This window comes from Sphingobacterium sp. UBA5996 (genome assembly GCF_002429765.1).
In the GTDB taxonomy this organism is placed as follows: domain Bacteria; phylum Bacteroidota; class Bacteroidia; order Sphingobacteriales; family Sphingobacteriaceae; genus Sphingobacterium.
The window spans coordinates 57,672-115,342 of sequence record NZ_DJAS01000014.1 but is presented as its reverse complement, the minus strand read 5'-3'; the positions used below and the strand labels follow the sequence as shown (position 1 = coordinate 115,342).

Below are 57,671 nucleotides of genomic sequence, written 5' to 3'. Positions count from 1 at the left end.
CCCCTCTTCTGGATAAGCAAAAACAACGATCACCATCATCTCGCCAGTAGAAGAAATACGGATAATCAAATTACGCAAAACACCTGTATGCTCACGCAAATCGTAGAACGTAATGCCTTGGCCAAGTGCAAAATCACGAATTGAATTGCGAATTTCATTTGAAGGGTCTTCTTGCAGATAGCAATGATCAATATCTAAAATTTTATCAAAACGTCCCGGCACGTGAAATCCCAAAGCATTCATTTCCAATACAGACGCATCTTCATCCACAGAAGTCAACCACTTTTTGTTTGAAAAAGTGTACTCTAATTTATTCCTATAATATTCTGTTTGCACCGAGCCTAATATACGTTCCATAGCAGAGGTATCCACCTTCCCAATACGCGATAAAGCATTATCGACAGACTGTTGTTTAAATTTCAATTGAGCATCATATGTCATATGTTGCCACTTACATCCGCCACAAACTCCAAAGTGCTCACAAAAAGGATTTACACGATAAGACGAGGCCTCTTTTAAAGCAGTTACACGAGCCTCTGCAAAATTCTTTTTCTTGCGCATAAGCTCCACGTCAACAACATCTCCCGGAACAGCTTTTTCAACAAACAAAACCAAATCTTCGGTTTTTCCAACACCTCTACCCTCTTCGGCAATATCAATGATGGCAATATCTTTCAAGAACTTTTTATCTTGTGGAATTCTTCTACTCATAGGATGCAAAAATACAATTTTTATAACGATTTTTCACCTGCACAAATTATTTATAAGCATTGATTATCACGACTATAAAGGAACTCTTCACGTGCTATCGGCTTCGTACAGACTATAATAGCGCAATCGAATATCTACAAACGTAAATATGAAAAAAAGCAAATCACAAGAAAGAAAAAACATTGAAAGAGGAGAGCCCCGGCCATTGGAACAAGAATGACAGCGTTAAAGGGAACTTATTGAACAGTTGCCTGAACAAGGTAAGGCAGGATTTCCTTCTGAAAGGAAATAAAATTTTTACGCACATCAGCATCCGAAACCGCAGTAAACGCAAATGAAAATACAATACTTTTACTGGATTTAATCAGAAAGGTTAACTTTTCTTCACTAATCGCTTCATTAATTTTTTCATTTTGAATGAATGTACTTAAGAGCAGAAACTCCAAATCTTCAGAAAGGGTTTTTAGGTATTCCTGAGCATTCGCAGACTCCCGAATAAACTCCCATCCGATCAACTCATTGCAAACGGTGTAGGTTAGTCGGCTTACCCGCAAAATCGTAAAACCCAAAAAAGAAGCCATATCATCTTCATATTTGGTCGTTTTTAAAATATCCTGCAAGCTCGCGCGAAGATAATCCATCAAGATGGCATGCAAAATCATTTCTTTGCTATCAAAATATTTGTACACAGTAGCTTTTGCTATCTTGGCCTTTTTCGCCAAAGTATTCACACTGGTTTTATGATAACCATTTTGACGAAAAAGCTCTCGTGCCGTTCTTTTTATTGATTCAATGATATGATCTGGTTCCATGTAATTTTATAATAGGCATATCGAATTTCAGCGACAAGATCAAAGACTAAAAAGCATCACATTATTCCCAGACTTCGTCATAATGGAGAATAATATGATGCAATAATTGTTTTTGAACATTAATTTATATTAATTCCGTCTCAAATTGCGACAAGAAACGGGTATCGTTCTCAGAGAAAAGACGCAAGTCCTTAATTACATATTTCAGATTAGTGATACGTTCAATACCCATACCAAATGCAAAGCCAGCGTATTTTTTACTATCAATACCACAATTGTCAAGAACATTAGGATCCACCATACCACAACCTAAAATCTCTACCCAGCCAGAGTATTTACACAAATTACATCCAGCACCTTTACAAATGGTACAAGAAATATCCATTTCTGCTGAAGGCTCCGTAAAAGGGAAATATGAAGGACGGAAACGTACTTTAGTACCTTCCCCGTACATTTCTTGGACAAAATGATATAAGGTTTGTTTCAGATCAGCAAAAGAAACATTTTCGTCTACATACAAACCTTCCACCTGATGAAAGAAACAGTGTGCACGGGCCGAAATAGCCTCATTTCTATAAACACGACCGGGCATAATGGCACGGAATGGAGGTTTGCCAGCTTCCATTAAACGTACCTGAACGGAAGAAGTATGCGTTCTTAAAGTAATATCATTACCTTCCTGTTTCTTGATAAAGAAAGTATCTTGCATATCACGCGCAGGATGCTCGGGAGGGAAATTCAACGCCGAGAAGTTGTGCCAGTCATCTTCGATTTCTGGACCTTCCGAAACAATAAAACCTAATTTCTTGAAAATTTCAACAATTTCTTTACGAACCAGGGAGATTGGATGTCTAGATCCTAGCTGAAATCCCTGCCCCGGTAATGTTAAGTCGCCCTCAAGCTGTTCGGATTTTTGCTTCTCTCCAAGTCCGAATTTTTCTTGTGCTTCCTTAAACGTATTTTCTGCCAACTGCTTAAATTCGTTCAACACTTTACCCAAAGTACGTTTCTCTTCAGGTGTAACGGTTTTGAATTCATCAAAAAGATTCTTCACAATCCCTTTTGAAACCAAAAACCTCAATCTGAAATTTTCTACATCGGCTGAAGAAGTCGGCGAAAACGCCTTAATTTCCTCAGTATACTGCGTAATTCTATCTTGCAACATAATTAGAGCAAACATAGCCAAAATTTCGTCGAAAAAGAAATTTTGGGCATTCGCCGATCATGAACAAAAACATCAATTTAGACAACTAAAAAACGAACTGCAGCCAATTACGCGGTACGAGTAGTCAAAAATGTCCAATAAACAAAAAAGCAGACTCATTTGCCTGCTATTCTAACTATCATCGATTGATTACCAAAGTCAAGTTTTTACATAACCATAACTTATTACAGATTAAAATGGTAACGGATTATCCTCTTGGTCATTTTCGGTAAAATCAACTTCAACTTCTTTATCTTCCGCTTTTTGTGCTTGCGTATTGGGTGTATTGCCCGCACCTGCACCAGTGTTCGGCTCAAAATCTGATTTACGACCTAAAAGTGTAAAAGTTTCTGCAACGACCTCCGTAGCGTATCGTCTAATACCTTCCTTATCCTCATAAGTACGCGTCCTTAATCGGCCTTCAATATAAACTAACTTCCCCTTTGTTAGATATTTCACAGCCACGTCAGCCAGACCTCGCCACATAACAATATTGTGCCATTCGGTTTGCTCCACCCTTTTTCCATCTTTATTATAGGTTTCTGATGTTGCCAATGGAAAACTGGCAACAGAGACATTGCCTTCTAAATAACGAATTTCGGGATCTTTTCCAAGATGTCCCACTAAAATGACTTTGTTAACTCCTGACATAATTTAAAAGCATAAATGGTTAAAAATTTGACCTTTCCAAAAAAGTAAAGATCAACTTGTGTTTAGCTAATTTATCTAAATCTTTTAGAATTACATAATCCCAATTTGATTTTTTTTGAATTAAATCTCCTTTTAACCGCACTTCAAAAAATGTGGCATAAATATTCTGATGGCTTAAAATATGCTTAGTCTGCTGCTGCAAGATGCTCAGGTCAGCATCTTTCCCAAAATAAGACACAAACCACTCATCGTTCAGAATATCAACAATATCCATCGTATGATCTGATTCCAGGAGTGGAAACTCATACAGATTCTGCCAAACATCACCTTCACCGCGTTTAGACATCAGAAGACGATTGCTATCCTTTAAAATAAAATAATTGAAATATCTATCTCTGCTTCCTTTGCCTTTAAGCTTTACAGGCAATTGATTGACCTCGCCGCGTGTAAAGGCATAGCATGAAAGACGAAACATGCATTGCTCACAAAGCGGTTGCTTAGGCTTACAATGGATCGCACCAAAATCCATAATAGCCTGATTATATTGGGCCGGATGATTTTGATCCAGATTTTCTTTCGCTATCGCAGCGAAAACCTTTTTCCCTTCCGTTGAATTAATGGGAGTTTCTATTCCATAATAGCGTGCAAGTACACGAAACACGTTTCCGTCTAAAACTGCCTGGGCCTCATTATTAGCAAAAGAAGATATTGCTGCAGCAGTATATTCCCCTACACCAGGAAGGCTTAGTAAGGTCTTATAATCCACTGGAAAAATCCCATTGAATTGATCCCGGACAATTCGAGCCGCTTTATGCATATTCCGCCCCCTGGAGTAATATCCCAAACCTTGCCAGAGGTGAAGAATGTCGTCTTCATCCGCATTTGCAAAATCTACTACAGTATTGAATCGCTCCACAAAACGATAGTAGTACGGCATGCCCTGCTCCACCCGCGTCTGTTGCAGAATAATCTCCGAAAGCCATATTTTATACGCATCATGTGTTTCTCTCCATGGTAAATCTCGCTTATGCTCCTGATACCATGCCTGCAATTCTTCACCAAATATCATAGCCACAAAAATGCATAATTTTTGCCTATTCCAAGCATTACCTCATCCCAAGGTTTCTCTTACTATATTAATTTATCCACAATAGCGAAGGTTTCTAAAAATGGATAGACACATGGAAGGGAAGACTTGGAGAATTTTTCCTATATTGACGCCAAAGGGAAGTTTATCAAAATATGAAGAGTAATTCGCAGACATTTCACTTGTCGACATTGCACCGTGGAAAATACATGTTTATATTGTTGACTTCAATCCTGCTCATTGGAATAGGCATGTCTAAAGTTCCGGTACAGGAAATCATCAAGATTATTATCGCTCTTTTAATGATCCCTTTTGCCTTATACTTGGCTATTAAGTGTTCGACATTATCGTCGACATGGATTTTGGAAGAAGAAGTACTCCGCATCAGCAATGCCAAGAAAACAGTCGTTTTTCCTTTAAGCAGTATTTCGTATATCCGAAATCTGAAGCGCTCTGGCGGCAACCTAATTATCATCCACCCGGTCAAAGGCCCGGCTTTTCGAACATGGCGCAACAAATTGTTCCAAAAGGAAGATGATCTTCCACTGTTGAGCGAGGCGCTGAGGGCAGCCGATATCGAATATTACGACCTATAAATTCTTTGTTCCTTCAGTAACATTTGTTACAGGCTTTTGCAAAGGCAGTATGTACCTTTGTAACATCACTTAAGAACATTGTTATGTTATTGGAATACATCAAACAACCGTGGCCCTGGTATATTTCAGGTCCTTTAATTGCACTGGTCATGTACCTTCTGCTCAAACAGGGTAAGGATTTTGGCATGTCCAACAATTTACGTACAATGTGCACTGTACTAGGTGCGGGCAAAACTTCATCTTTTTTTAGGTTCGACTGGAAGACACAATCCTGGAATCTTCTGCTGGTACTCGGAACCGTTATCGGAGGTTTTATCGCACATTATTTTCTCGACGACGGCACACCAACACAAATCCATGCGAAAAGTGTGGCAGATCTGAAAGAACTGGGTATTATCGACCATATACAAGGTTACCTCCCCGAATCCATTTTTGTTTTTAACGGATCTCTGTTTCAATTCCTAATTTTAAGTATCGGCGGTATATTAATCGGCTTTGGAACGCGGTATGCTGGCGGCTGCTCTTCTGGACATGCCATTTCAGGGCTCAGCAACTTCCAGATTCCATCGTTGATCGCTGTAATCGGCTTCTTCCTAGGTGGAATAATCATGATCCATTTTTTATTTCCCTTAATCTTTGCATAAAATGAAAGCATTAAAATTCATATTAATAGGCATATTATTTGGCATTATCTTATATAAGTCGGAAGCGGCATCATGGTATAGAATATACGAAATGTTTCAATTTCGCTCCTTTCACATGTATGGTATCATTGGAACAGCGCTAACAACAGCCATTATTATTGTACAGATCATTAAAAGGAAACAAATTAAGGACAGCCACGGAGCGCACATCACCTTTGCAGATAAAGATAAAAGCATTACCCGGTATCTGGTGGGCGGCACAATCTTTGGTTTGGGCTGGGCGCTGACTGGTGCTTGCCCAGGCCCCATGTTTGCTTTAATCGGAGCCGGTTACTGGACGATTGGCATTGTACTATTGTTTGCCTTATTGGGTACATGGATTTACGGTATCTTGCGCAACAAATTGCCCCATTAACCTACAGGTAGTCTACTATTTTGAAAGCCCACGCCATCAAAAATTAAATTTTTAGCAACAGAAAATGGAATTAATATTTATAGCTGGATTTACATTAGCTGTCGTCGTCGGGCTATCGATGGGCCTAATGGGTAGCGGCGGAAGCATCCTAACACTCCCCATATTTGTCTATATCTTCCATATTGAACCTCAATATGCATTGGACTATTCGCTGTTTTCCATTGGAATATTAGCCTTGGTCGGATCAATTTATCCGTTAAAAAAGAGGGAAATTGACTTGAAAACCACAACTATTTTTCTACTTCCCTCGCTAATTTCAGTTTATTTCACCAAGCGCTATCTTCTCGTTTCTATACCCGAGTCATTCAACATCGCGAGTATGGAGATTTCCAGAAACCATATCATCATGCTATTGTTCGCAATCGTGATATTAATTTCTGCGACTGCGATGGTACGAAGACAAAAACAGGTACAGAACGCCACATTCAAGGGTAGACCTGCACAAATTTTCAACGTTATCCTTGTCGGCTCACTGGTTGGCATTATGACGGGCTTGGTCGGTGCAGGAGGTGGATTCATAATTGTACCAGCCCTAGTATTACTTTTAGGTATTCCACTGAAGCAGGCTATCGCCACTTCTCTGTTCATTATTGGATTAAACGCATCATTCGGCTTGATCGCGAATTATCATTTCTTACAACATATGAATTGGTTTATATTAGTAACCTTTACATTAATCACATTAATAGGCCTCCAAATTGGTTCCAAATGGAAAGATAAATTAGATGCCGCTAAATTGAAAGGTATTTTTGGATATTTTTTAATTAGCATCGGCATCCTAATCTTTGCTTTCGAATTCATGCAATTTGTAAATCATTAAAATCACACGTTATGTTTTTTCAACACATTTTTGAATCATCTCTTGCTCATTCGAGTTATATCATTGGCTGTCAGGCAAAAGGAGTAGCTATTGTTATTGATCCCAAAAGAGATGTAGATACCTATCTTGAGATTGCACAAAAGAATAATCTGATCATAACGCATATTGCGGAAACACATATCCATGCCGATTACCTATCAGGCACACTGGAATTGGCCGCATTAACAGGTGCCCAACCTTATTTATCCGATGAAGGTGGGGCAGACTGGCAATACGCATTTCCACATAAAGGATTAAAAGATGGCGATCAATTTCAAGTTGGAAACCTTATTTTCAAGGTTATCCATACTCCCGGACATACACCTGAGAGTATTAGTTTTCTACTGGTCGATACACCGGCAACGATGGAACCTGTTATGATTTTTACTGGTGACTTTGTATTTGTTGGCGACATTGGCCGCCCTGATCTATTGGAAAATGCGGCTGGAATGATCGGAACCAAAGAGATTGGAGCACAGCAAATGTACCGTTCGTTGCAACATTTCTTGACTTTACCCGATCATATTCAGGTATGGCCTGCTCATGGCGCCGGATCCGCCTGTGGAAAGGCACTCGGCGCCGTCCCCAGTTCGACCGTTGGATATGAGAAAATACGGAATTGGGCACTTCAATACCAAAACAATGAAGGAGCTTTTGTAGATGAGCTTTTATCAGGACAACCCGAGCCACCACGCTACTTTGCTATGATGAAAAAACTCAACAAAATAGTGCGGCCGTTACAAACAGAAGTACCTCGATACAACAGGTTAACGAATGATGCCTTTCTTGATTTATACCACGAAGGAACAACAATCATTGATACACGACACAAGTCCGAATTTGCAAAGGGATATCTGCCAGGTAGCGTCAATATTCAAAACAACAAGACTTTTAATACGTGGGCAGGCTGGATACTTAATTACTCCGATCCTTTTATACTCATTGTAGAAGAAAACCAATTGGACGACGTTGCACGTAAACTTATGCGCATCGGATTGGATCACGTTACCGGATATATTACACCGGATGCAATCCCCAGTTTAGACATCGCATTAGCGCATCAACAGCTCATCGGGTTTGAAGAAATGAAGAGCGCTTTGGACAAATCTGACACGCAAATTCTAGACGTGCGCAACGCCAGTGAGTTCGCAGAGGGCCATTTACCGAATGCAACACATCTCTTTGTTGGAACAATTGAGGACAACCTCAGCAAAGTGGACCAAAGTAAACAGCTGTATCTCCACTGTCAATCGGGAGACCGGGCAACCATAGCGGCATCGATATTGGCGAAAAATGGTATTGAGGAAGTCAAAATTTATAGCCCTTCTATTAATGAATGGAAATCAAAGGGCGGTATTCTTGTTGCCGACTCATTCGCCCCTTATTCGTAACTGGTTCGGAGTTCCCCCACTGTTCGCCCACCTTGCGCCCACTGTACGTCCACCTAATAAGTGGGCGCACAGTGGGCGCAAGGTGGAGAAAACGAGTACGCAAGGCGAACAAGGGGCGAACAAAAGGCGAAGCAGAGCCGAAAGGCACCCGAATAGATTACCTTTCCAACTAGTCTACAAACTATTTCTGTTTATTCGCAAGAACTCAATCACCTCATCCTTCTTTTCTTCCAGCTTGCCTTTCTTTTCCGTAAATTGATGATTATAGATGGTCAAATATTGATGGTCGTCCGTTTCAGATTCATATAATTCAGCGGTAGCAAAAGAGAGATGTTCTTCTTCTTCCGATAGATAGTCGTATACATAGGCAAAATCATGGTTGCCCAACGAGCTGACTACGGTATCTTTATCAGCCACATACTTTAACCTTCCCGGCAAAGCGCGTTTATTCATCCATACTTCGTCTTTTTCAGAAAATGGATAGATAGTGATGCCGCGGAAAGCCATAATGATTGGAGTAATCAAAATAATACCCATTTCAATAGCCCACACGGCCCACAACATACCGCCCGAAACCGGGCTCTTTTTCAGGGTAAACGTACCTACTTCATTTAAACCTTGCATCGCTTCCCAAATAAATGTCGGGTGTAAGAAAAAAGCTTTAAAACCTTCAAGATTAAAAGACGATTTTACCCAGGTATCTCCGCCCATTGTTCCTTCCGCATTGTACATTAATGATACAAACAGAGCCCACTGTGCATAAAAGGCTAAAATGGCGACCAATAATGTGATCAAAATGGCTACCCCCCTATTCCTTAATTTCCATTGTTTGAAACAAAAATTCAGCACATAGAATATTCCAGCACCAAAACCTAAGGTAATAAATACATTAAAGTAAATAATGGGTATAAACCATTGTAAAGCAATGTAAACAATAGCCAATACAATGGCACCCAAAGTACCTAGTATCAGGGAGCCAATAATAGCCAACGCAGGAGCCTTTCCAGAGGGCTTATAATATAGATTATCCATAAATAAAAAGTAAAATTGATTTTAACTCAATAAATAAATCCCATAACCAAAACCAAGCCAATTCCACATCCAATGATGGATTTTCGTCAAGATTTGATGACATTAGCGTCATCAAGCACCTATAAGCGCCATTTATTGAGACAATTTTGTAAGTTTGAGACATGAAAATTAAAATTATATCCTTTTTTACACTTGCATGTGTATTCAATATTTGGGGGGCAGTAGTGAAGGCCCAAAGGAAAGGATTCTGGCAACAGAAAGTTGACTACAAAATGGACGTCAACGTGGATGAAAAAGCATATCAATACGATGGAAAAATGATCTTGAAGTATAGCAATAATTCAGGTCAGTCCCTAAAAAAGGTCTATTTCCATCTATACTTCAATGCTTTTCAACCAGGATCGATGATGGATTATCGCTTAAAAAACATCAGTGATCCCGACAAGCGCATGGTGATTAATGTAGGTACGAAAGAAAAACCAATATATCAAAGCCGTATCGGAGAGCTCCAAACCAATCAAATAGGTTATCAAAAAATCAAAAGCTTAACAATGAATGGGGCTCATACCTCATTTAAAATTGATGGGACCATCTTGGAGGTCACTCTACCGTCGGTTATACAAGATGGCGAAACAGTCCGTTTTGACATGGAGTGGACCGCTCAAGTGCCAGAACAAATCCGAAGAACTGGCCGAAATTCTGCCGAAGGAGTAGCACTCTCTATGGCGCAATGGTATCCAAAAATGGCTCAATTTGATGAATTCGGCTGGCATTTAGATGAATATACAGGCCGTGAATTCATTGCTCCCTTTGGTAATTTCGATGTGACCATACGGCTCAACAAAAATTATGTAGTCGGTGCATCAGGTGTTCTTCAGAACCCAGCAGAAGTAAAAGGTTATCAACCGAAGGCAAAGATAAAACTAGACGGCAATAAAGCTACCTGGCATTATAAGGCCCAAAATATCCATGACTTTGTATGGGCCGCGGATCCCAAGTTTGTCGTAGATTCAGCTTCAAGTAAAAACGGAATAAAAGTGTATACCGTATTTTTGCCAACCGACAAAGAAGTGATATCCAATTGGAAAACAGCGATAGGTCTATCCACCGAATTCTTCGATTTCTGTAGTGCAAAGTTTGGAAAATACCCTTGGCCAACATATACCATTATTCAAGGTGGCGATGGGGGAATGGAGTATGGTACCGCTACGCTGATCACCGGTGGACGCAATCTAAAAAGCCTTGTTGGTGTAATATTCCACGAATCAGCACACTCTTGGTACCAGCAATTATTTGGAATCAACGAAACTGTAGATGAGTGGTTTGATGAAGGCTTTACCTCCTATGTCGAAGAGCTTGCCATGCAGCATATCTTTGAAAAAAGAGGAGCCATAGCATCCAACCCGCAAATTGCAGCTTACCGTGGTTATTACAAATTAGCGCTTTCTGGTAAAGAAGAACCGATGAGCTTATTGGCCGATTATTATAACACCAATTATGGATACAGCAACGAAGCATACAACAAAGGTGCTGTACTTGCAGAGCAGCTGGGTTATATTATTGGACAGGAAAACTTAGAGAAAACCTTTCTGAAATTTTATGATCTCTGGAAGTTTAAACATCCGACCCCTAATGATTTCAAACGCGTTGCTGAAGAAGTTTCGGGGATCAACCTGAAATGGTATTTCAACCTGTTTATCAATACCACCCGTCAAATCGATTACGCCATTGAAAAAGTAACAGATAAAGAAATTCTTTTGGCTAACAAGTCTAATTTCGCCATGCCACTGGATGTTCTCGTAGAATACACCGATGGAAGCAAGGAACTCTTTTATATCCCTTTGCGTGAAATGCGTGGAGAAAAACCGGAAGAACATTTTGACATTTACAAAGGTGTTAAAAGAACCGTGCTCGAAGACTGGTTCTGGACTAAACCCGATTATACCATTCCGCTATCAAAGACACCAAAAGCAGTAACAATTGATCCTTCACTGCGCTTGGCAGATGTAGAATCGTCAAATAACACCTTTAGCAAATAACGAAACACAGGCTATCGCAGCATAAAGGACAAAAAACAGCTTCCAATCCAAGTATATTCAATACGGTTTGGAAGCTGTTTTTTTATTTTGGACACTTTCGTCGCAAATTGGATACCCATTATCGCAAATCCCTCTTGCTTGGCTGCCCGTGATGGAAGTCATAAAATATTCATCCTATGCTAAAGCCAATACATGGATGGCTACTTTTAAGGGCTATCCAGTGAAATACAACACGTATTGCGCCGACAAGAGCCTATAGGAGAAGAAATCATACGAATAAAGAGCCAAGTTGATTAGGTCTTGGTATATTTGTACCTATGATTTATGTCCATATCCCATTCTGTAAACAGGCTTGCCATTATTGCGATTTCCATTTTAGCACTTCACTTCAGTACAAAAGCGAGATGATCAATGCTATAAAACGGGAAATTGCGCTTAGAGCAGTGTATTTGGAAGACAAAAAGATCGAGTCTATCTATTTTGGCGGCGGCACACCGTCCTTATTGGAAGCGGATGAGATCGCGCGGATCATCGAGACGATCGCGAAGCATTTTGATATTGCAGATCACGCTGAAATTACACTAGAAGCCAATCCAGACGATCTAAATGCCGCCAAAGTAAACAGTCTGCGGAATACAGCAATCAATCGATTCAGCATAGGTATACAATCATTCTTTGAGGAAGATCTCAAATGGATGAACAGAGCGCATAATCAACAGGAAGCAGTCGCATCGATAATGCGTGTGCAAGATGCAGGCTTTGAAAATATTACCTGTGACCTTATTTATGGCTATCCGTTATTGACAACGGAAAAATGGCGTCATAATATGCAACAACTGATTGACTTTGAAATTCCTCATATTTCTTCCTACTCCATGACTGTGGAAAAGAAAACAGCATTAGATCACTTTATAAATAAAGGGATAACTCCAGCCATAGATTCTGATCAGGCAGCTGATCAGATGAGTCTTCTTATTCATACCTTGAAATCCGCGGGATATGAGCAGTACGAAATTTCCAATTTTGCAAAAAACGGCTGTTATGCTCGTCACAATACAAATTATTGGAAAGGCAAACATTATCTTGGCATCGGCCCTTCAGCTCATTCATTCAATGGAACTTCAAGGTCATGGAATGTTTCTAATAATGCTAAATATATGACATCCATTAATTTAGACCAACTTCCCCTGGAAATTGAGGAGCTTTCCACGCTTGACCAGATCAATGAAAATATCATGACATCGTTGCGAACCATGTGGGGACTAGATCTAATTGCACTGGAAAGTAAGTTTGGACGATCCGTTAAAGATCGCGTCTTAAAAGAAGCTGAACCATTTATAGCAGCAAAGAATCTTATTTTGGAGCCAAACAACTTACGTTTAACAGATGCGGGTAAATTAATGGCCGATCGCATCATGTCTGATTTATTTATAATAGAAGATTAGCAAATAAAGATATTATATTTTATAAAATCATTAATACAAAAAGCGATTTAGCGCTAAAAATTGTGAAAATGGAAATTTAAGACAGTTTTCTACCTACTTTGTCCTATGTTTGTAACATAATCTATTATAAAATTATTATGTCACACAAGCCATCTTTTGACTTAGAAATCAAAAGTTACAGAGAGCAACATAATGCTGCCGTAAACTTAATTCAAATTGTCAGCAACCTGTGGTATAACCACGCCGTAGAGCTCGTATTCTTTCGAAATCGACTCTTTGATGCAAAACCGAGTGCTATCCTAAACCTGATTCAGGAAAGTGCCCTGCTTACCGACGAGCCGGTCGACATTCTTGACACACTGCAAATCGCACAGCTATTGGAAAAATCGCCACTTTCTCCCGCTCGTATTGACCTTGGGAAACTCACTTTACAGGCCAAGAAAAAAACCTTTTCCGCTAATGACCTACACAATTTCATTACTGCGGAGTTACAGGACATGCATCAACAGGAGAAATTAAAGCCACGTGATGTGGTGCTTTATGGCTTTGGTCGTATCGGTCGCTTACTGGCCCGCGAACTTATGCTTAACACCGGTGCGGGACAGCAGCTTCGTCTCCGCGCCATTGTAACTCGCGACGTCAATGATAGCAAATCGATCCTGAAAAGAGCGGCACTATTAAAAACGGATTCCATACACGGTGCATTCGAAGGCGATGTGCAGGCCGATATAGCAAATCCGGCACTCGTCGTCAATGGAATTACCGTCCATCTGATCTCCGCAAAACAACCCGAGGATATTGATTACACAATCTATGGTATAGAAAATGCTTTAATCATCGACAATACAGGGGCTTTTCGCGATGCGCAGGAACTTAGTCGCCACCTGAAATCCAAAGGCGCCGAACAAGTATTATTAACAGCTCCCGGTAAAGGGGTCCCAAATATCGTATATGCGGTCAACGAAAATGATAGCGATTTGCAAAAACATAAGATCTTTTCCGCGGCCTCTTGTACCACTAATGCGATATCTCCCATTTTAGCTGTACTTGAAAATACAATAGGAATAGATAGAGGGCATATTGAAACCATACACTCCTATACCAACGACCAGAATCTTGTCGACAATATGCACAAGAAATCCAGGCGGGGCCGGGCCGCCGCACTCAATATGGTCATCACCGAAACTGGAGCAGGGGACGCCGTTGCAAAAGTGTTGCCTTCGCTAACGGGCAAACTGACTTCAAACGCTATTCGTGTTCCCGTCCCAAATGGGTCATTGGCGATATTAAATCTTCAAATCAAATCCAAAACTACGGTCAACGAAATCAATGCCCTTTTAAAAAAGGCATCGCTGCAGGGTAACCTTGTTGAACAGATTATGTTTTCCAAAGACAATGAACTTGTTTCATCGGATATCATTGGAACCAGTGCCGCTGCCATAGTCGATGCTCCGGCAACAATAGTTTCGGCAGACGGCAAAAACATTGTTCTGTATATCTGGTACGATAATGAATATGGATACTCACATCAGGTAATGCGCTTATCCCGCCATATAACCGGTGTAAGAAGATATACTTACTATTAAACTGTAAAACATAAGCGGTAGCTGTATAGCCGCCGCTTATACTTTAACAAGATTACTTTTAAGGTATTTCATAATAATCGGCGTTGCTCCAGCGTTTTGCAGCACATATTCACGGGCCAACTTTCCCGCTTCCTGGCGGAAACCGCAATCTTGAAGAGCAGCAAAAGCTTTATGGAGTTCTTTACCACTTTCAATAGAAAAACCTGCACCATTCTGTACAAGATCCTTCGCCTCCTGAAACTTTTTGAAATTTGGACCAAATAGAACCGGTATGCCATAAGTTGCGGCCTCCAGCGTATTATGTATTCCCACCCCAAATCCACCACCAATATAGGCTATTTGGCCATAACCATACAACGAAGCAAGCATACCAATGTTGTCGATAACCAATACACGAGCGTCTGCTATTGTAACAGCATCATAACTAGCCATATTCGAAAAGCGGAGCGCATTTGGCCAAAGAGCGAAAATACTCGCCAAATGTGACTCATGAATCTCGTGCGGAGCCAAGATGAGTTTATAGGCCGGATAATCCGCAAACAATTCTCTTAGCATTTGTTCATCTTGTGGCCAGGTACTTCCAGCCACCAAAGTTGGATGTTCACCAATAAATTGGATGACCTCAGGAATCATTTTCTTACTTTTAGGGAGGTCTACTACCCGATCAAATCGGGTATCTCCTGCAAGCCCGGCGTTGCGTATCCCAAATTCTTTTAAAAGACGGGCACTTTCTTCATTTTGCACAAAAAAGTAAGTCACATAGCCTAAAATCTTAAGAAAAAAGTTACCATATGTCTGAAAAAAGATCTGATCGGGTCTAAATATTGCTGAGATCAAAAACAAAGGAATGCCCCGTCTATACAGACCCTCAAAGAAATAATACCAATATTCATATTTCGTGAATACGGTGAAGCTTGGGTTGATGAGGTCAAGAAAAAGTCGCGCATTCTGCGCCGTATCATAGGGAAGATAAAACACATAATCGGCCAAAGCCGTATTTTTTCGGATCTCAAAGCCCGAGGGAGAGTAAAATGTTACAATTATTTTATGATCAGAATACGTATTTCTTACAGACTCCAAAACAGGTCTTCCTTGCTCAAATTCTCCCAACGAAGCAAAATGAAACCAGATATGTTTTTGGGTAGAATCAACCGTTTGTTTCATCCTTTGATACCAGTCTTTCCGCCCTGTTACCATGAGCCTGGCCTTACCATGAAAAGGAGCTAAAATACGCAGTAAGAGTCCATAAAGAACGATTCCAATTGAATAAAGCAAACGCATGTTTTTAAAATAATGTTTATCTTAGTCAAAGATATTAAACCCATTTCATTAAAAGGAAGCCATGAGTGGAAAATAAAAATCAAAATTATCCGCGTGCCGAAGCATAGGGAACAATATCTTATATTTTGCCTTACCTGCAAGACAGAAAGACTTTACTTACTATAATCAACAATAATGAACAAAAAAATATTAGTCACAGGAGGAACGGGTTACATCGGTTCGCATACCGTAGTCGAACTACATCAAGCAGGATACATACCTGTCATCATAGACGATCTATCCAATTCAAACATCAAGATTTTGGATCAGATTGAGAAGATTATCGGGGTTAAACCCGAATTTCACCAATTTGACCTGTGTGATACAAACCGTGTGAACGAATTTGTTAAAGAAAATACGGATATATCAGGGATTATCCACTTTGCCGCGTCAAAGGCTGTAGGCGAATCTGTCAAAAAACCTTTAAAATATTACCACAACAATTTTTTCTCATTAATCAATTTGTTAGAAGCTTATCAAAATAAGCCGATTAATTTTGTTTTCTCTTCAAGCTGTACTGTATATGGCGAACCAGATACACTTCCTGTCAATGAAAGTGCACCTGTCAAAAGAGCGACTTCCCCTTATGGTAATACCAAACAAATTGCGGAGGAAATTCTCGAAGAAACAGCTACTGCATACGATAACTATAATATTATTGCATTGCGCTACTTCAATCCCGTTGGAGCACATGAGTCCGCACTGATAGGCGAATTGCCAAACGGTGTGCCTCAGAATTTATTACCATTCATTACACAGACCGCAATCGGTAAAAGAGAAAAACTAACAGTTTTCGGTGACGATTACGACACCATAGATGGCTCGTGCGTAAGGGATTATATCCATGTGGTTGATTTGGCAAAAGCACACGTTGCAGCAATCAACTTATTGGACAAAGGAAATCCGAACGGGAAATATGATGTATTCAATGTGGGTACCGGCAAGGGGTATTCAGTACTCGAAGCCATCAAAGCGTTTGAAAAAGCATCCGGTCAAAAATTGAATTATGAAATTGGCCCACGCCGGGATGGTGATGTCATCAAGGTTTATGGTGATGTGACCAAATCTGCGGAACAACTGCATTGGAAAGCCGAACTGGGAATTGATGAAATGATGGCTTCTGCTTGGGCTTGGGAAAAAAATCTGAAAGAAAATCCACTGGATTAAATAGGCCCCATTGAGCTCTACATTTAATATGACCGTCCAGGGCACTGAGACGGTCATATTTTTGGTCATAGTAAATTGGATTGTTTGGCTCCTTTCTCTTTTTGCAGAAAAAACTCCCCGATCCGCAGCTCATCTTATCCGTCTCAAAGCTGAAAAGCAGCCATAATAGAAGCTGGATTAAAATTTACTTCATTGAGTACATTTGACCGATAGCTCCCTTTTTCCAGATAGAGCATCGTAAACCCAACAAATATTGAACTACCGACAAAATCGCCACATTTAATGATCAAGTTTTTTGCCGGTATCACATTCTCTCTATACTTAATATCGTATTCCCACTCTACCTCTTTTATCTCTGTGGGCTCAAACTCATCAAAATCAAATGAGAAGGCATGAAATTTGAATACCACCGCATTGCATTTGTCAGGAAGGGCCAGCGCTCTTTTGATATCAAACTCCGGGAATGATATTTTAAGATCTTTCTTCTTGTTCAGGGAAACTACCGGATCGATAAAAAAATAATCCTGCATGTGACAGTTTTCATTGAACTGAAAATTCACCAATCTATCCAATATGCTGTTGCTCGGTGTGCGGCTTCCCTTTTCGCAATCAAGATTTGTTTTTATTGCCCGGTAGATCTGCCTATTTAGCCGATTGCCCATCTGCCCATCATGAAGCCCTTGATGTATTTCGCCGAAACACATCCGGATCAGTGCGCCAGCACGACTTACATTTCCAAAATCTTTACTAGCTCTTTTGGTATCATCAGTCTGTTTGACACGATGTGGTCTGCTCTGCAGGTAGTTTTTATTGCCAACTTTTCTATTCACCAGCGGACCGACCAGGCCCCTGATAAATCCATTATCATTTATTCCCATACCTAAAGATACCACAGTAAAGCCCTGTTGTCAAGCATCTTGTTGATTTTTAAGGATTTCCAAATTTGAGTAAAATGACAATTGTAAATCTTGTAATTTTCAGGGGACTTTGTTGTGAATAGCGTATGGACAACTTCGCCCCGTGCTCGCCCTGCTTCCGAGTAGTAAAAAACATGCAGGCACAGTGAAAGCACCTTAAAAGGTGGACTCAAGGTGGACTCACTGTACACTCAAGCTGCTTACAGGGCGAACTTGGCAATAACATGGTCTTAACTTGCCCCCTATCAAACGGCTCTGTCATCCGAAGGCCGAAACTAGAGTGCCCCAACTACGCTATACTATAGCTTTTTGAGAGATCCCATAGTTGAGTCATCTGTATTCATATGATTCATCAAGAAGCGAATTAATTTAAACTCCTCCACTAGTGATCGCGCCCATTTAAACAAATTCTTTGTCGGAAATGTATTCCATAAGCACCCCAGCCTGATCTCCAAGTTTCTTTTTCAAACGCTGCATCGATTTTTTGATCGCATCTGGAGTAACCCCTAAAACATTGGCGACTTCCTTATTATTAAGTCCCAGTTTCATCAGTACAATTACACGTAAATTGGATTCGGTGATATCGGAAAATTTAGATTGTATTTCTTGTAATAGATTAGGAAATTCTTTCATAATCAGCAGCTTAAATTCCTGCCATTTTTCCTCTGTAATCAAGTGCGACTGCAATAAGATTTTAAGCTCCTCGCGATCTCTTTCAACATTGTTGCCCTTTTCCTCTAGTAATGCTGAGAGCACATTGATCTGTTCATTGTTTCGCTTAAGATAAGCCACATATTCTTCAACCTGACTTTTTGAACTCATTAGTTCCCTATCTAGTTCAGCCTTTGTATACTTCAGGTTGAGTAGCTGATATTCATAATCGCGAATACGTTTCCTTGCCCGATAGCGAACGGCGTTGTAAACAAAGAAAAATAACACCAACACCAATAAACTTAATATGAGCCATAATCTTCTTTCGGCTTGCTTTTTCTTAATTACCGCCTGCGCTAAAGATAATTTATCCGCATACTTCTGTTTATCAGCCATAAATTTCAATTGGGATAATACAGGATCTCCATCGAGAAATCGTAACGAGTCCTGTAGACATTCAATCCTCCTACGTGCATCTAATTCATGCCCAACTTCCCGATTATGAATGGCCAAATGTAATTTATGAATTTCAAGTTCCAATATTGTCTTCTTATCATCTGAACCTGATAAAAGCAACTCGGCCTCGCTAATCATGTGAGGAACATCAGTTATTTCTTGTCTGGCAATATTTAGTCTAATCTGCATCATTAAGGCAAAAATCGTATTTCGTTTATCACCTATTGATCTAGAAATTTCAAGATCCTTATCTAACAGTGATAAGGCCTTACGATAGTCTTTCATACCTTCGAAGACAGCGGCCTGATTGCCCAAAATCTTCGCGTAGCGCAATGAATCATTCTCCGCAAGAGCCAAGGATTGAGCGAGCTCAAAATTTTTCATGGCCTGCAATGTATCCCCCCCACTTTTAAGCGTCAACATCCCTAAATTGTCTAGAATTTCGGCCCTCAATCTAGGCGAAATTATTTCCTGTTGCTGGCCTAAGGTCAAGTACTTGATTCCAGACGTATAATCACCCAAGGTCCCAAAAAAATAACCAAGCTTTTTATAGGTCTGTATGATATCCAACACCAGTTCTTTCGGTATATCTTCAAGGCCTTTTTCGCCTTCAAGAATAAATGGCAAAGCTTCAGATGCTTTTAAACATCTATAAAGATAAAAGCCATACATGACTTTCACCCAAGTTTTCACATTTTGATAACTGTATCCCCCATCTAGATCCAATGCTTTAAGATAGTATTTATCGCTAAAGCTATTTCGCTTTCCTTCATCATTAAAAGACTGGTCGGCCAGCAAACAATAATAGATTGCAAGAAGCGCCTTATCATTTTTTCGTACAGCTTGGCTAAAATACGGTGCTAGATATTTACTCAACGCCAAATTGGAAGATTGATGTTTCGTGGATTCTTTTATGATTGTTTCATAAAAATTTTTTTCTTCCATCGAGGAGTTTGAACTCATCAGCCCCATTCCACGAGCAATGTGAAACGGTATAATCGCTAACAAAAAAACAATTAGAAAAAATCTAGACATATTGGCGCAGGCATTGAAAATCGCATTAAAAATAAAAAATAATTTTAATTAAATCACCATGGGGCCAAATCAAACCAAAATTGGAGGATGATCCACCTACCGTAGGCTATTATAGAAAACAGATCGTATACTAGTGATATGCGCAGGATAGGGCCTGATTATTTCAACTAAATCCTATTCATTGACAAAATGATAGATATGATAGGGTGTTACCGCCTGAGTTAACTGAACATCATGTTCGTTTCGATCCGTAATAACGTCAATCGGCTCAAAAAAAGACAATCCAATACGCTGAACATCAACTTTACATTGAGAAAAGAAACGGTCATAAAAGCCTTTTCCATATCCCACTCTATAGCCAAAAAGATCAAAGATCAACAAGGGCACAAGAACCATATCGATATCCGACGGAGCAACTTCAGCACCTGCAGTTGGTTCTGATATTCCCCATGCATTCTTTTCAAATCTCATTTGCTTATCAAATAGATAATGCTTCATCGAATAGTCTTCAAAATTAGATCTTGAAACAGCGATTTTTATCTGAGGATGAAATTCTTGAACGTAATTTATGATAGCATACGTATTTGGCTCGTGATATTTTTCAATAGGAATAAAAACATGTAAAAGATTTACTTTGGAGAGATCAATTTTCATAAATTGATTCAGAAGCATGCTATTGAGGGCTGTCTCTCTAGCGATAGACAATTGACATCTCTTCGCTCTGTATGTATGCCTAAGCTCATTCTTCGATTTCATCTAAATAATTTTTTTTATAAAGATAAAAAAACGGCCTTGTAGCGAGCGCTAACAAGACCGAATAATCAACCTAAACCTAAAATCTTTATGTTATTTTACACGCTCGATATAGTTACCAGTCTGCGTATCAACTCTTACTTTCTCACCTTGATTAATGAACAACGGCACCATAATCTCGACACCTGTCTCTACAGTTGCCTTTTTTAATGCATTTGTAGACGTATCTCCCTTTACTGCCGGTTCAGTATATGTAATTTCCAATTCAACACTTTTCGGTGCTTCTGCCATGATAGGTTCATCACTTTCAAAAGCAATAATGACAGTCATTCCCTCTTTCAAGAAACGGGCTGAATCACCAAACAAAAACTTAGGAATATTAAATTGCTCGTAGGTACTATTATCCATTACAACGAAGAATTCACCATCTTCATATAAATACTGATAATCGTTTGTTTCTACACGTGCAATTTCCACAGATTCGTCAACTCTAAAACGATACTCAACTAATTTACCCGTTTTAACATTGCGCATTCTAGCTTGATAAAACGCGCGCAAATTGCCTGGTGTACGGTGTATATATTCTTCCACGGAAACTAATTCTCCGTTAAATCTTAAAATATTTCCTGATTTTACCTCTGATGCCTTAGCCATTCTTTGAATTGAACTTTAAACGGTTATCTCATTATTGAGTCGTCAAAAATACAAAAACTAATTGTGTTATAAAAATTTCCTTCACTACTTTTTATGGAAAAAGCTATTTTCAATAGGAAGAAAAATCAGCGTTAGCGTTCGGAAGGTAAATACACTAAAAATGCATTTTTTTAGGGTTTATGTACACAGCGATCGAGGTGAAGGAAAGGGTCATGGAAACCAGTAATACTTAGGTTTTAAAGTCCAGAATTGAAATATGTTCATCACAAAACTCATATTCTTTTTTCTGATTTGAACAGACGACAAGAATTCTAGATTTTAACTTCGTGCGATCGATTAAAGTTAAGTACCACTCTTCACCGGAACTATCCAAATTACTTGTAGGTTCGTCCAACATGACCAACGAAGATGCGGAACAACATGCTAGTACCAACTTCACCCGCTGTCGCATACCGGATGAAAAAAAACGTATCTCTCTGTCAAGCGCATGTTCCAGCCCCAATAAGCTGATAACAGTTTCTTTATCAAAAGAAGGAAGATAGCTTTTAAATTTAAAATGGAAATCAATCAGCTCCATTAAAGTAAATTCCTCTATCAATTCAACGTATGGAGCTGCAAGAGAAAGTTGCTGATATACTTGATCCACACCTAAGACTTCGTCTCCATAGTTATAGACCAATTCACCTTCAGAAGGTGTCAAACTACTCGAAAGCACTTTCAGAAAAGTAGATTTTCCCGAGCCATTATGACCAAGGATGGCATAACTCTTTCCGGACTCAAAGGTATAGTTTATATGCCTAAAAATCCATTCATTATTATACCTCCTACCAATATCCTTTAATATAATTTTCAAATTCACAAGAACCGATAACGCGATTACATCGCTCTATTATTGAATCCTTTCATAATACCTCGGCCCGAATTCCGAATAAAATCCAAAATTTCGTCCCGAATTTCTGTTGCTTGATATTCAGCCTCTATAATTTCTATAGCCTTAGCTAAATTTCTATTTTGGACAAAAAGAATTCGATAGAGGTTCTGAATTTCGGCGATCTGATCTTCCGAAAATCCTCTTCTTCTTAATCCAACCGAATTAATCCCTGCATAAGAAATAGGTTCGCGCGCCGCTTTAACAAAGGGGGGGATATCCTTACGTACCAATGAACCACCGGTAACAAATGCATGCGAACCAATTTTGACAAATTGATGAACAGCTACCATCCCAGCCAGTACGACATAATCACCCACGGTAATATGTCCTGCAAGCGTACTGTTATTTGAGAAAACACAATTATCACCTACTTCACAATCATGCGCAACATGACTATATGCTTGAATTAAACAATTTTTCCCAATGACTGTTTTATATCTATCTTTGGTGCCTCTATTGATTGTTACACACTCCCGTATGGTCGTATTATCACCAATTTCCACTGTTGTAATCTCACCATCAAATTTTAAATCTTGGGGCTCTCCAGAAATTACGGCACCGGGATATATTTTACAATTTTTTCCTATTCGTGCTCCATCCATAATCGTCACATTTGAGCCTATCCAAGTGCCTTCACCAATGATGACGTCTTTATAAATGGTTACAAATGGTTCGATGACCACATTTTTAGCAATCTTTGCTTCAGGATGAATATAAGCTAATGGCTGTATCATCTATACTACTTTAGTTGTTATTTACTCTTACGATCTGAGCCATAAGCTCGGCTTCACATACGATCTTCTCTCCTACCATGGCCACACCTTTCATTTTTGCGATACCTCTTCGAATCGGCTCCATCAAATCGCATCTAAAAATAACAGAATCTCCGGGGGTTACCTGCGCTTTAAAACGGGCATTTTCAATTTTCAGAAATAAAGTCAGCCAATTTTCCGGATCAGGAACTGTTTTAAGAACCAAAATTCCTCCTGTCTGCGCCATAGCCTCTACTTGCAACACGCCTGGAAATAATGGCGCTCCGGGAAAATGTCCCATAAATAAATCTTCGTTCATGGTAACATTCTTCAAGCCCACCACATGTGTTTCGGTCAATTCAAGAATCTTATCCACCATAAGCATAGGTTGACGATGCGGCAAAATCTTCATAATTTCTACCGTATCGTATAATGCTGGCATATTAGGATCGTAAACTTTAATTTTTTTACGTGTTTTATCTTTCTTAATCTGCTCCTTTATCTTTTTCGCAAACGCAACATTGGCGGCATGCCCCGGCCGAGCAGCCATAATATGGCCTTTCAGCGGTCGCCCAACGAGTGCCAAATCTCCAACCATATCCAACAGTTTATGTCGGGCAGGTTCATTTTGGTAGCGTAATTGATTATTGTTTAATATTCCTTCTTTGGCAACTGCTACGGTTTCTTTATGAAAAAGATGAGCTAATTTCTGTAATTCTTCAGGTGAAGTCTCCTTATCCACAATAACAATGGCATTACTTAGGTCACCGCCTTTAATAAGCCCATGATCCACCAACATTTCTAACTCATGCAAAAAGCAAAAGGTACGTGAAGATGAAATTTCGGATTTAAAATCGTCAATTGACGTAATCGCAGCATGTTGGCTTCCCAACACCGGCGAGTTAAAATCGATCATGCAGGTCATCCTATAGCCATCCATCGGCATCCCCAATATCTCGACTTTACGATCAGGCTCTGCATAATGGATATTATTGGAAATCTCATAATAATCTCTATCAGCATCCTGCTCCTCAAACCCTGCCTCTTCAAGCAGCTTTACAAAAATAGCTGAACTTCCATCTAAGATAGGTATCTCGGGACCATCTATATCAATCAGGACGTTATCAATTTGTAAACCAATTAACGACGCCATCAAATGTTCAATTGTACTAACACTTGCACCATTCTGAGTAATTGTCGTCCCCCTCGAAGTGTCTGTCACGTTATCTGCATCAACCAAAATTTCTGGCTGCCCCTCCAAGTCTACACGTCTGAACTTAAACCAGTGATTTTCCGGAGCTGGTTTAATGGTCATCGATACAATTTTCCCTGTATGAAGACCTACCCCCGAAATCTCAACCTCGTTTTTGATGGTTCGCTGTTTTACATTCATTTCTAATAACATATTTTTAAATCAAAACTTCTTTTGACAAAACATTTATTGATTGTGCTATACCCTTTAATGATATAGTGCTACGATAAACTACTGTTTCATCACAATTAAAGAACAGCTTATTTTCAATGAAAAATAATTATTTTAATTTTTTTTCTACTAATTTTTCTAATTCCTGGATTCGCTTTTCCAATTCAGGAAGACGAGCAAAAATCACATTAGATCTCAATTGTGGCTGATAAGGCATCAACGGTGTACCGCCCCACTTCTTACCCTCTTCTTTGATCGATCTATTCACTCCGGATTGGGCCTGAATTTGGGATCCCTTAGCAATAACAATATGCCCAACTACACCAACCTGACCGCCCAATACCACATGCTCTCCGATTTTTGAACTACCGGAAATACCAGTCTGCGCCGCAACGACAGTATTCTTTCCAATATCAACATTATGGGCAATCTGGATCAAATTATCCAACTTCACGCCATCGCGCACAATGGTAGCTCCCATGGTTGCTCTGTCAATTACCGTATTTGCGCCAATCTCAACATTATCCTCTATTTGAACATGGCCAATCTGAGGAACTTTTTTATATGTTCCGTCTTCTTGTGGTGCAAATCCAAATCCATCTGATCCGATGACAACACCTGAATGTACCACCACATTTTTACCGATCTTACAATCATGATAAATCTTCACTCCTGGATAGAGCGTTGTATTATCTCCAATCGTAACTTTATCTCCAATATAAACCTGTGGGTAAATTTTCACATGATCACCGATCGATGCTCCTCTGCCAATATATACAAAAGCACCGATGTACCCCCCTTGGCCGATTTCAGCTTCGTCGTGTATAAAATGAGGTTCCTCTCGTCCACTTTTGTCAAGGCGAAACTCATTATACATATTTAGGACAGTAGAGAAAGCAGCATAGGCATTCTTAACCCGTATAATCGTCAATGTAGGTTTAGTCGAATGTGTCAATTGCAAATCTTCATTAACAATAACAATCGAGGCATCAGTAGTATATATGAAATGCTCATATTTTGGATTCGACAAAAAAGAAAGATCACCTTTTTTACCTTCCTCAATTTTGGCAAGGTTACCTACCGCAACCGCTGGATTTCCTTCAATCCGTCCTTCTAATAATGTCGCTATTTGTTGAGCAGTAAATTGCATGGTACAAATCTATGTTTTTTTATTAAAAAATAACTACTTGGTGGAAGGAATTGCAACATATCTCACCTCTTTTGGATAACACAATGCATATTTAGCGACATTTTTCGACAGTGCTTCTAAATTCCCGAGATCAGAAGCCTCCGTTATATCGACAAGCTCGCCCGATTTTAACAAAATTTTTATTTGATCCTGGGAAGAATTATACGCACGATTCTGAATTTCCTGAGTAAATACATAATAGTGAATATCCTCCATCGCCACCCCTATCTCCGACTGTACTTTGGCCTTCACCAAATCAATATATTCGGGTGAAAAAGGTTTGTTGCTCAATACAGAGCGATATAGATCACGCTTCATTACCCGTTGACACATTGTACTTAAAATATGATCCTCATGACACTCCCATGTTTTTATGGCAGACATAATATCTGTATCATCCAAACGAGTAAACCAGTCTAAATGCAACGGGTTGTCCAAAAAATTACTTTTATTGATTTGCTGGCTTAAAAACCAATGAAAAGCTGGAGTAGAAAAGAGTTCATAGCCAGCAGCCGTCAAATATTTTGCCCGCTGCAGAATTTTAATCAGTAACTGCTCAGCACCAATAACGGTTTTGTGCAGATATACTTGCCAATACATCAGTCGCCGTGCTATCAGAAATTTCTCTACTGAATATAGCCCTTTATAATCCACAACAATTTCATCCGCTACCACATTGAGCATTTTTATGATACGACCAAATGAGATCACTCCCTCAGATACTCCCGTAAAAAAGCTATCCCTATTGAGATAGTCCATCCGATCAACATCCAACTGGCTCGACACCAATTGGTGAAGGAATTTGCGCTCATATTTGTTATTAAAAATGGTAATTGCAAGACTCAACCTTCCGTCCAAATCCTGATTGATTCGATCCATTAACAACGAAGACAACAGCTCATGCGAAACGCCTTCAATCAAACTATGTTCTAGAGAGTGGGAAAAGGGGCCATGCCCAATATCATGGAGTAAAATAGCTGAAAGAACTGCCTCCTCTTCAGTGTCCGAAATGAATACACCCTTGCTTCTTAATGTTTCCAAAGCCATCGCCATCAAATGCATCGATCCAATGGCGTGCTGAAACCGAGTATGTAAAGCACCTGGATAGACGAGATGTGTCATACTCACCTGCTTGATATAGCGGAGTCGCTGAAAATAAGGATGCTGTACCAAATCAAAGACCAATCCTGTGGGGATCGAAACAAACCCGTATACCGGATCATTTATAATTTTATTTTTGTTCAAGGCGGCGACAAATTAATGCGATCATCAACACTATAAATTATGAAACCTAGCTCTTAAATCCCGAACGCTGGGTTAACATCAGTATAAACTTAAAACAAAGATAGTTAGTTCATCGTTAAGAAATGTTAAAAATAAAATCTAAAGCACGATATTTGCTTAAGTTAGCATGAGATCAAAAATCCGTTAAATAGGTAAGAGTTGTTCTTTTACACTATTTCATTCATAGAAACACGGTCCTCCTCTAGTAATTAAACACATATATAGCAGATGCAAAAAACACATATTCTCTGGGCTGACGATGAAATTGACTTTCTAAAACCACATATCTTATTTTTAGAAAGCAAAGGATATAAAGTTGACACCGTCAATAACGGAAATGATGCTGTTGAAGCCTTTAAAAATGGTTTTTTCCATCTCGTTTTTTTAGACGAGAATATGCCCGGTTTAACCGGACTTGAAACACTTGGTATACTGAAATCTATCAATCCTTCTGTCCCTATTGTGCTGGTGACTAAAAATGAAGAAGAACATGTCATGGAAGATGCGATAGGCTCTAAAATAGATGATTATCTGATCAAGCCGGTCAATCCCAAACAAATCTTGATGACGATAAAGAAATTGACTGAAAACAAGCGCCTCGTCAATGAAAAAACATCCATGGCCTACCAGCAGGACTTCCGTAATTTAGGGATGACCCTCAACGAAAACCTAGATTACGACCAATGGTCGGAAGTATATAAAAAGCTTGTGTACTGGGAGTTATCTCTAGAAAAGCTTGAAGATAACAATATGCATGAAATTCTGACCATGCAAAAATCTGAGGCTAACATGCAGTTCTCAAAATTCATAGAGAACAACTATATCCATTGGATTAATCGTCCCGAAAATGGCCCCATACTGTCACATCAGTTGTTTAAGAAGAAAGTGTTCCCTACGCTGGAAGATGATGTACCTACATTTTTCTTCTTAATAGACAATTTGCGGTTTGACCAATGGAAGATCATTAATGAGGTTATTACCGACTATTTCAGACTGGAAGAGGAAATAAACTATTTCAGTATTTTGCCAACAGCAACACAATATGCTAGAAATGCCATTTTTAGTGGACTAACTCCCTTAGAAATGGAAAAACGTTTTCCGAAATTATGGCAAAATGATGAAGACGAAGGTGGTAAAAATCTATACGAGGATAAATTTTTGGAGGATCAGATTAAGCGCCTTTATCGAAAGCCCATAAAACACTCCTACACAAAAATTCTGACGCTGGAACAAGGAAAAGACGTTGTAGACAATCTCGGAAATTTAATGCACAATCAGCTCAATGCATTAGTGTATAATTTTGTGGATATGCTATCTCATGCACGTACAGATAGCTCTATGATTCGGGAATTAGCAAACGACGAGGCAGCATACCGTTCCCTCACCTTGTCATGGTTTGAGCATTCCCCCTTATTGGAGGCTATCAAATGGCTTTCCCAAAAAAAGGTTCGCGTAATTATCACCACTGACCATGGCACGATCCGTGTAAAAAAGCCAAGTAAAATTGTGGGGGATCGAAATACAAATACAAATTTAAGATATAAGCAAGGGAAAAATTTGAATTATATCGACAAAGACGTCTTCGCTATCAAAAACCCACATGAGGCACAATTGCCCAAACTTCACGTGAGCTCAACATACGTATTTGCCAAGGAGGACACCTATTTTGTGTACCCCAACAACTACAACCAATTTGTAAATTACTTTAATGGAACGTTTCAACATGGCGGAATCTCTTTGGAAGAAATGATTATCCCCTTTGCGACATACTTGCCGAAATAGTAATTTTGCAGCATGGAAATTATTGTAAATTCGACCGCAGATTTATCGCAAGCAGCTCAGACACTTTTAAATAGTTTTCCAGAGGTCCGAATTTTTCTGCTATATGGTCCAATGGGGGCCGGGAAAACAACTTTTGTGAAATACCTCTGCAAACAATTAAATGTCCAAGACAGCACATCTAGCCCGACATTCTCCATCGTAAATGAATACGAATCTGCCAGTGGCCCCGTATATCACTTCGATTTTTACCGTATCAATGAGGAACAGGAGGCATTTGATTTTGGCTACGAGGAATACTTTTATTCTGGAGCATACTGCTTTATTGAGTGGCCAGAGAAAATTCCAAATTTACTTCCTGAAGAAGCAAAGGAAATACATATCAGCATCATAGATGCAACAACACGTCAAATCTCTATTCATTAACTTACCTTTTTCGACTTCCCAATATGGCTCAATCATCCTCTTGTCAATATATTCCATCTGATATTCATGTGCCCGGATTATCTGCTATACACGCCGAAAATCTTAGCTTTTCCTTTCATGAGAACAGCATGCAATTTGCTGTTGAAAACAGTTCCTTCGACATTGAAGAAGGAAAAATAACAGCTATTATAGGTGAGTCCGGGAGCGGGAAAAGCACCTTATTGAGACTTATATATGGATTATTGGAACCAACAGAAGGTGTGGTGCGCTATAAAGGCTGGCAGGTACCAACACGCAAGGATAAGTTAATTCCCGGTCACGATGCGATGAAATTAGTCTCGCAGGGTTTTGACGATTTAAATACATATGCCAACGTGTGGGACAATGTTGCTTCACAATTGCCGAATACAAATATCAAACGTAAACAAGATAAAACTGCGGAAATACTGCAACGTCTGCGGATAGACCACCTTGGGCGAAAAAGAGTAGCAGACATCAGTGGCGGAGAAAAGCAACGCGTTGCAATCTGCCGTGCGCTCATCAATGAGCCTGAAGTTCTACTTATGGATGAACCCTTTAATCAGGTTGACGCCTCATTTCGCGATACGCTCCAACAAGACATAAAAGATATAGTCAAAGAAACCGGGTTAACTGTTATACTCGTTTCTCACGATCCGACCGAAGTACTTGCTTTAGCGGATAATCTTATCGTGATGAAAGAAGGTAAAATCCTAGATCAAAACAACCCACATCAACTCTATGACAACCCTTCGCACCCTTATACCGCCCAATTGTTGGCGAAAAGCAATATCTTAAATATCCAGCAAGCTCAAAATTTAGGTATAACAACCGAAAAACCTATAGCAATCCATCAAGAATGGATTTCTATAAGTCCTTCACAAGAGTCTACTTTTTTTGTAAAAGATGTGCGATTTAGAGGATTTTATTATGAAATCGTTGTCGGCAATAATGCGATTAACTTACATACCATTACAACGTCTCAAATCATTCCGCCAAAACAACAAGCAGTCGACCTGACGATATCCCATTGGATTTCTTTTGACCATTAATTTGATGTGCTAATCCAGTGTAGCTAGCCAGGACAAAAATGCGTCAAACCACAATTTATCCGAAGTTTTGTTAATTAACCCAAAACCATGCCCCCCCTGCTCGAAGACATAAAGCTTATTGGGCACTTTTGCGTTGTCCAAAGCAGCAATCATTCGATAACTGTTTTCTATCGGCACCGCCATATCGTCTTTGGCATGTACAAAGAAAACCGGACAAACTTCCCGAGAGACTTGTAATTCAGAAGAAAATGATCTGACCAGATCTTCTGATGGATTTTCTCCGATCAGATTAATTCTTGATCCTTTATGTGTGATATCATTCTCCATGGAGATGACCGGATAAATTAATCCAGCAAAATCAGGTCTTAGGGATACATGCGGAGAATTCGCTATATAGTCCTTCTTGAATTGGGTAATTAAAGTAGAGGCCAAATGCCCGCCTGCAGAAAAGCCAATAACGCCAACCTTGCGAAGTTCAGGGTGCAACGTTCTGATCAATTGGACCGCTCGCTGAGCATCTTGAAGAGGCCCTATTGATTTGTTACGCATAATATTTGGCGAAGGTAAACGGTATTGTAAAACAAAAGCCGAATAACCATTTTTTACAAGCTCTTTTGCAACAGCATGCCCTTCATGATCCATAGCGATATGAGAATACCCACCTCCCGGAATCACCAGTACAGCGATATTCTTAGCACTACTTTTATCTGCCGGATAAGCAAATAACCTAGGAACATTTTTTTCTAACTTCACTTGCTCTTTATCCGTGGAATTTGGAATGGAATCTGCATAAAGATTGATTGTTTCCTGCGCCTTAACGAGTGAAATCAACGAACATAAAATCATAAAAATTCTTTTCATTAGCCTAATAATTTAAAAATAATTCAAACAATCGTGTCCCAGAGGTGCACTTCCGAGATCCGCTTTAGACACATCATCTATAAAGACGAAACGACTAAAAGATCCAAATCTTTGGCAGTCATATTGAACCTTGATGCCATATCAGCATTTGTAAGATTACCTTGATACAAATAAATGGAACTTCGGATTCCGGGGTTTTTCCAAATTGCGTTTTTCAATCCTCCAAGCTCAGCAAAATCGAGCAAAATTGAAGTAAAAATATTACTCATGGCATAGGTTGCTGTTCGCGCCACACGAGAAGCGATATTGGGGACACAGTAATGAATAACATCAAATTTTCGGAAAACGGGTTGATCATGTGAGGTCACTTCTGAAGTTTCAAAATTCCCGCCCTGATCGATACTTACATCTATAACAACGGAATTGGGCTTCATTTTAGATACCGTTTCTTCTGAAATCAAACAAGAAGACCTTCCATTGCGTGCTCGCAAAGCACCAATCACGACATCTGAACTGATAACAGCCTTATTTAAAATAATTGGCTGTATAACAGATGTAAAAACACGGCTGCCAAGATTGTTCTGTAAACGCCTAAGTTTATATATTGAATTATCAAAAACCTTTACCTGTGCGCCTAAAGCTAAAGCTGTTCGGGCGGCTTGTTCACCAACGGTACCAGCGCCGATAATAACAACTTCTGTCGAGGCTACCCCAGTCACACCGCCTAACATCAGCCCCTTTCCGCCAAACGCATTACTCAGATATTCCCCAGCAATCAGGGTTGCCGTAGCCCCCACAATTTCGCTCATGGCCCTAACGACCGCTAAACACCCGCCCTCGTCTCTTAAATACTCATAAGAAATTGCTGTAATCTTTTTATGCATTAATGCCTTTAAGACATCTAAGCTCATGAGTGAGGGTTGCTGAGAAGACAATAAAAGTTGGCGTTCTTTCATCAACTTTACTTCTGACGCAGTAGGGCTACCGACCTTGATAATCAAATCCGCTTGGTATACTTCTTCGCGGGAAGATACGATCCGAGCCCCCTGTTCACTATAATGATGATCTAAAAAGTTGGCTCCACTGCCTGCCCCCGTCTCAATGATAACGTCGTGCCCATTCTCTACCAATAATGCAACCGCTAATGGTGTCAAACATATCCGCTTTTCCTGGAGCGAGATCTCTTTTGGAATACCTATAAATAAACTTTTTGCATTCTTTTTCTTTTCAAAAAGCATCTCTTTTGGAGAAATCATAGCCTGACTAGCAAGCTTCCCTAACTCATTCATCTTGTCAAATTGATCGTTAGCTAAAATTACAATAAATAATCAATCTTATCAAACGAAGATAAATTTGGTTTGGCACACCTTTGGAATGAAACAAATTTATCTACATTTGTCTAAATTAATCAAATATAATACCATGCTCAGTAAAGTAAATATAGTGCCGCGGTGGATCATTTTTTTATTGGACATCTTTAGCGTATCCATCGCCTATCTGCTCGCAAATGTCATTTACTATGATTTTGACTTCGCTTTTTTGCTTGACATTGATTTTAGTATACGTTATATTTTATTTATAGGTGTATGCTCTTTTTCATTCTACCTTTTTAAAATGTATACCGGAATAGTTCGTTACACAAGTGCGATCGATTCCATACGTATATTATCGACGATAACATTTAGTGTTTTCATTCTCCTTGTTATAAAAATAATAATCCAAGCAAATGAGATCGAGCGTAATATCCCAACTGCCCTCATTATTTTCTTTGCACTCTTTTCATTTCTAATCTTAACAGTCTATAGAACGATTATTAAGATTTTTTTCCTATACACAAAAAAAGCTAGTGGCTCCAGAAAAAAAACACTGATTTATGGAGCAGGCGACTTGGGAATTGCTGTAAAAAGAACATTAGACCACGATGTAAGATCTAAAAATGCCATTGTAGGATTTCTAGATGATAACGAACAAAAAATAAATAAGGTCATTGATGGAACGAAGATATATTCTTCGCAGAAGTTCAGCCACCTGATCAAAACGTTAAATGTCGAGGAGGTCATTATTGCTTCCCATAATATTCCTTCGGACCGCAAAAATGAAATCACTGACGTCGCGCTGGAAAAAAATGTTAATATTTTAACGCTGCCCCCAGTTAAAAAAATTATGAATGGCGACCTTAATCCCAATCAGATCCAAAAAATAAAAATTGAAGATCTATTGGAAAGGGAACCTATAAAGATCAACGATGATCACATCCTAAGCCAAACCAAAGGCAAAAGGATATTAGTCACTGGTGCTGCAGGCTCTATAGGAAGTGAGATCGCAACCCAATTGGGAAGATACGAACCACAGATGATTATACTGTGTGACCAGGCGGAGTCCCCCTTACATAATCTCCAACTCGATCTTCAAGATGAATTTCCAAATCAAGTATATCATACTTACATAGCCGATGTCCGAAGTACAAAAAGAATGCAATTACTTTTTGAAACGTTCAAACCACACTACGTCTATCACGCAGCAGCCTATAAACATGTGCCGATGATGGAAAACCATCCATTGGAAGCGGTACAAACGAATGTGATGGGAACAAAAAATCTTGCTGATTTAGCTGTTGAATTTCAAGTTGAAAAATTTGTTTTCGTCTCTACAGACAAAGCGGTCAATCCCACCAATATTATGGGGGCAACGAAACGAATTGCTGAAATTTACGTCCAGTCGTTGAACAATCATTTGGAAGCATCATTGCAAGAAAGTATCCATACTAAATTTATTACGACACGCTTTGGAAACGTACTGGGTTCAAATGGTTCGGTCATTCCACGATTCAGAGATCAAATTCAAAAAGGTGGCCCTGTAACGGTTACTCACCCAGAAATTACACGATATTTTATGACCATTCCCGAAGCATGCCGATTGGTTCTTGAGGCTGGAACAATGGGACAAGGTGGCGAAATCTTTGTCTTCGATATGGGAAAATCTGTAAAAATAGTCGAGTTAGCTAAAAAAATGATTCGTCTTTCAGGATTTAAGCCAAATGAAGATATTGAAATAAAGTTTACGGGATTGCGCCCCGGAGAAAAGCTGTATGAGGAATTATTAAATGATCTGGAAAATACCCTACCGACTCATCATGAAAAAATTATGATTGCTAAGGTGAGAGAAAATAATTACGACATCGTGCTCATGAAGATCGAAGAGCTGCAGCAACGATTGGCAACGCAAAACAAAAACGAAGTGGTGTACCAAATGAAAATCATTGTACCGGAATTCAAAAGCAAAAATTCGATCTACGAGCAACTGGATCGAGAAATCGAATTATCAAATAAGTCAGAAAACTAAACTTAATTCACTTTAAAATTGCAAAATACTTGTATTTTTGCTCGAAAAGTGTATTTTTGCAATCCATATTTTACTGATTAGTAATGTCTAAAAACACAAATAATACAAATCAAGGTTTCAAACCTTCAAAAGGATCGTTTTTCCAAGATAACCAAAAAAGCGTAGTGTTCATTTTAGGTGGTATCGTTGTATTGATCTTACTTTATTTTGGATATCAAAAGCTGTATCTAGATCCGAGAGCAGAGGAAGCTTCGAACCGTATGTATAAAGCTGAACAGCTTGCCACAATTGATTCTTTGCAAAATAAAGCAATCATGGGGGATGGTGCATTTCTTGGATTTAAACAAATTGCGGATGAATATTCGAATACAAAATCGGCAAATATAGCGAATGCTTATTTAGGGGGATTGTATTTGCGCCAAGGTAAATTCGAAGAGGCTGTAAAAGCTCTTGAAAAATATTCTCCTACTGGAAGCCAAATTCTTGATCCTTTGGTAATTGGTTTAACAGGTGATGCATATTCAGAGTTAAAAGACTACAAAAAAGCTGCTGATTACTATAAACAGGCTTCCGAAAAATCGAGCAATTCTTACACAACACCGCTCTTTTTAAAAAAATTAGGCCTTGTTTATGAAGCACAAAATGATTACAAAGGTGCAGAGACTGCCTACAAAAAGATTAAGACAGATTTCCCTGAAAGCCAAGAGGCCGCTACCATTGACGGCTTATTAGGTCGCGTACAGGCACATTTATAAGCGATACAATGTCACAAAAAAAGAGGCTATTCGATAGCCTCTTTTTTTGTGACCATCTAAAACACTATCTTTGCTCCTATTATGGCAAGTAGCATTAAAAATTTATCAGACTTCTCGCATATCCAAGTCGCGGATGCAAGTCCATTCAAATTTGCAATCGTTGTTGCACAATGGAATGCAGAAATTACAAGTGCACTATTGAATGGTGCAATAAAGGGTCTGGAAGAACATGGCGCTGAAGAAAAAAACATTCAAATTATTGAGGTCCCTGGAAGTTTTGAATTAATTTCAGGAGCGGATCTGGCAATGAGAAATCAGGGTTTTGACGCAGTTATTTGTTTAGGTTGCGTCATCCAGGGCGAAACAAGACATTTTGATTTCATCTGCGATGCAGTTGCAAATGGCATTGCCAATGTGGGGCTCAAATATAATAAGCCAGCAATTTTTGGTGTATTAACAACAGACAATCTTCAACAGGCACTGGATCGTGCAGGTGGAAAGCATGGGAATAAAGGGGAAGAAGCTGCTATTACAGCGATACAAATGGCGCATATTGCCAAAAAATTCTAATTTGGTATCAATTTTGCCTACTTATACTTACACGTCAATGATGAAAGTATTTATTGAACATAGTTTAAAGTAAGGTACTTCCATTTGTGATCAATCGATTAATAAAATATGCTATTATCTTATTAATCGATTTTTATTTTTCATCAGAATAAATTGTCGTTGATGGGCTCACATGGATAAAGTAAGCGGAACAATCGCCAGTCTCACAGAAAATAATGCAATGATGAAGTGGAGTATCTTTAATTTTTGCATAGTCCACTTGATGATTGTTTCTTAAAAAAATAGGGTTATGAAAATATTATCGAACGTATTCAGTATCGTTATCCTGACCTTGTTCTGTCAGTTGAATTTAATAGCGCAAGAGGATAGTCTACATAAACAGATTTGGCAAAGTATTGGCGGTCAAGAAAAGTGGGATTCGTTACAGTATTTAGCATTCTCTGCAAAAGGGAATAACATTTCAGACCAATTAGCTAACGAGGAACGAAAATTCTTGTTCAATCGGACAACGGGAGCGTGTCGATTTGATGGGTATACAGGAACAGACCAAGTGACTTACCTATTTAATTTTAAAAACCCTGGGGGTGATAAGCTCTTTATTGGCGGAAATTTATCCACAGACGAGGCAGAGCTTAAGAAATCAATCAAAAGCCAACTCTTTTTGGATTTTAATTTGCTCCTTTTACCCACCCTCATTGGACAGAAGAATGTGCAGCTCAAAAACCAGAAAGAAAGCTTTAGCGCAGGACAAAAATTAACGATATCCAATATCCTTTCTTCAACCCCCATTTTTGGGACCAGGATTGCCGGATTGCTTTACATCGATCAAAATACAGGGGAAATCGCGCGTTATGAATACACAGATAAGGGAGAAAAAATTACATATGAAGTGAGCAATTATAAGGAGATCGGCGACGGTATACGTTTACCAAGCCTATTCAATTGCACAACGAACGAACAGAGAAGTTGTCTATTCTCCTCTATTTCATCTTTTGTACAAGTAGAACAAAAAAAATTCACAGAATTATGATCAATTGGATAGCATTAAACACAGAAGAACAGCTACAAGAACTATATCAATCGGATAAAGTTGCAGCTATTTTTAAACATAGCACAACATGTGGTATCAGTAATATGGCTAAACGCAGTCTTGAACGAATGTCTGCGCTATCAGACCACGATTATACGATTTATCTCTTAGACCTATTGCGCTACCGTTCTCTTTCGAATGAGATTGCTCAACGCTGGAATGTAGAACATCAATCTCCTCAAATATTGATTATTAAAGGAAAAGACAGTATATACGATGCTTCACATGGCGATATCCAATTTGATGAGATCGAAAAATACTTAGTGGCAATCTAATAGTATAGTCCATGTCGGATTCTTTTTGGATTCCATCAAAATAAACAGCTATTTTTTTGGTTCTGGATTTTTTATTTCATCGTCCTTTTCCCACCATTCTGAAGATTGCAGATCATCGATTTCCCGACGGTCCTTTTTAGTAGGCCGACCGGTACCACGATCTCTTTTGAGGACAGGAGCGTGAAACATAGATTTATATCCAACCGTCTCTTCAACAGGAGTTTGATCCTCGTAGAATTGCACAGCAGTCTTTGCATCCACACGACGGTCCAGCAGGCCGGTCACAAGCACGATTTTACGCTCAATACCTTTTTGAACGTGATATACATCGCCTAACTTTACTTCGTAAGATGGTTTTATATTCTGTCCTTTTAATTTAACTCTTCCAGCCTTGCACGCCTCGGTCGCCAAGGTTCTGGTTTTAAATAAACGAATTGACCACAAATATTTATCAATTCTTAATTTTTCTGATGTTCCAGCCATAGTACAAAAATAGCTATTTTTAGAACCATTACAACCAAAAGAAATTATAGAAAATATCCATACACCTGAGTTCAATTATCAACCCTCTCCTATTCAATCGCTCACCAACCAAACGTCAACTCCTCATTGCAAGCGGACTGTTAAAACGAGCATTGCATGGTGAATGCACCTTCAACAGGTGGATTCAACGTGAACTCGCTGCGCGCACACTGTGGGTACGGTGAAGAGCTGATCATAAATTGGTACGCTGTTGGTATCTGGAAAGTATAACGCAAGGAACAATGGATAAAGTTGCTTTTAAGTCCAACTTTATCTAAGTTTGTACATCAAAATAAACTAATTCAAATAAGCAAAAAAATAATATGGTAGAGCCACTTAAAAAACTGATTGAGGAAGCTTGGGAAGATAGGCAATTATTAGAATATAAAGAATATACGGAAGCGATTCGTACGGTCATCATGAAATTAGATAGCGGTGAAATTCGCGTCGCCGAAATGATTGGCACCAGATGGCACGTGAACGATTGGATCAAGAAAGCTGTTATTTTGTACTTTCCTATTAATGACATGCGTGAAATGACTGCTGGGCCTTTTGTATTTCATGATAAGATGAAACTCAAAACAGACTATAAGCATACGGGCGTGCGTGTTGTACCCGGGGCATCGGCTCGTTTAGGTGCTTATTTGGCTAAAGGGGTTATTATGATGCCTTCTTATGTTAATATTGGTGCTTATGTAGACGAAGGTACGATGGTGGACACATGGGCAACTGTCGGCTCTTGCGCTCAGATCGGCAAACATGTACATTTGAGTGGTGGCGTTGGCATTGGTGGTGTATTGGAACCTGTACAAGCAGCTCCGGTTATTATTGAAGACAATGTTTTCATCGGATCAAGAGCGATTGTAGTCGAAGGTATTCGCGTAGAAAAGGAAGCCGTATTAGGTGCCAATGTTGTACTAACAGCCTCGACAAAAATTATTGATGTGACTGGATCTGAGCCAGTAGAATATAAAGGTTATGTGCCTGCCCGCTCTGTTGTTATTCCAGGATCGTATACGAAAAAATTTGCAGCTGGAGAATATCAGGTTCCTTGTGCCCTGATTATTGGACAACGCAAAGAGTCTACGGACAAAAAGACTTCATTAAACGACGCTTTACGTGAACACAATGTTGCGGTTTAAAATTAAAATTAGCATAGAAAATTAAAGATGAGTGGATTCGTAGATCGAGAAGATTTGAATAAGGCTTTGGAAACGCTAAAAAATGGTGGACTGATCCTTTACCCAACGGATACAATTTGGGGAATAGGCTGCGATGCTACCAATCCTGAAGCGGTAGAAAAAGTCTTTCAACTGAAAGGAAGAGACAAATCTAAAAGTCTGATAGTCTTATTACATAATGACAATCAACTGGCGAGTTATGTCAATGAGATTCCCGAAGTCGCTTATCAACTTATTGAATACACAGAAAAGCCTTTGACAATTGTTTATTCGAATGCCAAAAATCTTGCTCCCAATGCAATAGCGGAAGACGGATCTATTGGCATTCGAATTGTCAAACATCCTTTTTGTGAGCAGCTGTTACAACGCTTTCGCAAACCCATAATCTCCACTTCGGCCAATATCAGCGGTGAACCTACAGCAAAAGATTTTGATGAAATCGCTGACACCATTAAAGCTGGAGTCGACTATATTGTCGCTTACGACAGGAATGTAGCAACAGATGGAAAATCATCTACCGTTATGAAACTAGACCCAAGTGGTAAATTCGAATTTATTAGAAAATAATATGAAAAAGATCTTTTTATTTCTTGTTTTGGCCATTGTCGTCACTCGCTTTTCATTCGGGCAACAAAAGGATATTCCAGCAGCCAAGCCCGGAGTAAAATATGGGAAAGAAATTTCTGCTTCCAATGCGATTTCAGTGGCAAAGCTTGAAAAGGAGCTTACACAAAAGAATGCTTTCCATGGAAAGATAACGGGTAAGGTGGTAGAAGTGTGTAAGAAAAAGGGTTGTTTCATGACCTTACAACGTGACGGACAAGAGCCTATTACCGTGCGTTTTAAAGACTATGGTTTTTTTATGCCATCGAACATTGTCGGTAAGACGGTTGTCGTGGAGGGGAGCGCAAAGAAAAAAGAAGTTTCCGTCGCATCTTTACAACATGCCGCAAAGGATCTTGGCAAATCACAGGCTGAAATAGATCAAATTACACAACCCAAAAAAGACATAAGCATTATTGCTGATGGTGTTTTGGTTGTAAAATAAAGTTGTATACGCTTACGCTGTCGTTGTTCCGATGAAAAGATTTCAAACATCACCCTGTCAATCCATACTAGTCGATGGCACCTTAATGACCTTCGATACGCCCATTATTATGGGCATACTCAATGTGACTCCGGATTCTTTTTACGATGGTGGCGATAATACGACCGTTGAACGTGCGGTAGGGAAAGCAAAGGAGTTATTGCTTGAGGGAGTTCAAATTCTCGATATTGGCGCCTATTCTTCACGTCCAGGCGCACCATTAATTTCATCACAGGAGGAAATGGATCGAGCTCTACCACCAATTCGAGCAATTAAAGCGGCGTTTCCTGATGCCATTTTATCAATTGATACCTTCAGGGCCGACGTTGCAGCTGCAGCGGTCGAAGCAGGCGTTCACATCATTAATGATGTATCTGGTGGTACACTCGACGATAATATGTTTGCTACAGTAGCCAAATACCAGGTTCCTTACATTCTTATGCATATGCGCGGTATTCCCGAAAATATGCAGGAAAAAACAGACTACACAGATATTGTAACGGATGTTGCCACGTTTTTGGGTGAGCGCATCGCCGTGCTAAGAAGTATGGGGGTGAAAGACATTATTCTTGATCCAGGCTTTGGCTTTGCCAAGACAGCCGAACAGAACTATGAGTTGCTTTATCGTGTCAATGAACTTCACTACTTCGAATTACCAATTTTGGGCGGAATATCCCGCAAATCCATGATCTATAAAAAAATCGGGATCACAGCCCAGGAAGCGTTAAACGGTACTACCGCTTTGAATACATTACTGCTCGAAAGAGGCGTACAAATTCTACGTGTACATGATGTAAAAGAAGCGAAACAGTTAGTTGATCTCTTCTATTCATAGATTAGCTCTATTTTCCTAAAAAGCATATCATCGGATTTTCACAGTGTGATACGGACTTTCCTTGCTATCGTCCAACTGTTATATAGGAATGGTCCGAAAGACTTAAAATCTATCAAATAAGTTAAGCTTAGATAAAAATTCCTGGGCAAAAAAACTGCCCAGGAATTCCAAAACTCGTTTTATTTTATTTCGCTGCTACGGTCAACACAGCCTTCTTATTCCCGGCAGTCAAATCCAGCGTGAAAATATAAGTCTTACCTGATTCTAATACTTTACCGGTTTTTATACCAAGATTACCCGAGTCACGTCCATTATTGCCATCCCCCACAAATACAATATCACTTGTAGTTGTGATGTCCGCACCTCCAAATTCACCTCCCCATCCTTTTTGATGGAAAAATTTGAAGTTGATGTTATCAGAATTTATGGACTCTCCGGCCTTAACCGTTATCTGATATTTCTTATTACCTAATGGAACCAAACAAAGCGCTTTATCCGTATTCCAGCCTACCTGATTACTGGATACCTTAGGTTTTCCAATTCCTTCGCCAATAATCCAGATGGCACCAGTTCCGTCATCTTGTAGTTTTGCCAAATCATTACCTGTCATCGCCTCAACCACAAAGTATTTTAAGTTAAAGTCTGCGGTAACACGGTATTTCCCGGTTGCTCCTTTAAACGAAAGAGTTCCATCGGCCGCTTGAGCAAAGTAATCTGGATCAATCCACCAATTTTGCAGATCCGCAATCCCTTCGAAGGTTGTCGCTTTTCCTTGCGCGAGCTCGATTTCAACTTTGGAATGCTTATCATCTAGTCGGCTAAACTGCGATCCATTGAGTAGAACAACAATAAACGGAGAAGCCTGAAAGGTCAATGTATTAAATTGAATCGGATATACACCAGAAGTCGAATTCGAGAATGGAATTTCGGCAGTAGAACCTAAATTAATAACATTATTGACCCAACCAAAATTCATTGCATTTCCTTGTGAACCAACTTTTGGCGCTTGGATATAGCCTTTTACTTCTGCAGGAAAGTTTTCTTTTGCTGCATATTGATTACGTCCTACCTTTTCCATTCGATATGACTTGGATTCGGTGACCAAGGTTAAATACGGAAAGTCAGGTCTGCTGAGGCTTAGGTCAAAAGACTGTTCGCTCGTTTTCTGGCTTATATTCTGCAAAACAAATTTTAATGTTGCTTTTCCGTCGGGAATACCTTTCAGGAATGGAACATAAATCTTTCCAGCGTAGTCTCCGTTTTCTTTGGTACGGATCACGGTCTCTGTTACCTTGTCATCTGTAAAATACAACTGGGCTTTAACCGTAGAGAGTGCAACTTCGTTATCGGAAACGTGTACTTGGAATTCTAGGCTATCACCAAAATTTGCGGATGAAATAGGTGATTTCAATTCGATTTTAGGATCCCCTACCTGATAGGTATATTTTTCATCCTTTTTACAGGAACTTACTGCGGCAAGAGCAGCAGTTGCCAAGAGTAGATTGATGAAGTATCTTTTCATTTATTCATAATTTATGCGCTATCGGCAAGATAGCGCTTAGGGTTTATCGTCCTCCAATTAATAAGTCCAGCGGTAAGAAACAACCGCCTTTGCTGGCACATCATAGCTAAAATGATTTTTACCGTCAGCCAATGTGATTTTGCGGCTATCGCCTGAGTCATTTAATAAAACGACAGCATAGGTTCCATCTGTATTTTGAAACGCCGTATAAACCAAGCCTTCAGCAGTATACCCAGAGGTGCCAATCCGTATCGCTCCTGATTTGACCACCGCAGAAAGATGACCAACAATATAATAGTGCGAATTGCGTGTTATATTTTTATAATTCGCCTTACTAATATCTACAGCTCCATAACATGTCTGACAGCCGCCCTCCCGATTCGGTCCTTTTTCGGTATCTAACATCAGATTCCAGACAATTACACCCTTACTCCAATTGTTAACTGTGCCAATGGCGACTTCACGCATATCTTCCATCAAACGTTTTTCAAGATTCCGGCCATCATTCCATTCCCCAATGGATGTTTCTGTAAAGACCAGTTCTTTATCCGGACGTTGATTATGGATATCTATTAGCTCAGCTTTATCACCACCATAGTTGTGGTAAGCCGCTCCCGCAAAGAATGATGCTGCTTCGGCATCGTTATAAATCTTCACAGGGTAATCAGTCTGATCAGCAATATCATCATAGTTATAATTATGATCAAATGCATATATTTTTGTCGACAGGTTTGCTGCTTTTAATTGTGGCCCTAAAGATTGTTTTACAAAAGCTTGTTGTTCTTGCCATGACATATAAAGCGACGCGGAATTCTTCCTATTCAAAGGCTCATTTTGAACAGTAATGGAATAAATATTGATACCTTCTTTCTTCATTGCCTGGATCCATTGCACGAAATACCAACCATAATCCTGGTAGTATTTTGGATTTAGCTGTCCGCTAGTCCAGGAATCAAAAGGCTTTAAATCAGTCAGGTTGTTAACTTTCATCCATTTCGGTGGAGTCCATGGTGAGCCCATGATCTTTATAGATGGATTGATAGCAAGTATCTCTTTAAGTACCGGAATGATATATTGGGTTTCTTCCATCTGCATGCCGAAATTTTCCTTTCCTTCCTTGTCCCAGCAGGTATATTCACTCAAAGAGAAGTCGGAACATCCAATCGCAATACGGATGTAATTCATTCCCATTCCATCTTTATCTGAGAAAGTCTCGGTAAGAAATTTTGTTCGATCGTCCTTACTCATTTTCATCAGATTATAACAGGTAGACCCTGTAACTGCTGCACCGAAGCCGTCCATTGTCTGAAATTTCTTAGCTGGATCTAGCGTAATTGTATTGGGCGACATGTTAAATTTGGAACTGAAATCAACAAAGCGTTTTCCAAAATCCAAAGACCGACTGCCTGTCGTCGTATAAATGGTAACATCACCACTTTTTTTAATTTCATCACCTTGTGAAGGTGTATAGCTGTCACGGTTACAAGATGTTGCCGTCACTAGACAGGACAACAAGAATGTATATATCATAGTTTTTTTATTATTACGTTTCATCTGTTAATATATTTGTCTCCATCCATCAGATGGGGGATTCCACTTGTTAAATCAATTAATACCCCGGATTCTGAACTAGATTAGGATTCTGATCAATTTTTGGTTGCGGAATCGGTAAACGGTAAGAGTTCTTCGTGAAGGGATACACCTGTGCCTTTCTTCCAGCATCTTTTGCATAAACAGCATTCATGACAGATTCGACCTTGTCTAAGCGCACGAGATCAAACCATCGTTGTCCTTCGAAGGCCAATTCAAGACGACGTTCTTTCAAATAAGCGTCTAATAAAGCGTCCTTATTTGAACGTATGGCAGCGGATATTTTAGGCAATTTAGCACGTGTGCGAATTTTGTCAATAATGTCTGCTGCACCGGATAAATCTGATCCCTGTTGAATTAAAGCTTCTGCCTTAAGCAATAAAAGATCTGCGTAACGAAGCTTGACAATACTATTAAATGCAGACCGCAGTTTAAACATGAATGGATAATGATTGGAAGGATAATAGTTGCTCCAAGTAGTGGAATAATAGACGATAGATTGCCCCAAACGAATCTGATCCCCTTCATTCGTATATGCCTGTATCAAATCCCGTGATGGGGTTATCCATTTTGCCCATGTGAAGTTATTATCATAATTGGACAAATCCCTTCCAAACATCCAAGTCGCCCAGTTACCTCCTCCAGAAGTAAACTGTGCCTCCAAAATCGATTCTTTCGTATTCCGTTGTGCAAGATCGGTGTTGCTTGCATTCATTGCATATAAGTCTGAGTAATTGGTATTCAGATCAAAACCATCCGCAGTCAATGCGTCAACAAATTGAATAACCTTAGCATAATCGCGAATTGGTTTTTCGGCATAGATCTTTGCCAGCATAGCGCGCGCTACGGATTTGGTAAATAAAGTCTTATTTCCGTTGTTGTTGGCTGGTGCATCTGCCAATCCATCCATCAAATCTTTTTCGATCTGTTTGTAAGCTTCTTCTTCGGTAGCTTGTTTAGGGAAATACTGCGGATAAACTTCATTGACATTATCACCGGTAATATCGGGTGCAATTGTGGTAATGACAGGGATAGATCCAAATATACGGACCATATCAAACATCGCCAATGCTCTGAATAGTTTCGCTTGTGCTTTATAAGTCCTAATTTCTGTATCGCTCACCGATTTATCGGCGACACTATCCACATAAATGATCAATCGATTTGCACGTCCAACATCTTCCAGATATCTTCCCCAATCCCGGTCAACCACAGAATTAGACCCTTCAATAGAATTATTTTCAAAAGGTACAACTTCCGCGCCGGTTGTTCCCGCATAGGAATTATCGGCGTGGGAATCGCCAATCAAGAGGAGGTCGAGATACCAATGTTCCTGCCGATCTTTCATCTGCTGGTAAATTCCGGCCAAATAAGTTTCAACTTCGGCTTTATTCTTGAAAACGATCTGCGTTCCTGTCTCTGTCTTTCCTTGACTAACATCCGAATAATCTGAAAGTGGATCACGGTTCAAAGAGCAAGAAAATAAAAACAAAGAGCCGGTTAGCAAAGAAAGCGCGTTACTTATATATTTTTTCATGATACAGACAATTAAAACTCAATATTAAGACCTAAAACAAATGAACGATTCTGTGGATAGGTTCCCCAATCAATACCCTGGATTCTGGAATCAGATCCACCGGAATACTGGTTCACTTCGGGATCCATGCCCGAATATTTGGTCAAGGTAAATAGATTACTTACGGATAGATAAGGCTGAATTTTGTTGATACCAATCCGTTTCAGTTTTTCAGGCGTGATAGAATAACCCAAAGAAACATTTTTCATGCGCAGATAACTGCCATCTTCGACGAAATAGCTTGAGTTTTTCATATCGAAACCTGCTTTTGGAACATGCGTAATTTGTCCAGGTACCCGCCAACGATCCAATACTACTGTTGTTTGATTGCGACCGTCATACATTCCCTCTGTTTCCATACGGCTGGCATTGAAGATATCATTGCCATAAGTCCCCTGAATGAATATACTTAGATCGAAATTCTTATAAGAGAAGCTGTTTGTCATACCGTACACAAACTTTGGAAGCGGATTACCGATATAGGTACGGTCGCTTGATGAAATCTTACCATCGTCATTCAGGTCACGATACATGAGTTCACCCGTTTCAGGATTTACACCATCTGATAGATAACCGTAGAATCCTGCAAGCGATCTCCCCGGCTCATTTTTTACCACGAAGTCATTGACATAATCGTTTGTCTTGACATCATAATACACCTGTTGTAAATCCAATTGCTGTAGTTTATTTCTGTTGAAAGAAATATTAAAATCTGTGTTCCAAGTTAAATTTCCGGTCAGATTCTTTGAATTCACCGCAAATTCAAAACCATGGTTGTTCAGACGGCCACCATTTCTCTGGATCGTGTTTGCTTGCTGTCCTGCAGGTAGACTTGCATTCATTAAAAGATCTTTGGTATCCTTGTTGTAATAATCGGCACTGACCGTTAACCTGTTGCTCAACATGGTGATATCAAAACCGATGCTGGTGGTACTTGTTGTTTCCCAAGTCAGGTCTTTCGCTCGTAAGATTGTTGGTTTGTTGATATTGGGCAATGAATTTTCTTTCCCCTCTACAAACCACTGTTGACGTTGGATACCGCTTAATTGTAGATATGCATAATCGCCTAATCCGTATTGATTACCAGTTTGTCCCCATCCACCGCGTATTTTAAAATCATTAATCCAGGCAATATCTTTCATAAAGTCTTCCGAAGAGATTCTCCATGCAGCCGAAACCGATGGAAAATATCCCCAACGGTGTTCTGGGCTAAGCTTCGACGAACCGTCTGCACGCATATTCGCAGTCACTAAATACTTGCCATCATAATTATACATGGCACGAGCAAAATAGGACATAATTCCCCAGTTTGATGCCGTAGATCCTGTCCTGTCCCAAGAAATCTTATTGGCAGCATTCAGCGTTTCAATGATGCCATTTGCATAGTTTGAGCCAAAAATCTCACTTCTAGCGTACTTAGAATCTGTCCAGGAAGAACCACCCATTACTTCCAGATTATGCTTACCAAAGCTTTTGCTATACGTTAAGATATTATCCCAAGTTAATACGGTGTTTGTATTACGCATGTCGGAGGCCTCGCCAAATTGATTTCTTCCCCATGCTGTCGTCCAAGGATCCAGGAAGGTAGTCATAATGCCAGATCTTCGATCGAATGAAAACGAAGTTTTCCAAGTGAGGTTCGGCATAAAAGAAACCAATGCACTTCCTGTGGCGACAATCCGATTTTCTCGGTTATTATTATTTTTTGTCCGCGCTAAGTTTTCCAAAGGACTGGTGATGTTGCTGATCCCATAGAAATTATTATAGAATCGATCCGGATTTGCCAGATCCCATACCGGCGCATAAGTGGGTGTTGTAATCACGGAGGTAACAACACCGCCACGATTGGATCCCAAGCCCGAGGTAATACCATTATCATTGTTATCCGAATAATTGATATTCGCATTGACCTTTAACCATTTTCGAACCTGATTGTCAATATTAGCACGGAAATTATACCGTCTAAAGAACGAGCCTTGTAATGTCCCTTTTTCATTCAAATAACCGCCACCCAAATAGTAACGGATTTTCTCATTACCATCCGAAATCGATATTTGATGGTTTTGCTGAATACCTGTTTTGTAGGTCTCTTTAAACCAGTCGGTCTGATCCAACAACCCTTCCGGAAGGTTGACTAGGCCGATCTCATCCTGTAAATCTTTGTATTGGCTGGTATTTAAAACCTGGACAGTGTTATTGACAACATTGGCTGTCCATTGTGTTCCAAGCGTTATTTTTGCTTCACCAGCTTTACCGGACTTGGTCGTTACTAAAATAACGCCATTCGAACCGCGAGAACCATAAATGGCGCCGGATGAAGCGTCCTTTAGAATTTGGATATCCACTATATCATTTGGTGACAAGAATTTAATATCCTCAACAGGAACCCCATCAACGACATACAAAGGAGTAGTATTGCTATTAAAAGATGTTATTCCGCGAATTTGTATTTGAGGTGCTGCACCTGGTTGACCACTCGGCTGAATAACAGTTACCCCGGCCGCTTTGCCTTGAATAGCTTGGCCAAAATTAGTAACGGGTCTCTTCTCTAGATCTTTGGTAGAGACAGAAGAAATTGCAGTTGTCACGTCTTTTCTTTTCACACTACCATAACCGATTACAATGACGTCCTCAAGCACATTGGTAGAAGAGTTTAATTGGACCACCATGGTACTATTGGCGGGCACTTCTTTGGTATCGTATCCAACAAATGTAAATTGGAGTGTACTGCCCGTACTAGCTGACATTTGAAAACGCCCATCTCCGTTACTGGAGACTGCATTGCTACTTCCCTTCTGTGTAATGGTTACCCCAGAAAGTGGTTTCTGATCATTGGCATCCAGGACACGTCCACTGATTTGGATCCGGTCTTGGGCAAACACCAAATTCATCAAGGTGAACAGGAAAGCCAACCCCATAGAAAAGGCAACTTTTCGTGTAAAGTAAATCATATGAAATAAAAAATTGGTTATTGTTTCATCTTTTGGTTATTCCAAAAATGGCAATGAGTTTCCCCTGCTTCATTGCTCAAAACAAAACTAAGGTCACCTTGATACAGAAAAAAGAGTGAGTACTTAAAAAGTACCGGTTAAAAAACACAACAACCTAATAATAAGATTAATACAAAAACCAGAGCGCTTTAAAAAGTACCTAAATAAGCGAAAGAATCGAATTATCAACTGTTTTTTGGTATAGAAAACTGCGTCTACGCACGGTCAATTACCGCAATCTGGCAGACAGCAGCTTCAAAGGCGTCCCGATTTCCGGCAGCTTTATTACGTACCTTTGTTCTATAATTATAAACAGTCCGAAGAGAATAACGCAGGAAGCTTGCAATCTTTACCGAATCATCAATGCCCAATCGAATTAAGGCAAAGATGCGAAGTTCGGTATTTAACAGCTCTGTCTTTTTGGGGTATATCTTCTCGTCCTCCTGGAGCAAAGCATTGAATTCATCAACAAAGGTCGGATATAAGTTTAAGAAAATACGATCAAAATTAACATACAGTTGTTTTACCTCCCGTTCCTCCATTTGTGTTGACTTCAACTGCTCACGAAGAGCATCCCATTGTTGATTTGTAGCTTTCTTTAATAAAACCTTTCTAATATCTTCCATTTTATCGATATAGCTGGAGCACATATCAAAAAATTGAGCAATATACTCTTCTTTGATGTGGTTGGATTCCGATAATTTAAGGTTAGTCTGATTAATTTCATTATTTAATGATCGAAGCTGCTGATTTGTTGCTGACAGCTGTGATCGTATTCTTCGCAAATGTTGCACCTGTCTATAAATAATAAGGAGTGCAATGATGACACCAATCAATAAAATACTGACGATAACGACTAAGCCAACCAACTGCCTATTTTGACTACTGATTTTCTGCTGATAGGCTGCATTGATGATAGGATATGAAGAGGTACCTTCGATAATCCGATAACGGACTTTACATAACATCGCATCGTCAATTGCTTTTTCGATAAACTGAAAAGCTCGGTCAAAATCTTGCTGATCATAATATGTTAGGGCGAGGTCGTGAAAAGATGCGTTGTCACGATTAGCCATTTCAATATCAGCACTCGCCGATATGGAAAGATAATAGATCTGACTTTTTATATCCTTCTCATACTTATATATGAGTCCCATAAAATACGCTATCAGGGCGCGCTGCTCAACATCCTTCTTGTTTTCATTCCAAAGCATTAACAGTTGTCTTTTAGCATCCTCACGATTACCGTTGAACAACGTTTTTATGGCAATGGTGGTACGATATTCCAAGGAAGACTTTGGCAGTACCGTCAACAATGAATCACGATACTTTTCACTTGCCTGATAATACTCTGATCGATTATTGCTCTGACCATAATGGCTATAGAAAGAGCTGTAGGTATCATAATACTTTGCCAGGAGATCCCTGCCAAGATGAGCTGACTCGACTTGCTTCAATAATTGTGCGGCTTCGATGTATCGTCCGATAGTGGAATAGACCCATGCCAAATCGAGATGAATCACTGCCTGTAAAGAATCATTATCTAGCGGAGCCAGTTTTTGACACAGTAAAATATAAGAAAGCGCTGCGTCAGAATCAAATTTCTTATAATTTTCAAAGATTTCGTAGTTTTTCTTCAAAAATTCAGCAGGATTACTTTCGAGAGCTTTTGCTTCTTGTTTCAGTTTTTCCAGCTTATCTTCACGATTTTTGACGTAAATCTTTTGGTTGTCCATTAAATATTCCAAACGTTGTAAAACCCGGGTGCTATCGGAAGCCACTTGGGCAGCTAGGTAAAGACTAAAATGTGCGAAAAGAATAAAAAGAAAAATGCGCTGCAACATACTAAAATCGGTTCAACATTCTGTTGCCTAAACTACATAAAAATAACTACAAAACATGCATGACTTTGCAGCAACCATTAGCAATGACAACAAACTGAATGTTCTTTCTGCCCTATAACATGAAGGACTATCAGAAAAAAAGAGGACGTCTCACGACGGCCTCTTTCCCTGACCTTTTTGGGTCCAAGAATTAACAAGTTAATTCTTTATCGCATGAAAAATAGTTTTCCTATTGAAATAAAAATCTTATTGCCAGCCCCCTCCTAGGGCTTTATAGAGTAGAATCTGGTTTAACGTACTCTCTTTCTCCAGCTCCACTTTTCCAACTTGGGCTTCCAAAGATTCTTTTTGAGCCGTCACAACATCCAATGATGACACCCTCCCGGCAATAAACAGCTCTTGGGCAGCTTCAATAGATAATTCCAATGCCTGAACATGCTCATCTACGAAATTACGTCGTTTGACGATTGCCTCTTGCGTCATAATCACATTAGAAACCTCATTGTAAGCATTTAAAACCGTTTTTTCATAGTCCACAAATGCTATTCCATAGTCTGCTTTAGCAATCTCATACTGCGTTTTAAGCTGTCTTTGATTAAATAAAGGAAGTGTGATACCGCCAAAAAGATTATAAGCAATAGATCTATCCAAGTTAAATAGCTTACCAAAGCTAAAGCTCTGTAATCCTACAAATGGACTTATTGCAACAGAAGGTAGAAATGCCAGACGTGAAGCTTCTTGGCTGTTTGAAGATGCAATCACCTTGAGATAGGCAGCTTTAATATCCGGACGTTGATTCACTAGGTCATCTGGTGTACCAAATTGCATAGCATGATATAAATCTGCATTTTCGGTATAGGTACTTCTTACAATAGGTTGATAAAAGCGTCCCAGTAATCCATTGATATGATGTTCCCACAAAGCTATCTCTTGAAGTAACTGCTCCTTGGCAGCTTTGGAGTTGGCTAATAAAGCCTTAAATTGCTGTACAGATAATTCTGTTGCATAACCAGCATCCTTTTTTAGCTCAACAACTTCTAATGCATTTTTATGCAAGGCAATATTCCGATCGTATACCTTTATTTTTTGGTCCAACGCTATCAGTTCATAATAAGCCGTGGCAATATTGGAAACCAACTCTGTTTCTAAAAGGCGCTTACCTTCCTGTTCAGCTAAAAAGCCAAAATAAGCTGCTTGTTTTTGGCTCTTCAACTTTCCCCAAAGGTCAATCTCCCAGGAGGAGCGAAGTCCTATAAAATAATCTGGAATAAAGGGCTCAGGCAATTTTTCATCACTTTTCAGGTTTTCCGAAAAATTTGAATCGTAGTTACCTATTCCCGATTCTGTATAATGTCCATATTTCCGTATTCCACCTTCCACTGCAGCTTCAACGGTTGGCCCTAATGCCGCCTTACGCTGTTTAAAATAAGCTTGTGCAGATTCCAGTCGCAAGATCGATTGACGAATATCCATATTATTCAGCAAAGCAGAATCAATCAGAGAAACTAATTTTGGATCCCTAAAGATTTCCTTCCAGGACCTGCGGCCTACATTTAAACTATCCGGCGAAATGCTTTTGGAAAATGAGGTCGGTACATTTACTTTCTCGGGTTGATGGGCCTTTTTAGGCACCGAACAACTACCCAATAAAATAAGTGCGGCTATGACTAAAGACGCTTGTTTGACCACTTGTTTCTTATTATCCTTTTTTGAGAATAAAATCACTAATCCAGGGATGACAAGAATCCCAAGTATGGTTCCGATAAGCATCCCGCCTACCGCAGCGGTACCAATACTCCGATTGCCCAATGCTCCGGCTCCACTGGCCATCATTAAAGGAATCAAACCTGCTATAAATGCAAAGGAAGTCATTAATATGGGACGCAAACGGGCTACCGCTCCTTCAATTGAAGCTGTCACGATATCCATTCCCTGCTTATATTTCAAATTGGCATATTCCACAATCAGGATGGCGTTCTTACCCAACAAACCAATCAGCATCACCAATGCTACCTGAGCATAAATATTGTTTTCCAATCCGAAGACTTTCAAGAAAATAAATGCGCCAAAGATCCCTGCCGGAAGACAGAGGAGAACCGGTAAAGGCAACAGAAAGCTTTCATACTGCGCACATAACAACAGGTAGACAAATAGAAGACATAGGGCAAAAATATACAAAGCCTGGTTTCCAGAAATCTTTTGCTCACGGGTCATACCCGACCATTCAATACTATAGCCTTGCGGCAAAGAAGAAGCAATTTTCTCCACTTCTTCAATGGCTTGACCTGAGCTGAAACCCGCTGAAGACTGCCCTGTGATCATGGCTGAACTAAACATATTATAACGCGTTATTTGTTCAGGCCCATAAATTCTTTCCATGGAAATAAAGGCATTGTAAGGTACCATCTCACCTGTCTCATTCTTTACATATAGGCGCAATACATCTTCTGGCCGTTGGCGATATTCGGGGCCAGCCTGAACCATCACTTTATACATTTGTCCATAGCGAATAAAGTTTGTTGCATAAAGACTTCCCATCAAGGTCTGCAGTGTATTCATAGCATTTTCTACTGATATCCCCTTTTTTGCAGCCATATCGTAGTCAACCTTCAGCATATATTGCGGGAAGTTCACATCAAAGCTGGAGCTGATATCCTGAAGGACCTCGCTTTTCTCCATATCGTCCATAAACTTCTGCAGCACCTCCGCCGTTTTATTGAGATCCTCATTACCACTTCGATCCAAAAGTCGCAACTCAAAACCCGACGAATTACCAAATCCCGGCACCGTTGGCGGCGGAAAGAAATCAATCTGTGCATCAGCAAAATCCTTGGTTTTATCGCGTAGCTCCTTAATGACATCATCGACAGTCTGGTCCCGCTCTTTCCAAGGCTTAAGGTTAATCATACCCATTCCATAGGAAGCTCCTGATACTTCGGTAACAATACTATATCCTGACAAGGTAGAAACAGTTTCAACAATATCAAGCTTTCTTGATACGGAGTCAATTTTATCCAAAACGCGTTCTGTGCGGTCTACAGTTGCACCCGGCGGTGTCGTTACCGCGACATAGATCATCCCTTGATCTTCTGTTGGAATAAATCCAGAGGGTAAGATGGCACTACTGCCCCAAGTTGCTACAAAAAATCCTCCCAACAAAAGAAGTGTCAGTCCGCGTCGCGCACTCGTTTTTACCAAAATACCTTTATAGCCAAAGGCTGTTTTATCATAGATTTGGTTGAATTTTTTAAAGAAACGGTCCAACCAGTTATTCGTTGGTTTACGGTCGTGTGGCGATTTTAGGAAAAGTGCACACAACGCAGGAGTCAATGTTAAAGCGTTGATTCCAGAAATAACAATAGCTGCTGCGAGTGTCAGCGAAAATTGACGATAAAATATTCCGACCGGTCCTGAAAGAAAGGCTACTGGAACAAAAACAGCCGACATAACTAAGGTGATGGCCACAACGGCACCACCAACTTCTTTCATGGCTTCCAATGTTGCCTCCATGGGTTGGAGATGTTCCTCTTCCATTTTGGCATACACAGCTTCCACGACAACAATACCATTATCTACCACAATTCCTATCGCCAATACCAATGCAAATAAGGTCAACAGATTGATGGAGAAACCGAGCATCTGCATACAAAATAGTGCGCCAATCAAACACACGGGCACGGCCAAAATAGGGATAATTGTGGCTCTAAAATCTTGCAAAAAGATAAATACCACAATAAAAACCAAAAGGAATGCCTCTAATAAGGTTTTGATAACAGAGGATATTGAAGCATCCAAAAACCGCGACACATCATATCCCATCGTATAGGTCATGCCGGTCGGGAACTGGGTCTGTTTCAGCTCTGCCATCCGATCCTTCACACGCTGAATAACCTCCTGTGCGTTTGATCCAGGCAATTGCTTTAACATGATGGAAGCCGAGGGCCGACCATCGGTCTTTGACACCATTTCGTAATCTAATGAGCCAAATTCAACATCGGCAACGTCTTTTATACGAATAATGGAGCCATTTGCCGTGGCGCGAATAGGAACGTTAGCATATTCCTCAATTTCAGTGAATTTACCCGGATAACGCAAAACATATTGTTGCATATTACGCATTTTATCCGAGCTGATACCTGTTTGACCTGGCGCGGCCTCTATATTCTGTTTGCGTAATGCAGCAACCACCTCCTCAGCAGAAATATTATAAGCTGCCATACGGTCAGGCTTAACCCAAACACGCATCGCATAGTCGCGCATCCCCATAATCTGAGCAAGTCCAACCCCCTCAATACGTTTAAGTTCCTTTAGAATGTTAATGTCCGCGAAGTTGTAAATGAATCTTTCATCTGCCGTTTCATCGTCCGTAAAAACATTCAGATACATCAACATCGAATTGACCTCTTTCTCTGTAGTAACCCCTGCTTTAATTACTTCCTCGGGTAGTTCATCCAATACTGTTGTAACGCGATTTTGTACGTTTACAGCAGCGATATCTGGATCCGTGCCGACTTCGAAAAAGATCTGAATCACTGTGCTCCCGTTATTGGTAGACACCGAGTTCATGTAAGTCATCCCTGCAACACCGTTAATTGCCTTTTCTAAAGGAATAGCAACTGCATTTGTACTCACTTCGGCGTTAGCTCCTGTGTAATTGGCATTGACGACTACAGAAGGTGGAACAATATCCGGAAATTGTGTAATGGGCAATGTAAATAAGGCCAACAGACCCAAAAGTGTAATAAACACCGAAATAACCAACGACAGTATAGGCCGTTTTATAAATGTTTCAAACATAATCTATCCTCCGCTACAATTTCCTCATTTTTGGATTAATCTTCATTCCACTCCGCAGTCCTTGCACTCCTTCATAAACAACTTTGGCATTGGAATCCAAACCTCCGTCCACAATGTAATAATGGCCCACACGGGGGCCTGCACTAAAAGGTGTCATTTTAACGGTACTATCTGCCTGTAGTGTATACACATAGGTCTTATCCTGAATCTCAAATACTGATTTTTGATGTACAAAAGTGTGCTCTCCTGTCTCCATAGGTACCGCGATCTTACCAGTTGCACCGTGTTTTAGGATATGTTCGGCATTTGGGAATTGGACCCGAAGGGCAATCGATCCTGTATTGGCTTCAAACTCACTTTCAACAAGATGCGCAATTCCTTCATGTGGATAAAGCTCACCATTGGCTAAAATTAATTTCACCGACTTTTGCGTTTCTTTGCCATTCAGCTTATCGCGCATAAGTGCTAGATACTCCCGTTCAGAAATATCAAAATAAACATTCACTTTGCTGAGGTCAGAGATTGTTGTTATCAAACTTCCTTCGGTCAAAAGAGATCCCTCACGTAGTAAAATACGGTCTATACGGCCGTCAAAAGGAGCCCGTATAACCGTATAATCCAATCTTGTCTGTGCCTGATTAACCAACGCACGAGCTTCCTCTATTTTAGAATTGGACGCTTTTAGCTGAATCTTTAATAGATTATACTCCGAAGGGCTCACAATATTCTTGTCAACCAATTTTTGAGTTCGTTCCATCTCCAGTTTTATCTTTTGAGATTCGGCAATAGCATTATCATACTGTGCTTTGGCTTTGGCTAATTCTGAACGGTATTCCTCATTATTATATTTAAATAATAGCTGTCCTTTCTTTACCCAGACGCCTTCATCAACATAGATTTTATCCAAAAATCCATTCAGTTTAGAGCGAATCTCGACGTTTTTTAAGGCTTGAACATCAGCAATATACTCCTGGTAAACAGTGGTGTCCATCACCATCAAAGATGCAACAGGGATATTTTTGAGTTCTTCTTTCTGATCAGCGTTAGCATTAGAGGAGCGGCATGATGCCAGCATCCCAACCGCACCAAGTAAAAGGCACAGTATCCGTAATTTGTTCATAGGGAAATAATCTTCTTTTTAGTGGTCACTATGGAATACCCAATTAATTTTCATCCATGTAGGCGTTTACCAGACATGGGTATTTCAAACGATAATAAAATGTAAAATGTTAAATTCTCTTGCTAGCCATTAAATTTCAATGACTGAAGGGATCATGTAAGCAAAGGGACTACGATAACTTCATCAAGTCTGAGTTGTACGCTATAACCTCGGTCGTATGACGCACAAAAACTGTCATACTTTTCAACTTTAATGAAATGTAGCTTTGAATGAAAAGATAAATAGAAAATAGTTAGAACGGTCGAAACCGGTATAGGAACCGATAGTAACCCGGCCGACAGATGGTTTTAGAACGGTAAAAAGGATGTTCGTCATCCTTTGCAAAGCATAAAGCGGTAAAAACAATACCGAAAACAAAAATGAATATTGGTAACACTTGACTATTGACGGCAAATATGCGATAATCGTCCTGCAACAGCACTTTTTCCTCATGGGAAGATTGAATAGGATCCAAATCCAATACATCATCTAAAAAATACTCCACAATAGTCTCACCCGCATGCACAACCTGTCCCGTTGCCGACGAGAAAGAATCATACGTCAACAAATTAAGGTATGCAAAGAGTATTAATAAATGAAATATTTTACCTAACATATTCTAATTAAGAACCACAAAGGTATGATTTTAAATACCCAAGATTATTGTATTCATGTAAAAAAACCATGACAGCCTCAAAATTAACTATCATGGTTTTCAAATACAACTCAATTTTCATCGATTGTTAAGAACTTTTAACGTTCAATGAAGTGCTAAATTTTCGTATAGATTAAGGATTAGCGAACTTATTGCTGTAGCAATTTTATCACTTATTTATCTTTTCACGACTAAAGGAATACGGAGCGTCCTCTTTTTTTGTACCTCTATTTTTATTTGGGGCATCGCTCATTTTGAACTGAAGGTTGGCGCCCTGCAGTAAGTCTTTATAACGGATATAATTCCTGTCATAAGGTTTTCCATTCCAGGAAAGTTGGTCCACATAAACCTGATTTCCCTCCTTTTGCTTCGCTTCAATCAGCACTTTTTTACCGTTTTCAAGACTTAGGGTCACCTTATCAAATTGTGGAGAACCGATCACATATTCTCCTGATCCGGGTGAGACGGGATAAAATCCCAATGAAGAAAAAACATACCACGCCGAGGTCTGCCCATTGTCTTCGTCTCCACAATAGCCATCCGGTGTGGGCAAATAGAGTTTATCCATTATTTTGCGTACCCAATATTGTGCTTTCCATGGCTCTGCAGCATAATTATAGAGGTAGGGCATATGTTGAATCGGCTGATTACCATGCGCATACTGCCCCATATTCATCACCT

Annotated in this window: 49 protein-coding genes (2 of these 49 cut by a window edge); 21 read left to right on the top strand and 28 right to left on the bottom strand. The window is 39.7% G+C overall.

The features are described 5' to 3' along the window. The 5 genes from rlmD to mutY all read right to left on the bottom strand — a co-directional run. Nucleotides 1-711 carry the 5' portion of a 23S rRNA (uracil(1939)-C(5))-methyltransferase RlmD gene (rlmD, locus tag B3E00_RS10955; RefSeq protein ID WP_293938419.1) on the bottom strand. Its footprint begins 699 nt before the window's first position, so the window shows 711 of its 1,410 coding nt (coding positions 1-711); the start codon lies at nucleotides 709-711; its stop codon lies off the left edge, out of view. Between the two features lie 236 nt (nucleotides 712-947). Continuing rightward, nucleotides 948-1,523: a TetR/AcrR family transcriptional regulator gene (locus B3E00_RS10950; protein WP_209577560.1), complete on the bottom strand. Its 576-nt coding sequence runs from the start codon at nucleotides 1,521-1,523 to the stop codon at nucleotides 948-950. A 124-nt stretch (nucleotides 1,524-1,647) separates the two neighbouring features. Beyond that, nucleotides 1,648-2,688: a phenylalanine--tRNA ligase subunit alpha gene (gene pheS / locus B3E00_RS10945; RefSeq protein WP_209577559.1), complete on the bottom strand. Its 1,041-nt coding sequence runs from the start codon at nucleotides 2,686-2,688 to the stop codon at nucleotides 1,648-1,650. Between the two features lie 231 nt (nucleotides 2,689-2,919). Further along, nucleotides 2,920-3,378, bottom strand: coding sequence for a single-stranded DNA-binding protein (locus tag B3E00_RS10940; RefSeq protein WP_293882653.1), 459 nt, complete (start codon nucleotides 3,376-3,378; stop codon nucleotides 2,920-2,922). A gap of 19 nt (nucleotides 3,379-3,397) precedes the next feature. Continuing rightward, nucleotides 3,398-4,447 (bottom strand): A/G-specific adenine glycosylase, encoded by a 1,050-nt coding sequence (mutY, locus tag B3E00_RS10935; protein ID WP_293882676.1) that lies wholly within the window; start codon nucleotides 4,445-4,447, stop codon nucleotides 3,398-3,400. Between the two features lie 173 nt (nucleotides 4,448-4,620). Between mutY and B3E00_RS10930 the strand changes: the two genes are divergently transcribed. From B3E00_RS10930 to B3E00_RS10910, 5 genes are all read left to right on the top strand, one after another. After that, nucleotides 4,621-5,061: a hypothetical protein gene (locus B3E00_RS10930; protein ID WP_209577551.1), complete on the top strand. Its 441-nt coding sequence runs from the start codon at nucleotides 4,621-4,623 to the stop codon at nucleotides 5,059-5,061. An 83-nt stretch (nucleotides 5,062-5,144) separates the two neighbouring features. Continuing rightward, the gene (locus B3E00_RS10925) at nucleotides 5,145-5,705 is read left to right on the top strand and encodes a YeeE/YedE family protein (RefSeq protein WP_209577549.1); all 561 of its coding nucleotides are present in this window, start codon (nucleotides 5,145-5,147) and stop codon (nucleotides 5,703-5,705) included. 1 nt (nucleotide 5,706) lies between these two features. Then, the gene (locus tag B3E00_RS10920; RefSeq protein ID WP_293882647.1) at nucleotides 5,707-6,120 is read left to right on the top strand and encodes a DUF6691 family protein; all 414 of its coding nucleotides are present in this window, start codon (nucleotides 5,707-5,709) and stop codon (nucleotides 6,118-6,120) included. Between the two features lie 64 nt (nucleotides 6,121-6,184). Continuing rightward, complete coding sequence (locus B3E00_RS10915) at nucleotides 6,185-7,000, top strand: sulfite exporter TauE/SafE family protein (protein ID WP_293938417.1); 816 nt, start codon at nucleotides 6,185-6,187, stop codon at nucleotides 6,998-7,000. A gap of 11 nt (nucleotides 7,001-7,011) precedes the next feature. Beyond that, on the top strand, nucleotides 7,012-8,430 hold the full coding sequence (locus B3E00_RS10910) for an MBL fold metallo-hydrolase (protein ID WP_293938416.1): 1,419 nt from the start codon (nucleotides 7,012-7,014) through the stop codon (nucleotides 8,428-8,430). Between the two features lie 174 nt (nucleotides 8,431-8,604). Here the strand turns inward: B3E00_RS10910 and B3E00_RS10905 are convergent, their stop codons facing one another. Then, nucleotides 8,605-9,462 carry a hypothetical protein gene (locus tag B3E00_RS10905; protein WP_293938414.1) on the bottom strand — a complete coding sequence of 286 codons (858 nt, stop codon included), beginning with the start codon at nucleotides 9,460-9,462 and terminating at the stop codon, nucleotides 8,605-8,607. A 161-nt stretch (nucleotides 9,463-9,623) separates the two neighbouring features. On the opposite strand from B3E00_RS10905, the gene B3E00_RS10900 reads away from it, so the two are divergent. The 3 genes from B3E00_RS10900 (at nucleotide 9,624) to B3E00_RS10890 (ending at nucleotide 14,532) form a co-directional block, all read left to right on the top strand. Beyond that, entirely contained in the window at nucleotides 9,624-11,501 is a 1,878-nt protein-coding gene (locus B3E00_RS10900) for a M1 family metallopeptidase (RefSeq protein WP_293887561.1), read from the top strand. Between the two features lie 317 nt (nucleotides 11,502-11,818). Then, the gene (gene hemW / locus B3E00_RS10895; protein WP_293887560.1) at nucleotides 11,819-12,946 is read left to right on the top strand and encodes a radical SAM family heme chaperone HemW; all 1,128 of its coding nucleotides are present in this window, start codon (nucleotides 11,819-11,821) and stop codon (nucleotides 12,944-12,946) included. A gap of 137 nt (nucleotides 12,947-13,083) precedes the next feature. Beyond that, on the top strand, nucleotides 13,084-14,532 hold the full coding sequence (locus B3E00_RS10890; protein ID WP_293938412.1) for a glyceraldehyde-3-phosphate dehydrogenase: 1,449 nt from the start codon (nucleotides 13,084-13,086) through the stop codon (nucleotides 14,530-14,532). A 36-nt stretch (nucleotides 14,533-14,568) separates the two neighbouring features. Here the strand turns inward: B3E00_RS10890 and B3E00_RS10885 are convergent, their stop codons facing one another. Then, nucleotides 14,569-15,813 carry a 3-deoxy-D-manno-octulosonic acid transferase gene (locus B3E00_RS10885; RefSeq protein WP_293938410.1) on the bottom strand — a complete coding sequence of 415 codons (1,245 nt, stop codon included), beginning with the start codon at nucleotides 15,811-15,813 and terminating at the stop codon, nucleotides 14,569-14,571. 174 nt (nucleotides 15,814-15,987) lie between these two features. Here B3E00_RS10885 and galE point away from each other — a divergent pair, with 174 nt between their 5' ends. Next, entirely contained in the window at nucleotides 15,988-17,019 is a 1,032-nt protein-coding gene (galE, locus tag B3E00_RS10880) for a UDP-glucose 4-epimerase GalE (RefSeq protein ID WP_209577534.1), read from the top strand. A gap of 143 nt (nucleotides 17,020-17,162) precedes the next feature. Here galE and B3E00_RS10875 read toward each other — a convergent pair whose 3' ends face one another. The 9 genes from B3E00_RS10875 to B3E00_RS10835 form a co-directional block, all read right to left on the bottom strand. Further along, on the bottom strand, nucleotides 17,163-17,897 hold the full coding sequence (locus B3E00_RS10875) for a hypothetical protein (protein WP_293938408.1): 735 nt from the start codon (nucleotides 17,895-17,897) through the stop codon (nucleotides 17,163-17,165). 438 nt (nucleotides 17,898-18,335) lie between these two features. Beyond that, nucleotides 18,336-20,078, bottom strand: a complete 1,743-nt coding sequence (locus B3E00_RS10870; RefSeq protein WP_293938406.1) for a transcriptional regulator — start codon at nucleotides 20,076-20,078, stop codon at nucleotides 18,336-18,338. 174 nt (nucleotides 20,079-20,252) lie between these two features. Further along, a complete protein-coding gene (locus B3E00_RS10865) occupies nucleotides 20,253-20,834 on the bottom strand; it encodes a 5-formyltetrahydrofolate cyclo-ligase (protein WP_293887555.1) in 582 nt (193 codons plus the stop codon). A gap of 90 nt (nucleotides 20,835-20,924) precedes the next feature. Beyond that, complete coding sequence (efp, locus tag B3E00_RS10860; RefSeq protein ID WP_209577505.1) at nucleotides 20,925-21,485, bottom strand: elongation factor P; 561 nt, start codon at nucleotides 21,483-21,485, stop codon at nucleotides 20,925-20,927. Between the two features lie 229 nt (nucleotides 21,486-21,714). Continuing rightward, entirely contained in the window at nucleotides 21,715-22,344 is a 630-nt protein-coding gene (locus B3E00_RS10855; RefSeq protein ID WP_349681460.1) for an ABC transporter ATP-binding protein, read from the bottom strand. 17 nt (nucleotides 22,345-22,361) lie between these two features. Then, nucleotides 22,362-23,150, bottom strand: coding sequence for an acyl-ACP--UDP-N-acetylglucosamine O-acyltransferase (gene lpxA / locus B3E00_RS10850; RefSeq protein WP_209577503.1), 789 nt, complete (start codon nucleotides 23,148-23,150; stop codon nucleotides 22,362-22,364). 10 nt (nucleotides 23,151-23,160) lie between these two features. Beyond that, entirely contained in the window at nucleotides 23,161-24,561 is a 1,401-nt protein-coding gene (locus B3E00_RS10845; RefSeq protein ID WP_209577816.1) for a bifunctional UDP-3-O-[3-hydroxymyristoyl] N-acetylglucosamine deacetylase/3-hydroxyacyl-ACP dehydratase, read from the bottom strand. 139 nt (nucleotides 24,562-24,700) lie between these two features. Beyond that, nucleotides 24,701-25,741 carry a UDP-3-O-(3-hydroxymyristoyl)glucosamine N-acyltransferase gene (gene lpxD / locus B3E00_RS10840; RefSeq protein WP_293887553.1) on the bottom strand — a complete coding sequence of 347 codons (1,041 nt, stop codon included), beginning with the start codon at nucleotides 25,739-25,741 and terminating at the stop codon, nucleotides 24,701-24,703. Nucleotides 25,742-25,774: 33 nt separating this feature from the next. Beyond that, the gene (locus B3E00_RS10835; RefSeq protein WP_293938403.1) at nucleotides 25,775-27,025 is read right to left on the bottom strand and encodes an HD domain-containing protein; all 1,251 of its coding nucleotides are present in this window, start codon (nucleotides 27,023-27,025) and stop codon (nucleotides 25,775-25,777) included. A gap of 267 nt (nucleotides 27,026-27,292) precedes the next feature. On the opposite strand from B3E00_RS10835, the gene B3E00_RS10830 reads away from it, so the two are divergent. Genes B3E00_RS10830 through B3E00_RS10820 form a run of 3 tightly spaced genes read left to right on the top strand, consistent with a single transcriptional unit; the run spans nucleotide 27,293 to nucleotide 30,339 of the window. Beyond that, complete coding sequence (locus B3E00_RS10830; protein ID WP_209577497.1) at nucleotides 27,293-28,846, top strand: PglZ domain-containing protein; 1,554 nt, start codon at nucleotides 27,293-27,295, stop codon at nucleotides 28,844-28,846. A 12-nt stretch (nucleotides 28,847-28,858) separates the two neighbouring features. Next, entirely contained in the window at nucleotides 28,859-29,269 is a 411-nt protein-coding gene (gene tsaE, locus B3E00_RS10825; protein ID WP_209577495.1) for a tRNA (adenosine(37)-N6)-threonylcarbamoyltransferase complex ATPase subunit type 1 TsaE, read from the top strand. 23 nt (nucleotides 29,270-29,292) lie between these two features. After that, nucleotides 29,293-30,339 (top strand): ABC transporter ATP-binding protein, encoded by a 1,047-nt coding sequence (locus B3E00_RS10820; protein WP_209577493.1) that lies wholly within the window; start codon nucleotides 29,293-29,295, stop codon nucleotides 30,337-30,339. A gap of 9 nt (nucleotides 30,340-30,348) precedes the next feature. On the opposite strand, the gene B3E00_RS10815 is transcribed toward B3E00_RS10820, so the two are convergent. Next, entirely contained in the window at nucleotides 30,349-31,200 is an 852-nt protein-coding gene (locus tag B3E00_RS10815) for an alpha/beta hydrolase (protein ID WP_293938400.1), read from the bottom strand. Between the two features lie 77 nt (nucleotides 31,201-31,277). Next, the gene (locus tag B3E00_RS10810; protein WP_293887548.1) at nucleotides 31,278-32,489 is read right to left on the bottom strand and encodes an alanine dehydrogenase; all 1,212 of its coding nucleotides are present in this window, start codon (nucleotides 32,487-32,489) and stop codon (nucleotides 31,278-31,280) included. A gap of 133 nt (nucleotides 32,490-32,622) precedes the next feature. Here B3E00_RS10810 and B3E00_RS10805 point away from each other — a divergent pair, with 133 nt between their 5' ends. The 5 genes from B3E00_RS10805 (at nucleotide 32,623) to ytxJ (ending at nucleotide 37,232) form a co-directional block, all read left to right on the top strand. Then, nucleotides 32,623-34,542: a polysaccharide biosynthesis protein gene (locus B3E00_RS10805; protein WP_293938399.1), complete on the top strand. Its 1,920-nt coding sequence runs from the start codon at nucleotides 32,623-32,625 to the stop codon at nucleotides 34,540-34,542. A gap of 260 nt (nucleotides 34,543-34,802) precedes the next feature. Beyond that, nucleotides 34,803-35,297, top strand: a complete 495-nt coding sequence (locus B3E00_RS10800; protein ID WP_349676343.1) for a tetratricopeptide repeat protein — start codon at nucleotides 34,803-34,805, stop codon at nucleotides 35,295-35,297. Between the two features lie 81 nt (nucleotides 35,298-35,378). Further along, complete coding sequence (ribH, locus tag B3E00_RS10795; RefSeq protein ID WP_293938398.1) at nucleotides 35,379-35,867, top strand: 6,7-dimethyl-8-ribityllumazine synthase; 489 nt, start codon at nucleotides 35,379-35,381, stop codon at nucleotides 35,865-35,867. 289 nt (nucleotides 35,868-36,156) lie between these two features. Next, complete coding sequence (locus B3E00_RS10790) at nucleotides 36,157-36,897, top strand: hypothetical protein (RefSeq protein ID WP_293882583.1); 741 nt, start codon at nucleotides 36,157-36,159, stop codon at nucleotides 36,895-36,897. Next, nucleotides 36,894-37,232 (top strand): bacillithiol system redox-active protein YtxJ, encoded by a 339-nt coding sequence (ytxJ, locus tag B3E00_RS10785; RefSeq protein ID WP_293882580.1) that lies wholly within the window; start codon nucleotides 36,894-36,896, stop codon nucleotides 37,230-37,232. The genes B3E00_RS10790 and ytxJ overlap by 4 nt, the downstream gene beginning before the upstream one ends. A 48-nt stretch (nucleotides 37,233-37,280) precedes the next feature. Here ytxJ and B3E00_RS10780 read toward each other — a convergent pair whose 3' ends face one another. Beyond that, nucleotides 37,281-37,715 (bottom strand): RNA-binding S4 domain-containing protein, encoded by a 435-nt coding sequence (locus B3E00_RS10780; protein ID WP_293882578.1) that lies wholly within the window; start codon nucleotides 37,713-37,715, stop codon nucleotides 37,281-37,283. A 362-nt stretch (nucleotides 37,716-38,077) separates the two neighbouring features. Between B3E00_RS10780 and B3E00_RS10775 the strand changes: the two genes are divergently transcribed. The 4 genes from B3E00_RS10775 to folP are packed head-to-tail and all read left to right on the top strand — an operon-like array spanning nucleotide 38,078 to nucleotide 40,857. Next, the gene (locus tag B3E00_RS10775; protein ID WP_293882576.1) at nucleotides 38,078-38,896 is read left to right on the top strand and encodes a 2,3,4,5-tetrahydropyridine-2,6-dicarboxylate N-succinyltransferase; all 819 of its coding nucleotides are present in this window, start codon (nucleotides 38,078-38,080) and stop codon (nucleotides 38,894-38,896) included. Between the two features lie 27 nt (nucleotides 38,897-38,923). Beyond that, a complete protein-coding gene (locus B3E00_RS10770) occupies nucleotides 38,924-39,502 on the top strand; it encodes an L-threonylcarbamoyladenylate synthase (RefSeq protein WP_293882574.1) in 579 nt (192 codons plus the stop codon). A 1-nt stretch (nucleotide 39,503) separates the two neighbouring features. After that, nucleotides 39,504-39,983, top strand: coding sequence for a DUF4920 domain-containing protein (locus B3E00_RS10765; protein WP_293882572.1), 480 nt, complete (start codon nucleotides 39,504-39,506; stop codon nucleotides 39,981-39,983). A 31-nt stretch (nucleotides 39,984-40,014) separates the two neighbouring features. After that, nucleotides 40,015-40,857, top strand: coding sequence for a dihydropteroate synthase (gene folP / locus B3E00_RS10760; RefSeq protein ID WP_293938397.1), 843 nt, complete (start codon nucleotides 40,015-40,017; stop codon nucleotides 40,855-40,857). A 184-nt stretch (nucleotides 40,858-41,041) separates the two neighbouring features. Here folP and B3E00_RS10755 read toward each other — a convergent pair whose 3' ends face one another. The 9 genes from B3E00_RS10755 to B3E00_RS10715 all read right to left on the bottom strand — a co-directional run. Beyond that, nucleotides 41,042-42,379 carry a DUF5125 domain-containing protein gene (locus B3E00_RS10755; RefSeq protein WP_293882567.1) on the bottom strand — a complete coding sequence of 446 codons (1,338 nt, stop codon included), beginning with the start codon at nucleotides 42,377-42,379 and terminating at the stop codon, nucleotides 41,042-41,044. Between the two features lie 57 nt (nucleotides 42,380-42,436). Next, on the bottom strand, nucleotides 42,437-43,909 hold the full coding sequence (locus B3E00_RS10750) for a glycoside hydrolase family 30 protein (RefSeq protein ID WP_293938396.1): 1,473 nt from the start codon (nucleotides 43,907-43,909) through the stop codon (nucleotides 42,437-42,439). Between the two features lie 79 nt (nucleotides 43,910-43,988). Beyond that, entirely contained in the window at nucleotides 43,989-45,506 is a 1,518-nt protein-coding gene (locus B3E00_RS10745; protein ID WP_293938395.1) for a RagB/SusD family nutrient uptake outer membrane protein, read from the bottom strand. A gap of 11 nt (nucleotides 45,507-45,517) precedes the next feature. Continuing rightward, a complete protein-coding gene (locus B3E00_RS10740) occupies nucleotides 45,518-48,496 on the bottom strand; it encodes a SusC/RagA family TonB-linked outer membrane protein (protein WP_293938394.1) in 2,979 nt (992 codons plus the stop codon). A gap of 254 nt (nucleotides 48,497-48,750) precedes the next feature. Next, on the bottom strand, nucleotides 48,751-50,379 hold the full coding sequence (locus B3E00_RS10735; protein ID WP_293938393.1) for a DUF6377 domain-containing protein: 1,629 nt from the start codon (nucleotides 50,377-50,379) through the stop codon (nucleotides 48,751-48,753). Between the two features lie 246 nt (nucleotides 50,380-50,625). Then, nucleotides 50,626-55,176: an efflux RND transporter permease subunit gene (locus B3E00_RS10730; protein WP_293938392.1), complete on the bottom strand. Its 4,551-nt coding sequence runs from the start codon at nucleotides 55,174-55,176 to the stop codon at nucleotides 50,626-50,628. A gap of 13 nt (nucleotides 55,177-55,189) precedes the next feature. Next, on the bottom strand, nucleotides 55,190-56,296 hold the full coding sequence (locus B3E00_RS10725; RefSeq protein WP_209577457.1) for an efflux RND transporter periplasmic adaptor subunit: 1,107 nt from the start codon (nucleotides 56,294-56,296) through the stop codon (nucleotides 55,190-55,192). Between the two features lie 292 nt (nucleotides 56,297-56,588). Further along, the gene (locus tag B3E00_RS10720) at nucleotides 56,589-56,951 is read right to left on the bottom strand and encodes a hypothetical protein (RefSeq protein ID WP_209577455.1); all 363 of its coding nucleotides are present in this window, start codon (nucleotides 56,949-56,951) and stop codon (nucleotides 56,589-56,591) included. Nucleotides 56,952-57,159: 208 nt separating this feature from the next. Beyond that, nucleotides 57,160-57,671 carry the end of a GH92 family glycosyl hydrolase gene (locus B3E00_RS10715; RefSeq protein ID WP_293887543.1) on the bottom strand. Its footprint extends 1,783 nt past the window's final position, so the window shows 512 of its 2,295 coding nt (coding positions 1,784-2,295); its start codon lies off the right edge, out of view; the stop codon is at nucleotides 57,160-57,162.

What these genes read in the sequence shown, in the direction of transcription:
- B3E00_RS10910 (WP_293938416.1), top strand. Translation starts at nt 7,012, where the DNA reads ATGTTTTTTCAACACATTTTTGAATCATCTCTTGCTCATTCGAGTTAT.
- mutY (WP_293882676.1), bottom strand. Translation starts at nt 4,447, where the DNA reads ATGATATTTGGTGAAGAATTGCAGGCATGGTATCAGGAGCATAAGCGA.
- B3E00_RS10905 (WP_293938414.1), bottom strand. Translation starts at nt 9,462, where the DNA reads ATGGATAATCTATATTATAAGCCCTCTGGAAAGGCTCCTGCGTTGGCT.
- B3E00_RS10815 (WP_293938400.1), bottom strand. Translation starts at nt 31,200, where the DNA reads ATGAAAAGAATTTTTATGATTTTATGTTCGTTGATTTCACTCGTTAAG.
- B3E00_RS10810 (WP_293887548.1), bottom strand. Translation starts at nt 32,489, where the DNA reads ATGAATGAGTTAGGGAAGCTTGCTAGTCAGGCTATGATTTCTCCAAAA.
- B3E00_RS10845 (WP_209577816.1), bottom strand. Translation starts at nt 24,561, where the DNA reads ATGAATGTAAAACAGCGAACCATCAAAAACGAGGTTGAGATTTCGGGG.
- B3E00_RS10950 (WP_209577560.1), bottom strand. Translation starts at nt 1,523, where the DNA reads ATGGAACCAGATCATATCATTGAATCAATAAAAAGAACGGCACGAGAG.
- ytxJ (WP_293882580.1), top strand. Translation starts at nt 36,894, where the DNA reads ATGATCAATTGGATAGCATTAAACACAGAAGAACAGCTACAAGAACTA.
- tsaE (WP_209577495.1), top strand. Translation starts at nt 28,859, where the DNA reads ATGGAAATTATTGTAAATTCGACCGCAGATTTATCGCAAGCAGCTCAG.
- B3E00_RS10930 (WP_209577551.1), top strand. Translation starts at nt 4,621, where the DNA reads ATGAAGAGTAATTCGCAGACATTTCACTTGTCGACATTGCACCGTGGA.
- B3E00_RS10790 (WP_293882583.1), top strand. Translation starts at nt 36,157, where the DNA reads ATGAAAATATTATCGAACGTATTCAGTATCGTTATCCTGACCTTGTTC.
- B3E00_RS10800 (WP_349676343.1), top strand. Translation starts at nt 34,803, where the DNA reads ATGTATAAAGCTGAACAGCTTGCCACAATTGATTCTTTGCAAAATAAA.
- B3E00_RS10735 (WP_293938393.1), bottom strand. Translation starts at nt 50,379, where the DNA reads ATGTTGCAGCGCATTTTTCTTTTTATTCTTTTCGCACATTTTAGTCTT.
- B3E00_RS10875 (WP_293938408.1), bottom strand. Translation starts at nt 17,897, where the DNA reads ATGGGAATAAATGATAATGGATTTATCAGGGGCCTGGTCGGTCCGCTG.
- B3E00_RS10820 (WP_209577493.1), top strand. Translation starts at nt 29,293, where the DNA reads ATGGCTCAATCATCCTCTTGTCAATATATTCCATCTGATATTCATGTG.
- B3E00_RS10940 (WP_293882653.1), bottom strand. Translation starts at nt 3,378, where the DNA reads ATGTCAGGAGTTAACAAAGTCATTTTAGTGGGACATCTTGGAAAAGAT.
- B3E00_RS10770 (WP_293882574.1), top strand. Translation starts at nt 38,924, where the DNA reads ATGAGTGGATTCGTAGATCGAGAAGATTTGAATAAGGCTTTGGAAACG.
- B3E00_RS10765 (WP_293882572.1), top strand. Translation starts at nt 39,504, where the DNA reads ATGAAAAAGATCTTTTTATTTCTTGTTTTGGCCATTGTCGTCACTCGC.
- B3E00_RS10915 (WP_293938417.1), top strand. Translation starts at nt 6,185, where the DNA reads ATGGAATTAATATTTATAGCTGGATTTACATTAGCTGTCGTCGTCGGG.
- hemW (WP_293887560.1), top strand. Translation starts at nt 11,819, where the DNA reads ATGATTTATGTCCATATCCCATTCTGTAAACAGGCTTGCCATTATTGC.
- B3E00_RS10720 (WP_209577455.1), bottom strand. Translation starts at nt 56,951, where the DNA reads ATGTTAGGTAAAATATTTCATTTATTAATACTCTTTGCATACCTTAAT.
- B3E00_RS10775 (WP_293882576.1), top strand. Translation starts at nt 38,078, where the DNA reads ATGGTAGAGCCACTTAAAAAACTGATTGAGGAAGCTTGGGAAGATAGG.
- B3E00_RS10755 (WP_293882567.1), bottom strand. Translation starts at nt 42,379, where the DNA reads ATGAAAAGATACTTCATCAATCTACTCTTGGCAACTGCTGCTCTTGCC.
- pheS (WP_209577559.1), bottom strand. Translation starts at nt 2,688, where the DNA reads ATGTTGCAAGATAGAATTACGCAGTATACTGAGGAAATTAAGGCGTTT.
- B3E00_RS10925 (WP_209577549.1), top strand. Translation starts at nt 5,145, where the DNA reads ATGTTATTGGAATACATCAAACAACCGTGGCCCTGGTATATTTCAGGT.
- B3E00_RS10745 (WP_293938395.1), bottom strand. Translation starts at nt 45,506, where the DNA reads ATGAAAAAATATATAAGTAACGCGCTTTCTTTGCTAACCGGCTCTTTG.
- lpxD (WP_293887553.1), bottom strand. Translation starts at nt 25,741, where the DNA reads ATGCAATTTACTGCTCAACAAATAGCGACATTATTAGAAGGACGGATT.
- B3E00_RS10805 (WP_293938399.1), top strand. Translation starts at nt 32,623, where the DNA reads ATGCTCAGTAAAGTAAATATAGTGCCGCGGTGGATCATTTTTTTATTG.
- B3E00_RS10780 (WP_293882578.1), bottom strand. Translation starts at nt 37,715, where the DNA reads ATGGCTGGAACATCAGAAAAATTAAGAATTGATAAATATTTGTGGTCA.
- B3E00_RS10740 (WP_293938394.1), bottom strand. Translation starts at nt 48,496, where the DNA reads ATGATTTACTTTACACGAAAAGTTGCCTTTTCTATGGGGTTGGCTTTC.
- B3E00_RS10865 (WP_293887555.1), bottom strand. Translation starts at nt 20,834, where the DNA reads ATGAAATCGAAGAATGAGCTTAGGCATACATACAGAGCGAAGAGATGT.
- B3E00_RS10870 (WP_293938406.1), bottom strand. Translation starts at nt 20,078, where the DNA reads ATGTCTAGATTTTTTCTAATTGTTTTTTTGTTAGCGATTATACCGTTT.
- lpxA (WP_209577503.1), bottom strand. Translation starts at nt 23,150, where the DNA reads ATGATACAGCCATTAGCTTATATTCATCCTGAAGCAAAGATTGCTAAA.
- B3E00_RS10830 (WP_209577497.1), top strand. Translation starts at nt 27,293, where the DNA reads ATGCAAAAAACACATATTCTCTGGGCTGACGATGAAATTGACTTTCTA.
- B3E00_RS10890 (WP_293938412.1), top strand. Translation starts at nt 13,084, where the DNA reads ATGTCACACAAGCCATCTTTTGACTTAGAAATCAAAAGTTACAGAGAG.
- B3E00_RS10885 (WP_293938410.1), bottom strand. Translation starts at nt 15,813, where the DNA reads ATGCGTTTGCTTTATTCAATTGGAATCGTTCTTTATGGACTCTTACTG.
- ribH (WP_293938398.1), top strand. Translation starts at nt 35,379, where the DNA reads ATGGCAAGTAGCATTAAAAATTTATCAGACTTCTCGCATATCCAAGTC.
- folP (WP_293938397.1), top strand. Translation starts at nt 40,015, where the DNA reads ATGAAAAGATTTCAAACATCACCCTGTCAATCCATACTAGTCGATGGC.
- B3E00_RS10725 (WP_209577457.1), bottom strand. Translation starts at nt 56,296, where the DNA reads ATGAACAAATTACGGATACTGTGCCTTTTACTTGGTGCGGTTGGGATG.
- galE (WP_209577534.1), top strand. Translation starts at nt 15,988, where the DNA reads ATGAACAAAAAAATATTAGTCACAGGAGGAACGGGTTACATCGGTTCG.
- B3E00_RS10730 (WP_293938392.1), bottom strand. Translation starts at nt 55,176, where the DNA reads ATGTTTGAAACATTTATAAAACGGCCTATACTGTCGTTGGTTATTTCG.
- B3E00_RS10900 (WP_293887561.1), top strand. Translation starts at nt 9,624, where the DNA reads ATGAAAATTAAAATTATATCCTTTTTTACACTTGCATGTGTATTCAAT.
- B3E00_RS10750 (WP_293938396.1), bottom strand. Translation starts at nt 43,909, where the DNA reads ATGATATATACATTCTTGTTGTCCTGTCTAGTGACGGCAACATCTTGT.
- efp (WP_209577505.1), bottom strand. Translation starts at nt 21,485, where the DNA reads ATGGCTAAGGCATCAGAGGTAAAATCAGGAAATATTTTAAGATTTAAC.
- B3E00_RS10920 (WP_293882647.1), top strand. Translation starts at nt 5,707, where the DNA reads ATGAAAGCATTAAAATTCATATTAATAGGCATATTATTTGGCATTATC.